The organism is Phycisphaeraceae bacterium, assembly GCA_019636675.1.
GTDB lineage: Bacteria > Planctomycetota > Phycisphaerae > Phycisphaerales > UBA1924 > JAHBXC01.
In genome coordinates this window covers 1,034,641-1,092,311 of the sequence record JAHBXC010000001.1, presented here as the reverse complement: position 1 = coordinate 1,092,311, position 57,671 = coordinate 1,034,641, and the positions used below count along the sequence as shown (strand labels likewise).

Genomic DNA, 57,671 nt, shown 5'->3' with positions numbered 1-57,671 from the left:
CGAGGGCAAGGTGTCGATCGTGGCGCAGGTGCCCGAGACGCTGGTGAAGCGGGGCCTGAAGGCGGGCGACTGGGTCCGCGAAGCGTCCGCCGCGGTCGGGGGCAAGGGCGGCGGGCGTCCCGACGCGGCCCAGGGCGGCGGGACGGACCCCTCGAAATCGCTTGACGCCGTGGCGAACGCCCGTACATTCGCTGCGTCGAAGGTTTCGTGACGCCGAGCGTCTGCGCGTCGCGATCGGGACACTGCGCCGGAGGCGTGCGATGCGCTGGAAGAACACATTCGCTCTTTTGCTGGTGACGCTGCTGAGTCTTGCGGCGCTGGAGACCGGCGCGTCGGCCCAGAGCGGGCGTGATCGCGCGGTTCGTCCAGGCGGGGGCGGGGGTGGGGCCGGGCCCGGGGGCGGGGACACGGCGCGTGCCGCGGCGCTGCGCAGCTTCCGGACAAGGCACTACGAGGTCTTCACGGATCTGCCCGAGTCCGAGGCGCGACCGTTCGCGCAGCACATGGACCTGGTGTACAGCGAGTACGCGAAGCGGCTGAAGGCGTTCCCCCAGCGCGACTCGAAGCTGGTTCGCCTGTACCTCTTCAGCAGCGAGGAGCAGTACCTGCTCGGTCTCGCAGGGAAAGGGTTCAACGCGCTGAACACCGCGGGGATCTTCTTCCGGACCTTCGACGAGACGGGGCTGGCGATCTTTGTGCGCGGGTACGAGCGTCGGCGCATGCTGCAGACGCTGCAGCACGAGGGCTTCCACCAGTTCGCGCACCAGCGCATCGGCGACACGATGCCGATGTGGGCCAACGAGGGGCTGGCGGAGTATTTCGGCGAGGGGCTGCTGCTCGGTCGCACGATGCAGACCGGGCTTGCGCCGGCGTCTCGCATCCTGCGAGTGCGCGAGGCGATCGACAGCGGCAACATCTTCTCGTTCGAGGAGATGCTGACCATGACCAACGCCCAGTGGAACGCGCGGGTGAGCTCTGGCGACAGGCGTGCGGCGGTGATGTACGACCAGGCGTGGTCGATGGCGCACTTCCTCGTGCACGCCGACCGGGGGCGGTACGCCGGGCCCTTCGAGCAGTACCTGATGGCGCTCGGGCAGGGCAAGACGCCAGAGCAGGCCTTCGAGCAGGCGTTCAAAACAAAGGATTTCAAGGCGTTCGAGCGCCTGTGGACGCGGTACATGTCCGAGACGATCGAGCCGGACCCGGTCTCGACGGCCGAGGAGCGGCTCGGGTTCATGGCCGAGGGCATCCGTCTGCTGCACACGCAGCGGGTCGAGATCGGCTCGGTGGGCGCGGTGCAGGAAGAGCTGAAACGGCGCGGGTTCCGCATGACGCGCACCTCGCACTCGGTGGTGCAGGAGTACCACGCGAGCGACGACGATCTGTTCCGCGCGCCCAAACCCGAGAACGCGCGCGCGTCGTCGTCGATCGAGCTGGTGCGCTCGCGCGATCGCTCGATGCCCCCGGGCGTGCTCGTCAAGGGGCTGCGAGTCACCGTTGAACTGGTCTGGGACCGGGGCCCCGACGGCGAGCCCGTCCCCGATGTGATCTTCTATTGAGGCGAGAAAGGCGGGACGCGTGACTGTCAGGGTGGTCGGCCAGCACGACGCGCGCACCATCGCGCAGCTGCGGCGGTGCATCGACGCCGGCGGCGCGCGGGGCGTGCTCTGTGCCGACGGGCACCTGGGCTACGCGCAGCCCGTCGGGGGCGTTGTCGCCTTCGAGGACGCGATCAGCCCCAGCGGCGTGGGGTTCGACATCGCCTGCGGCAACATGGCGATCCGCACGAACCTCACACGCGCGCAGGTCGACGCGCCGAAGGTCGCGAACCGGATCTGGCGCGAGGTTTCGTTCGGCATCGGGCGAAAGAACGACGAGCGCGTCGATCACGCGCTGTTCGACGACGACCCGGCGTGGGCGATCCCGGAGGTCGCGGCGCTGAAAGACCTCGCGGTCAGTCAGCTCGGGACCGTCGGCTCGGGCAATCACTATGTCGATGTGTTTGTCGACGATGAAGACTCGGTCTGGGTCGGCGTGCACTTCGGCAGCCGCGGCTTCGGGCACCGGATCGCGACGCACTATCTGCATGCGGCGGGCGGCAAGGACGGCATGGAGGTCGCGCCGGCGGTCGTGGGCGCCGGGACCGACCTGGGCGAGCGGTACATCCTCGCGATGACGCTGGCCGGCCGGTACGCGTACGCGGGCCGTGAGTATGTCGCACGGAAGGTTGTGAGGGAGATACTCGGGGGCGAGATCCTCGACGAGGTGCACAATCACCACAACTTTGCGTGGAAGGAGACGCACTTCGGGCGCGAATACTGGGTCGTGCGCAAGGGCGCGACGCCGGCGTTCCCCGGGCAGCGCGGGTTCGTGGGCGGTTCGATGGGTGATATGAGCGTGATCATCCGGGGAGTGGAGACGGACGAAGCGAGGGAGAACCTGTACTCGACGGTGCACGGCGCCGGCAGGGTGATGAGCCGCACGCAGGCGGCGGGCAAGGCGGTGTGGAGGAACGGCCAGAAGGTTCGGGTGCGGGGCGGGGCGGTGAATTTCCGGAAGGTGGAGCACGAACTGGCCGACATGGGCGTGGAACTGCGAGGCGGCGGGGCCGACGAGGCGCCGCAGGTGTACAGGAAGTTGCGCACGGTGCTGGACGCGCACGCGGGGACGATCGAGATCGAGCGAGTGCTGCGCCCGATCGTCGTAGTGATGGCGGGCGAGGACGAGCACGACCCGTACAAGGATTGACGATGCGACGCGAGCGACTGACGACGATCGGGCGGATGGCGACGGGCGGAGCGGCGCTCGCGCTGCTGCTGGCTGCCGGCGCGTGCGCGAAATGGGAGTGGAACGAGCGGTCGCTGTCGAGCGTGTCGTCGGCGCGCGTATCCGGTCCTGGCGCGTCGCCGCGGGTTGCGCCGCCCCGGGCCCCGGAACTGATGGCGGAGTGGCTTCGCGAGGTTGTTGAGTCGCTGGAGCCGATGGAAGCGCGGCTGGAAGCGGGCGAGGACGAGGGTTCCTACGCGATCGCGGGCTCGCGCGACCGTTCGCCCATGACGCTGCGCATGCGGACCGATCGCGGCGCGTTGTTCGAGACCCGGCGCGGCGAGCGAGCGCCGGGGTGGAGCCGTTCGCTCGACGCGACGCGCCTGTTCTATGTGAGCCGTCGCGCCGACATGCCGGAAGAGGCGTTCGGGGAGCGCGGGCCTCTGGGGTTCATGACCTACATGCTGCTGGCGGCGCCGGAGCTGAGCGAGGGGGACATCCCGCGAGGCGTGGCGCTGTACTGCACGGGGATGCTGGGGCTGACGCGCGAGGAGTTCCGGCTGGCTGAGGCGCTTCGGGCGCGCGGGTGGACGCTGCTGATCGTGCAGCCGCCTTGGGGGGTGTTCCAGGCGGCGAAGGTGGTGCTGGGCGAGCGCCCGATCGAGCTCTCGCGGTTCGACGCCGACGCGTCGAAAGCGGGCGCGGCGGTGGGGGCGATGGTGGACGACGGGTTCGTCGAGTGGAGCGACGCGGTGCGCGCGGCGCTCGCGCTGGCGGCGGAGCGGTGGCCCGACGCGCCGATGCGCCCTCGCGTGGTGGTGTCGTCGAGTCTCGGGGCGATCGCGACGCCCGGGCTGGCGGCGGGCCTTCGCGACGCGAGCGGCGAGCGTGCTTTCGACGCGGCGGTGCTGATCGGGGGCGGCGGGGACCTTCTGAGCGTCACGCAGCGGAGCGGGGTTTTCAGGGGGCCGCGGCTGCGCGCGTCGGCCGGGGACGCGGACTTCGACCACGGGTCATCGCGCCGTGAGCTGATCGACGCGTATCGGGCGTCGTCGCGCCTGGACCCGCTCAGCGCGTCGTGGGCGCTGCGAGACACGCCGGTGTTCATGGTGCAGGCGACGATGGACGACATCGTGCCCACGCGCACCGGCAACGCGCTGTGGGAGGCGCTGGGGCGCCCGGCGCGACTGTCGCTCGCGACGGGGCACATCCTGATGTTCTCGATGCTCCCCGGCGCGACCTTCGAGAAGATCGTGGAGTGGATCGAGGAGAACGCGGGGCGTTAGGCGAGTTTCGCTTCGGCCTCGCGCATCATGGGGGGCACATTGGCGAGGCAGCGGTGCGCCTCGTCGAGCACGCCGTCGGCGGCGGCGGACCAGGCGCGGTTGACCTGGCGTTCGGCGGCGGCGAAGCGGTCCATGAGTTCGGCGTAGCGCCCCATGCCGATGGTCGCGATGAGCTGGGGGCGCGCGTCGACGAAGGACGCCAGCTCGTTCTTCTGCAGCTCGCCCAGGCGGTCGACGACGGCGTCGAGCCGGGCCCGGTCGTCGGGGAGCGAGGCGAATTCGCGCAGGAGCGTCTCGCAGACTTCTCGCGTGCGAGCGAGGGCGGCGGCGGGGGTGATGGGGGCGTCGGCTCCGACGGGCGTCGAGCCGGGCGAGGTCGCCTTGGCCGCGAGGGCGCGCTTCGTCGAGGTGCGCACGAGCATCGCCCCGGCGAACAGTCCCAGCGCGCTGATCGCGAAGAGCCACGCGTGCGGCCAGCGTGCGACGGAGAACTCCTGCACCTTGACATTGCGCGCGATGGGGACGCCCGGCTCGCTCTCGGCGCGCAGGCTCGCGAGGTCCTCTTCGGTGATCTTCGCGTCGTCGCCTGCGCCGGGCGGGACGAGGGGCACGAGCGCCTCGCGCTGGCGGGTGTAGGCCTCGGCGGTGATGCCTCCGGCGGCGTATTTGTCGCGGAGGTCGTTGAGCTCGTCCTGCGTCTTCTCGCGTGCGCCGGCGGGCGCGGTCTGCGTGAGCCCGACGATGCGGTCGTCGGTGGTGCGAGGGCGGTAGGAGGTCGCGGCGGCGAGGCACCCGGCGATCAGGCAGGCGGTCATCAGGAGGTTGCCGAGGAGTTTCATGGCGTTGGTTCCTTGTTCGAGCGGCAGCGTGCGGAAGGGGGGCGTAGTGCGTGGTCAGGACGCTTGCGCGAGGACGACGAGGTTGGCGCCCAGCGCGAGGAGCGCGTCGCCCACGATGAAGCCGGCGGCGACGGGGACGCCCCATTCCTCGGCCCAGGCGCGTCCCTTGGTCTTGGAGACGACCATGTTGATGACGCAGCCCACGCCGTAGGTGGCGATGTAGAACATGGGGAGGTACATCGAGAGACCGACGAGCACGCCCAGCCCGGCGAAGGCGCCGAGCCCGAGGAGCCCGCCCATGACGGCGCCGGCGGCGTAGAGGAAGTAAGGCATGTCGCCGCCCTGCACGCCGGTGATGATGGCTTCGAGCGCCTGCGCCTGGGGCGCGGTGGTGTCGGTGCCGGCGCCCATCGCGATGCCGTACTTGGCGACATTGGCGCGGGCGATGAGGAGCAGGACGAACATGGAGATGAAGGGCCCGATGGCGCAGAAGATCATCTCGACGGTCTGCTGGCGTTTCGGTTGCGCGCCGACTATGTAGCCGGTTTTCAGGTCGGCCATCATGTCGGACGCGAGCGTGATCGCGACGCAGAGCGCAACGCCGATAATGAGGGCGCCGATGACGTCGGCTCGTCCGGCGAGGACGAGCACCAGCACAATGGTGATGAGCGCCATGCCGGATATCGGCGACCAGTCCGTCATGCCCGTGCACTGCGCGATGATGATGCCGGCGAACCAGATCCAGGCGGCGCCGATCAGCGCGATGATCAGCGAGCGCAGGTGGGGGTTCATCTTCCCGAGGACGCCGGGCTTGTCGGCCTTGCGCGCGGCGAGATATTCGGATCGCTGGTCGGGGGTCCACGAGTTCTGGAAGGTGTCGGCCGATTCGCGCGTCGCGAAGCCGATCGTGTAGCCGTTGACCTCGAGCTTGACGGCGGCCTTCTCGTAGATCTCGGAGGTGATCGGGTCGGCGGAGTTGATCGGCGCCTTGTGGGCGAAGTCGGCGGCGAGGAAGAGCACGATGAACGACGCGACGGCGGCGGTGACGATGACCTTGAAGCCCATCTCGTCGGCGCCGGCCCCGGTCTTGGAGGCGCGAGCGGCGATGATCGAGCGGAGGGCCTCGCGGATCGCCGGGAGCGAAGAGAGCACGCCCATCATGGCGCCGCCCAGCAGCAGGCCGATGCCCAGCGGGCGGTTGATGCTGAAGAAGCCGTAGTTGGGCGCGTCGTAGGCGGAGACCGCCTCGGGCATCCAGCCCATCGAGAAGATCGTGGGCGTGAGGATGAGGTAGGCGAGGACGCCGCCGGCGAGCACGTAGAGCCCGGCTCGCCCGGTGAGGTAGCCGGCGCCCAGCGCGAAGGGCGCGATGGCGAAGATGAGCTGCATCTGGGGGGGCAGCCCGAGCATGCGCCCGACGTTGATGCGGTCGTCGGTGACGAGGAGGTCGGGCACGCCGTTGCGGTCGTGGTCGACGGAGCGTGCGAGGACTTCGTTGGGCGTGCCGATGCCGTCGAAGGCGTAATCGACGGGCGGGACGGTGGTGTCGACGACGCGCGCGGCGCGGATGTTGAGGTCGGAGTACCCCCACATCGGCGCGGTGGCCCAGCCGGTCTTGCGCGAGCGGAGGTCGTCCCACCCGAAGGCCCGGCGCGCTCCGGGGGGGGCGGCGTTGTTGGCGGCGGAGAAGGCGCGCAGCGAGAGCTCGTCGTCGAGGGTGGTGACGGCGTGCGCGTTGACGGCGGTCTTCGCGCGGATCGCTTCCAGGGCCGCGGCCTTTCGCTGAGCGGCCGCTGCTTCCAGTTCCGCGACGCGCTTCTCGGCCTCGTCCTCGTCGCCCTTGCCCTTGCGCGCGTCGGCGAGGGTGTTGCGCGCCCCGGTGAGTGCGAAGAGCGTCTCGCCGTGCGCGAGGACCTCGGGCGGGGCGGCCTGCGCGGTGATCCACGAATCGATCATGCGCGTGCGCAGGGCGGTCTCGAAGGGGATCTTCTCGCGCGCGACGAGGTCGTCGAGCCGCTCGACGGTGGTCTCGAAGCGGATCTGCGGCAGGACGGCGGGCGCGTTGAGCAACGCCGCGACGAGGATCGAGATGATGAGGATGATGGACTTGCGAGCGCCGGCGCCGGGTGATTTGAGGATCGCGCCGACGGCGGTGGCGCTGGGGAAGCGCAGGCGCTCGATGTCGATCATCTGCTTGCGCAGCGGGATGATGAACGCGACGCCCAGGATCGCGCCGGCGACGGCGGAGATCGTCAGCAGCCAGAAGGTCGAGTTCGGCGCCCCCGATTCGGTGACCAGCGGCACGCCCAGCAGGAAGAGCACCGGGACCGTGAAGATGATGCCCGAGCAGGGCCCGTTGACGGCGGACGCGATGGTCTGCCCGACATTCACCTCGAGGATGGACCCTCGCCGGAGCATGCCGCGGAGCACGCCGAAGCCCAGCACGGCGGCGATCGCGGAGCCGACGATCGTGAAGCCGATCTTGAGCCCGGCGTAGGTGATCGCGGCGTTGAGGACCGAGCCGACGACGAGCCCGAAGACGATCGAGCTCCAGGTGACCTCTCGGTAATCCCGCTGGAACACATCGCCCATCGGCCCCTTACGAGGCGAGGGCGGAGGGGGCGGGGGGTACGAAGCGGAGTCGGACATCGGGGGGCTCCGGGTGGAGTTGGAGGGCCTGCGGGGCGGTCAGGCGATGGTTGACCGAGTGGGGAGGAATCGTAAAGGCCGCATGGTGGCGGATTTTCGGGTCCGGGGCAAGGGGGCGGGGGACGGCACAAGGCACTGGGCAAGAGGCACAAGGGCGGAGCCCGTCGAGCGGCGCCTTTCCCTTATCCCGCCTCTCTCTTGTGCCTTGTGCCCAGAGCCTTGTGCCTTCCTCAATACTTGTTCATCAGTTCCATGATCCGTTGGCGCACGCGTTCGTTGCGTGTGCGCGAGGTGGACTGCTCGATGAAGGCGCGGGCGGCGGCGGGGGAGTCGGCGACGCTGGTGGCCATCGCGGCGTTCTCGACATCGGGGACGATGTTCCAGTTGCGCACATTGTCGCGCAGGGCGGCGGAGACCTCGGGCGTGGGGGCGATGACGCTCAGCGTGGGCGCGAGGGCGTGCCAGAGCATGTCCTGCAGAGGAGAGTTGCTCATCCGCTGGGGCTCGACGCGTCGGGCCGCGTCGAGCAGGGCTTCGCGTTCGCCGGTGCGCCACAGCGACGAGAGCGCCAGCTCGGCGAACTCGGGGTCGATCTCGGCGTCGTCGGCGCGGGTCGCGGCCTTGTAGAGGCGAGCGAGGTCGGCGTCGCGTCCGAGGGCGAGGAGCGCGCGGGCGGCGTCGGGGAAGCGGCGCTCGCGCAGCGCGTCGCGCATCGTTTCGTCGAGGTCGACGGCGTCGGGCAGTTCGGGGCCTGTGGCGGCGCGGTCGGCGCGCGGGCCCATGGTGAAGAGCGGGTCGCCGTAGATATTGATTTTCCAGGGCGGGGAGGTGTCCATGCGAGCGGCGGCGCCGAGCGGCGCGAAGCTGCGCAGGCGCGCGATGAAGACCTCGGGCGTGTGGAAGGCGGTGAGGAAGGGCTCGTCGACGGAGCCGACATAGGCGTAGGCGCCGTTCTCGAGCCAGCGGCGGGCGATGGAGTTGCGGTCGCTCAGGTCCTGGGCCGAGAAGGAGTGGATGAAGTGGACGAAGGCCGGGGTGGTGAGGATGGGGATATCGCCGGCGTTGCCCTGCCCGGGGTTGAGGTTGAAGACGCGGCGCATTCCGGAGGTGTTGACATGGACGAAGCCGGCGTCGACGCCGCGGACGAGTCTGCGTCGCCAGTGCTGGATGCCCGAGAAGGGCGCGTCGTCGATGGTGGGGACGAGGCCGGCGTCGTCGAGTTGCTGGCGTGTTGGGGCGAGGGAGTAGTTGGCGAAGGCGCCCTCGGCCTTGTAGCCGTTGAAGAGCCAGGCGCGCGTGGGCTGGAGGAAGAGCGCGCACATGGCGCGATAGGCGGCCTCGTGCTCGTTGCCCAGCAGGATGCCGGCCCAGGCGAAGCGCTCGCCCGAGGGGTGGCGCCCGACGAGGTCGGTGAGCGCGAGGGCCGGCCCGTTGGCGGGCTCGTCGTCGGTGGGCTGCGCGCCGGGGGGCGGGTTGTTCTGCGAGACGCGCGCCGGCATGTTGAGCGCGATGGTGATGGCGTCGATCGCGTCGCCAAGCCCTCGCCACGGGAGGCCGAGCCGGTCGAGTTCGCGTTCGATGAGGGAGCGCAGGTCTTCGAGGGTCTGCTGGGAGATCTCGCCCGAGAGTTCGGTGGAGAGCTGGTCGGTGTCGCGCGTGAGCCAGAGGGGGATCTGGCCTCGCCCGATCGCGAGGGCGAGCCCTCCGGTCCATGCCGGGTCGGACTCGGACATGAGCACGACGCCCGGGGGGATGAAGGTCAGTTCGCGGAAGGCGCTGGGGAGTTCGGAGTAGGTTTCGACGCCCCACGCCCTGGCGATCGCGCCGCCCATGAGGTTGCGCTGGGCCTCGACGGATTGCGCCCAGACGGTGTTCTCGCCCTCCCAGCGCAGGACTTTGGAGGGTGCGAAGGCGCGCACGAAGCGGGCGATGTTCTCGCGGGCGACGATGCTGCCGTCGTCGATGAGGACGGGGAAGCGCGCGTCGACGCGCCAGCGAGAGAGGGCGTCGACGTAGGCCTCTTTGGAGGGCACGATGACGACCTGATCGACGACGGGGATGCGCCGTCGGATGGCTTCGATGCGCGCGCCGAGCAGGACAGGGGGCGGGAGTTTGCTCGCGTCGAAGGGCGTTGGCGTCGCGCTGTTCTGCCCCCGGTTCACGACCGGTGGTTGCGCGAACGCGCCGGGCGTCGCGCCCAGCAGGCACGCGGCGAGGATCGGGAGGGCACGGCGGGTCGCGGGGTGCATCGCTTCACCATACCCGACGGGGCGCAGGAGGGTTCAGGGATCCGCTCAGAACGGACGGCGCACGGGGTTCACGACGAGGTTGTCGCGCCCCAGCACGAGGAAATCCGCGATTTCGATGGCTTCGGCGAGACTCTGGCGGGCCTGCGCGACATCGTGGGCGGAGCGCGGCGCCTGACCTTCGAGCAGGTGCTCGACCGTGGGGATCGCGTCGCCCGTGAGGAGCGTCGTATGGCGCGGCTCGGCCAGGAGAAGGCCCGTCATTCCCGGGGTGACGCCCGGGAGGGGGAAGAGCGAGAGGCGATCGGCCAACTGGTCGGGGGCGGGCTCGCAGCGCTGCAGCAGCGCGACCTCGCGATGGAGCGCGTCCATCACTTCTTCGTCGTTCTCGTCGAGCGCCTCGCGGAGTTTCATCGCGAGGGGGACGCCGACCGATTCGCGCTCGGCCTCGCTGATCCACCAGATCGCTTCGGGGAACGCGTCGAGGGCGCGCCGGCAGTCGGGGCGGAACGAGGTGAGGAAGATATGGGTGATGGCGTCGGGGGTGAGGCCGCTGCGCTCGCCCAGGCGCGCGACGAGGGCCGGGGCCGGGAGGCCCGGGTCGACGAGGATGCGCCGGTCGCCGGCGCGGATCAGGGTGGTCGTGGAATGCCCGGTGCGCGTGGGCGCACGCTCGCCCCAGAGGGGGTTTATGTCGAGGGCGCCGATCGAGATCACGCGGACATCGACGTCGGACGCTCTGGAGGGGGTCTTGGCCATTCGGGCGATGGTATGCGCCGCGGGGTTCTAGACTGTGCGAGCACGCCCCACGCTTCGCAGGAGAGCCCCATGACGCAGGCCCCCGCCCCCGGCAACGCCCCCGCCCCCGCCCCCGCCCCCGCCCCCGGCCGCCCCATGACCCCGACCGACCGACGCGCCAACCCCTTCTTCGTGCGCACGCGAGAGACCCTCGCCTCGCTCGAGAAGAGCGGCCAGATGAAGCGCCTCCAGACCCTCGAGGGGCCCATGGGCCCGGTCGTGAACATCAAGGGCTACGGCGAGTGCCTGTGCTTCTGCTCCAACAACTATCTCGGGCTGGCCGACCACCCCGAGGTCGTCGAGGCCGGGCACGAGGGGCTGAAGAAGTACGGCGCAGGGACGGCGAGCGTGCGCTTCATCTGCGGCACCTTCGACTGCCACCACCGGCTCGAGGCGCGCATCGCTGAGTTCCTGGGCGTCGAGGCGTCGTACACCTTCGTCAGTTGCTGGAACGCCAACGAGGCGATCTTCCCCACGCTGTGCGAGCCGCAGGACCTCATCCTGAGCGACGAACTCAACCACGCGTCGATTATTGATGGCGTGCGCCTGGCGGCGGTCATCAAGAAGGGGCTGCGCAAGGGCGTCTATAAGCACAACGACCTGAATGATCTTCGGCGCAAACTGCAGGAGGCGCGCGCCGACAAGTCGTTCGAGGGCGTGATCTGGGTCTGCACCGACGGCGTGTTCAGCATGGAGGGCGACATCGCCGACCTGCCCGCGATGCGCCGGATCTGCGACGAGTTCGGCGCGCTGCTCATCGTCGACGATTCGCACGGCACGGGCGTGATGGGCCAGACCGGGCGCGGCACGCACGAGCACCAGGGGATGCGCGGCGCCGACATCGATTTCTTCACGGGGACGCTGGGCAAGGCGCTGGGCGGCGCCGCGGGCGGGTATATCGCGGGGCCGAAGGACGGCATCGAACTGATCGTGCAGCGAGGGCGCCCCACGCTGTTCAGCAACGCGCTGCCGGCGACGGTCGCGCTGAGCGCCGACAAGGCGATCGAGGTGCTGATGCGCGAGCCCGAGCGCGTGCAGCGCCTTCGCGACAACACGGCGTACGCGAGGAAGCACATCCGTGGCGCGGGCTTCGATGTGCTGGATTCACCCACGGCGATCTGCCCGATCATCGTGCACGACACCGCGAAGGCGATCGCGATGAGCAAGCGTCTGCTCGAGATGGGCGTGTTCGTGATCGGCTTCGGGTATCCGGTGGTGCCCGAGGGGCATGCGCGGCTGCGCGTGCAGATCAGCGCGGCGCACACGACCGAGCATATTGATGCGCTAGTGGGTGCGCTGAAGAAACTGTAACGTGGGGAGTTCACCGCGGAGGGCCGCGGAGGACGCGGAGAAGAAGCGTCGGTGGGGGTGGCGTGGTGCGGCCGCTGGCCGTGCCACGGCTCGCGGAACATTCCGCTGCACATCATCACACATGCGCGAGATCGAGGCGCGGTAGAGAAAGAGCCCGGGTCAGGAATGCCCCGGGGCGCCGAAGAGAAGAAACACGAGAGGCGATCATCACGCCGCGTCGGCGATGGTCTTGCCGACGAGCCGGATCATGCCGACGGCGCCGTTGTGGGTCTCGACGAGGTTGGCGAGGGCGCGTTCCTGTTCGGGGACGGCGTGCTCGAAGCAGACGCCCACGAGCGAGCGGAAGAGAGAGACCTTGCGGACCCAGACGCACTTGCCCTCGAGGGTGACGCGCGTGGTGGGGTCGTGGAGGGTGACGAGGCGGCGCTGGCCTTCTTTCCAGCGCCTCCAGGTCTTGAGGCGCATGCCTCGGGTGGAAAGGTCGACGACCGTGCCGCGGCTGCAGGCGACGCCGACGGTCTTGAGCCGGTCGGAGTCGCGCCGTTCGCGCGGGTCGGTCGTGTCGCGCCCGGTGAGCCCCAGGATGGGTGGCTTCGCTTCCACCGGCGCGTCATCGGCGAGATCCCGGCGCGGGTTGCTCCGAGGCAGGCGCCGGGACGGGATTGCTGACGGCGCGACCCCCACGGGCGGCACAGATTGACTGGTCCGAGCCGAAGCCCGGTCCGAGAACGCCGGGCGCGTCGGCGTCGTCACGGAACAAGGCGGCGTCTTGGGGCGTTGGGTTGGGGGAGCACACACCACTGGAGAGCACACGATGACGGATTGCGCAGGCGGGACATGCGGGACGAAGCGGGGCCTGACGAGCGTGCTGGCGGGGATCCTCGCCGGGTTCGCGGTGCTGCTGCTGGTGTGGCAGTTCGTGAAGTCGAACGCGCCTGGGGTGAGCCCGCCCATGTTCGACGGGGCGCCCGTGACGCTGCGCGAGGCCGCCGATCGCGCGGGCGAGGGCGGGCTGATCTTCGCGTACGCGACGGCGGACTGGTGCGGGCCGTGCCAGCACTACAAGAAAACCGCGCTGTCGGACGAGCGGGTGACCGAGTGGGTCAGGGCCAACGCGACGCCGGCGTACATCGATGTGGACGCGAACCAGCCCGACGCGCGGGCGCTGGGCGCGAGCGCCATCCCGATGACCGTGGTGATGAATTCGAGGGGCGAGGTGCTGGCGAGCGCGACGGGGGCGATGTCGGCGGATCGTCTGCTCGCGATGCTCGAGGACGCGAAGCGCAAGCACGCGGGCGCCGCCGAGCCGACGGCGTCGCGCTGACGCTCAGGTTGGCTGGTTCTCATCTCGCTGGACGAAGGGCACGCGCAGGACGATGAGGGTCGTGTCGTCGGAGCGCTCGTTGAGCCCGACGAAGCGCCGGTTTTCCCACACGATGTGGTCGGCGATCGCGTCGGCGCTGGCGTCGGGCTTCTCACGCAGGGCCTGGAGCATGGCGATGCGGATGCGCTTCTTGCCGAAGCGTTCCTTGTCGAAGGACATCGCGTCGCTGAGCCCGTCGGTGTAGAGCAGGAGCACATCGCCCGGTCGAAGGTCGAACGACGCCGACTGGTATCGCTGCGAGGGGTCGACGCCGATGACCATGCCCCCGGTGGCGAGTTCGTCGACATCGGCCATGGTGGGGGGGCGGTGCTCGGGGACGCGCACGATGATGGGGTGGTCGTGCCCGGCGTTCGAGTAGGTGAGGCGGAGCGCGCTGGCGTCGAGGATGCCGTAGAAGACGGTGGCGAATTCGGACTCGAGCGTGTCGCGGCACATGGCGGCGTTGACGCGGTTCATGACCTCGTCGAGGTCGGGCAGGTCCTGCACATGAGCGCGCAGCGAGGCGCGGACCGAGGACATGAGGAGGGCGGCGGCGACGCCCTTGCCCACGACATCGCCGATGAGCAGGCCCAGGCGGGGCGTGGTGGGCGACTGCGCCGAGGGGCGGATGTCGCGCAGGTCGATGAAGTCGTAGAAGTCGCCCGAGAGTTCGAGCGAGGGGATGTGGCGCGCCGCGATCTCGACGCCCGGCATGGCCGGCGCGACGCGCGGGAACATGCGTCCCTGCACCTCGGCGGCGAGGTGGACCTGGCGCAGCATGCGCCGGTGGTCGAGCTCGGTCTCGAGGAGCCGCGCGCTGGCGACGGCGGCGGCGGAGTGCTGCGCGATGGAGCGCAGGAGCGAGCGTTCGATGTCGGTGAACTCGCGCCGTGCGCGGGTGTAGAGCCGGAGCGTGCCGAGGGTGCGACCCTTGAAGGAGAGGCCCGCGCTGATCATGGAGCGCAGGCCCTCGCGCCGGAGTTCGTCGCGCCGGAGCACGCGAGGGTCGGCGTCGAGGTCGGTGATCGCGACGACGCCTCCCCGGAGTTCTTCGGTGTCGAGCACGCGCGACGCCGGGAGCGTGGCGGCCCGCGCGATGTACTCATCGGACAGCCCGGTGTAGGCGCGAAGGAGGAGGTGCTCGCTCTCGTCGTCGAGGATGCGGATGGTGCCGGCGTCGGCGCCCAGCAGCTCGACGGCGGCGTGGACGGCGGCGGCGAGGGTTTCGTCGGGGTCGCCGGCGGCGACAAGCATGGACGAAAGCTTGAGCAGCGCGCGCAATTCGTCTGCGCGGTCGGCCTCCTGCTGGGCGCGCTCGCAGACCTCGGAGGCGATGCTCGCGATCAGCGAGACGAAGCGCTGCACGTCGGCCTCGCCGATGGGGCACTCGGTCCCGGGGGTCGGCGGGTCGACCGAGAGCGAGCCGATGGTCTGGCCCTGCACGGTGAGGGGCGCGACGAACGAGGGCGTGACGCGGATGGAGGAGGCGAGGCCCGCCTGAGACGCGAGGCGCGAGGGCCCGTTGGCGGCGCCGGCGTCGTCGCGCACCTGCCAGCGCCGTCCGGAACCCACCGCGGCGCCGGCGTGGTCGTCGGGCTGGTGCGCGACGATCTCGCGCGACTGCGCGTCGCGCAGGCGCACGGTTCGGCGCGTGATGGACGTCGCCGCCTCGCAGAGGGCGGCGAGCGATCCGTCGGTGAGGAAGTCGGTGATCGAGAGCCGGTCGGGCGTCATGCGTGGGCGCCGCGTCGCGGCGAGTCGTGCGTGCGCGTCATTCCTTGGCGCGTCTGGCGGGCGCGTCGAGCCACGCGCCCTTGAGCATTTCGAGGAGCGGATCGGGGGAGGTGGGCAGCTCGGTGTTGACGCGATCGATCGCGTTGAACGCGTTGCGGATCTCGCGCGAGTCGTCGCGCTGGTGCCCGATGAACGCGAGGAGCAGGGCGGCTTCGCGCGCGAAGGGCCGATCCTTGGCTGCCTCGTCGCGGAGGTAGGCGATGACCTGATCGAGACGGCTGCCGCGCAGGAAGAGCTCGTCGGAGAAACGGACGGCGGCCAGCTCGGGGTGGACGGTGAAGAGCGCGCGAAGGTTGACGCTGGCGGAGAGGTACATCGCGGCGCCGAGCTGGGCGTTGATGCGACCGGCGGCGGCCATCGGGTCGCCGTTGCGACGGTTGATGGCGCGGGTGAAGGCCTCTTCGGCGTCGAACCAGCGCTGCTGCTGGAGCAGTCGCTCGCCCTCGCGCATCAACTGGTTGTACTGAGAGATATCTGTCGCCCCGCGAGGCACGAGCGTTTCGATGTTGATCGCCGCGTCCCCGAAGAACTCGGCGGCGCGCTCGCGGATGGTCCGGATCGCGGCCTGCGGGTCTGCCTCGATGACGGTGTTGCCCTCTTCGTCGACGCGCTGGGTCGGCTGCGTGCGATCGATCGGGGGAAGCCCGGTCATCTCTCGCCGCAGGTCTTCGAGGCGTTCGGTGAACTTGCGCCGGTCTTCCTCGGTGGGCTGCGCCGCCGGGGCGGCGGGCTGCTCGCCGGCGTCGGGGGCCGGCGGGTCGGTGGGGAGGCGAGTCGGGTCGAAGGTCTCGCTCGGTTCAGCGGCCGGGGCGGTCGGAGGCGCCGCGAGCTGGTCGAGGATGGACTCGTAGACGGTGCGCGGCGCGACGCGGTTCGAGACAGCGTCGGTGGTGAGGCGTCCGGGGGTGACGGCGTCGGTGATCCGACCCACGCTCGGCTCGGTCACGACCTGGCCGGGTCTGGCGGTGCGTTCCGTGGCGGCGCCCGGGGGCGTGGGCTGGGCGGGCGCGCCGAACGAATCGGCGTCGAAGCGGAGCCCGGTGGATGCCTGCTCCTGGGGCTGGACGGGCTGTCCGGTCTCCGGATCGTTCATCGGGAGCGTGCCGGGCACGACGGGCATCTGGGCCTGGTCGTCGCGCACGAGTGGCTGGGCGATGATGCCGCGCAGCGCCGACGCGCCGACGGCGTAGGGCCTGCCGGACTGGTCGACGATGGAGCCGAAGAACTGGGGCTCGATGGACTGGGTGCTGAGGAATGTGGAGCTGGATCGGAGGGACCCGACGCGCGAGCTGAAGGGGTCGACGCTGAGCTCGGGCATGTCTCGTCGGAAGTCGCCGCTGGAGGAGAGCGAACCGGCGCGATTGATGAACATCTCGCTGGTGCCGAAGGTCGGCGCGCCGCCGGTGGTAAGGGCCATCTGGGCGCGAAGGGCGTCGACGCCGCGGATGTTGCGGGTGGCGAGCCCGGAGAAGAGCGAGTCTCGCTGGAACGAGAAGAGGTTGTCGGACCCGATCGGCGCGCGGAAGTCGTCGGAAGAGAGATAGCCGGCGTCGCCGCGGAAGGACATCCCACCGGGCGCGTTGCCGGTGACGATCGCGTTGCGGAAGCGGACCTCTTCGGCGAAGTTGGAGTTTCTGCCCGGCGCGTTGGTGCGTCCGCCGCCTTGCTGGAGATTGGCGTCGAGGGCTCGCCCGTCGCCGAGGGCGTTCTGCGCGAGGGCGGCGTGCGAGAGCGCGGCCAGCGTTCCAGCGATGGAGAAGAGTCGGATTGGGGTCATGGAAGGTGTGCGCATGGCGCGTCTCCTGCGTGGCTCGTGGTTCGTCCCAGACATTCTACGGTGACGAGGGGCCGGGACGGTCGAGTGATTCTCATCGATTCGACGCGTGGCGGGCTTCCAGGGTTCGGCGGGTTCGGGCGAGAGGGGCGTTCTCGGACGCGTCTGGTCAGGACGGCTCGGGTGGGATCTGGTCGGGCTCGTCGATGAATCGCTCCGATTCCTCGAAGTCGTCGAGATCGATGGCCTCCTGGCGCAGGTCCGCCGGGAGGGTGTAGGGGACCTCGAACCAGACGGTCGTGCCCTGGGAGTAGATCGACTGGATGCCCACACGCCCGCCCAGGGCCTTCACGGCGTGGCGGACGATCGCGAGCCCGAGCCCGGTGCCACGCTTGGTCTGGCGCAGCGAGGAGAGCCCCTCGTACCCCTGGCGCGCCGGGTCGACCTGATAGAACCGCTCGAAGACGCGCTGCTGCTGCGACAGGGGGATGCCCAGCCCCCGATCGCGCACCTCGAAGCGGACGATCTCGTCGTCGCGCCGCTCGAGGCGCGCGACGACGCGGATCTCGGAGTCGTCGTGGCAGAACTTTGCGGCGTTCTCGACGAGATTGCGCAGACTCAGCACGAGCATGCGAGGATCGGTGCGCCAGCCCTCAAGCGATTGGGGGATGTCGAAGACGATCCGCACGGCGCGCGCGGCGCAGAGGTCCTCGAACTCATCGAGGAGGGTGCGCTTGAGGAGGTCGAGGCGCAGGCCCTCGATGCGCAGCGGCGCGTCGCCGGACTCGACGCGAGAGAGGTCGAGCAGGTCGCGCACGAGGTCCTCGAGCCGGGTGACATGCCCGAGGATGATTTCGCGCATGCGCGTCGCGATTTTCTCGTCGCGACCGGCGTCGGAGTTGAGCGTCTCGACGGCGCCGCGGATTGCCGCCAGGGGCGTGCGCAGCTCGTGCGACGCGTTGGCGACGAAGTCGGTCTTGACGCGCACCGCGTCGGCGAGCTCGGTGACGTCGCGCAGGACGAGGATCGCGCCGCGCGCCTCGCTGTCGGGCAGTGGGAAGGGGCCCGCGTAGGCCTCCCAGGTGCGTTCGCCGCTCTCGGTCGGGATGGTGACGCGACCCTTCCAGGTCCGCCCCTCGCCGGCGGCGGAGAGGGCGCCGAGCAGCTGCGAGCTGGTGAGCAGCACGCGCAGGTTCCGCCCTCGCAGGTCGTCCATCCCGAGCTGCACGAACCGCGCCGCCGGCGCGTTGGCGAGCGCGACGGCGCCCTCGGCGTCAACGACGAAGGTGGGCTCGGCCAGACTCTCGATCAGCGCGCGCAGCGTGCGCTGCTCGCGCTCGATCGTCGCGTGCTGGGATGACAGGCGTTCCGAGAGCGCGCCCAGCGCGCGATCGAGGTCGGCGTACTCGTCGGCGCCCACGATCGCCGCGTTGAGGTCGCCCCGGTGCGCCAGAAGCGCGGCCCGAGTGCGCAGGCGGCGCGCCGGGCTGACCACCAGCGTCCAGCCGACCCAGGTGATCGCGGCGGTCGCAACGCCGGCGAGCCCGAGGATCAGGCCCTCTGCGGCGCGATGGCGCCCGTCGCCCGCGATTTCGAGCGTCGCGAGGCATACGAGCGTGAGCAGCCAGACCACGACGATCGCCGGGGCCAGCGAGCGCCACATCAGGCCGATGCCGAGACCGTCTTGGCGTTGTGTCGGGCGGGTCATCGGTCGCTCCGTGGACGCTGGAGGGGACGACCGACGATCGTGGGGGCGCCGGCCCGCGTCAAGCGCCCCGGGGGCGAGGCGGCTCGAGCGACGAAGGGTGAAGCGGCAATCATCGCTGCGACGAGTGCGCCTTCGGGGACGATTCGCCCGCCTGGGCCAGCGGCACGATCCGGTACCCCACGCCGCGGACCGTCCGGATCATCTCGGCGAACGCGCCCAGCTTGCGACGGACAGCGGCGATATGGACATCGATGACCCGGTCGGTGACCGCGATGCCGGGGCCCATCGCGAAATCGACGAGCTGGGCGCGGCTGAGCGTTCGGCCCTGTGCCTCGACCAGCGCGCACAGCAGCCGGTATTCGGTGGGGGTCAGCTTGAGGACCTCGCCCTCGATGCTCGCCTCGTGGGCGGCCAGGTCGAGCGTGAGGGGCCCGATCGAGACATTCTCCGAGAGGGGCGAGGCCGAGGCGCGCCGGAGGACGGCGTCCACGCGTGCCTTGAGCACCTTCATCGAGAACGGCTTGGTGATGTAGTCGTCCGCTCCGAGGGAGAGCCCGACGACCTGGTCCGCTTCGGCGGCCCGCGCGGTCAACATAATGATGGGAACCCTGGCGGTCCGGGGGTTCGCACGGAGTCGTCTGGCGACCTCGGTGCCGGGGAGTCCGGGCATCATGAGGTCGAGAATGACCAGATCGGGGGGAAACTCGGTGGCGGAGCGGAGGGCCTCGTCGCCGTTGTGGGCCTGGCGGACGTGGTGGCCGGCGGCCTCGAGGTTGACGGAGAGGAGTTCGACGAGGTCGCGCTCGTCATCGACGACCAGGATGGTGGAAACGTCTGCCATCGTCTTTCGCCATCAGGGTTTACGACGATTTCCAGAGTGGGGAACCGCCGCGACCCGGGGGTGGAGGGCTCGGGTGAGCCGGGTCCGGTCTTCATAAAGATGGTAAAGAGGGCCGGGCGTCGCGAACAGGGCCGGGAGGGCTGGAAAGGGGGTTCTGGAGCTGAATTCACGAAACCTACATGTTCGGGGGGCGTTGGTCCGACAATTCTGCCTCGGGAGAGTTTGCGTTGACTAAACTTCCCGGTATAGTGTGCACTCGCTTGAGCCGAAGTTCCGATAGTGACACTTGCTGGTTGGCCTGAATCGCCGGAGGCGTGAGGACCCCAGCTCGTCAGAGATAGAAGTCAGGAAATGGCCGCCGCGTCGGCGCGCCGGACCCAACAGTCACCAACGGGTCAGAACAACGAATGTCGGACGCACACGCGTTTTCGCGTCCGCAGAGGAGAAGTCTCGCATGTCTCACACGAAGCTTGTGATGCTCGCTGGCGCCGCGATGGGTCTCGGCGGCGTCGCGCTCGCTGGCCAGTCCTGGTCCAGCAACAACGCGGACGAAGTCCGCGCCCTTGTCGCCGAGATGATGAACGACGCGCAGACCCGCTCGTCGCTTCTTCAGAGCGGCAACACCGCCGGCCACGACGGCAAGTTCTTCCTCGGCTCCGCCGATGGCAACTTCAAGCTGAACGTCGGCGGCCAGATCCAGTTCCGTTACATCTACAACTTCCGCGACGACTCTGAGGCCGTCATCGGCGAGGACGAGGACAACACCCTCGGCTTCCAGACCCGTCGCACGAAGCTGTGGTTCAACGGCCACATCTTCGACCCCAACCTCTACTACAACATCACCGGCGCGTTCAACCGCAACGGCGGCAGCTTCGAGGCCGAGGATGTCTATGTCGGCTACAAGTTCGACAACGGCATGGACCTCCGCTGGGGCCAGTTCAAGGCCCCGTTCACCCGCGAGGAGACCGTCAACAGCACCCGCCAGCTGGCCGTCGAGCGCTCGAACCTCAACTCCATCTTCAGCCTCGGCCGCGTGCAGGGCGTCCAGCTCGCCTACGACGCCGAGCAGTTCCGCTTCAAGGGCATGTTCTCCGACGGTTCGGAGCTCTTCCCCAGCAACGGTTCGGCGAACTCTGACTTCAACGACGACCCCTCGGACTTCGCTCTGACCGGTCGCGTTGAGTTCCTCGCCTCCGGCGACTGGAACCAGTTCGACCAGTTCACCTCGTGGCGCGGCTCCAGCAACGCCCTCATGGTCGGCGCCGCCCTGCACTGGCAGGACGCGTCGCGCGAGCAGGGCCGTCCCAACAACGAGCTCTTCGCCTACACCCTCGACATCTCCTGGATGGCCGACGGCTGGAACCTCTACGGCGCCTTCGTCGGCAGCAGCGTCGACGTGGACGGCGGCCCGACCGTCGATAACTACGGCTTCCTCCTTCAGGGCGGCGTGTTCGTCTCTGACGACTGGGAGCTCTTCGCTCGCTGGGACATGGTCTTCGGCGACGACGACGTGTTCGCCAACGACGAGTACACCGAGATCACCCTCGGCGCCAACTACTACATCCACAAGCACGCCGCGAAGTTCACGGTCGACCTGGTCTGGGCTCTCGACGAGTCCGCCGGCGCTCCCGCCAACACCTCCACCGGTCGCGGCATGCTGCCCTCCGGCGAGGAAGATCAGTTCGCGATCCGCGCTCAGTTCCAGCTCGTCTTCTGAGTTGATCTGAACGCCAGACCGTCTGACCCAGCGTCAGACGCCTGACAGCATCTCCGACCGGCCGGCTCCTCTGGAGCCGGCCGGTTCTTTTTTTCGGCGCCTCGCCCGCCCACTCGACGACGCACGCGCGTTCCCGTAGTCTCCATGCATGCCCCCAGAACCTGCCCAGCCCACGATTACGCTCCCTTCGACGCTCGTCGGGCCGGGGCTTCCCATGCCGGGCACAGCGGCTCCCGGCGCCCAGGGGGCGGCGCCCGTCGAACTGGCGGCGGCGATCACCGGGATCGCCCCGCCCCCCATCCCAACGGTGAACCGGCTCGTCGAGCTGCGCACCTCGTACTGGCAGAACGTCGTGCGCGAGATGCTCGCCGCGTTCTCGATCCTCACCCATCGCATGCCAGAGATCGCCGACGGGCGCGTCTCGATCGTCACGACCCTGGGGGAGCGCATCCCCCTCGCCGGCGTCGAGCCGCTCTTCCCCTGCACCGTCGTGAACGACCCGCGCGAGCGCCAGCTCTGCATCGCCGTGCAGTGCACCGTGTTCAACATCCGCACCCCGCTGGGTGAAGTGGTCACCATCCCCCTGCACGAGATCGTCAGCGTGCGCGTCTTGTCCGACGAGCTGATGCGCGAGTTGGAAGAGGCGTTCAACACCTCCGGCGCCAACGGCGAGAAGGGCGAGCCCTTCGGCTTCGCGGCGTTCACCTCGCTGGCGAAGCAGCCCGAGTCGAAAGAGAAAAACACCACGCGCGCCTGACCAGTTCTCTCTTCTCTCTTCCCTGCTCCCCACTCCCTGCTCCCTGCTCCCTTCTTCCCCTCACTCCTCTTCCCGCAATCTCGCCAGCACGCCGATGTCCTCGAGGGTCGTCGTGTCGCCGACGGTCTCTGTCCCGCTGGCGATGTCGCGCAGCAGGCGGCGCATGATCTTGCCCGAGCGCGTCTTGGGCAGCGTCGCGGTGAAGCGCAGCAGGTCGGGCTTGGCGATCGCGCCGATCTCCTTTGCGACATGCTCGCGCAGTTCCTTGCGGAGTGCGTCGTGGTCCGACGCGCCGGCGGAATCCTTGAGCGTCACGAACGCGGCGATGCCGGTGCCCTTGATCTCGTGGGGCATGCCCACGACCGCCGCCTCGGCGACGGCGGGGTGGCTCACGAGCGCGCTCTCGACCTCCATCGTCCCGAGCCGGTGCCCGCTGACGTTGATGACATCGTCGACGCGCCCCATGATCCAGAAATAGCCGTCGGTGTCGCGCCGCGCGCCGTCGCCGGGGAAGTAGTAGGGGTGGCCGCCCTCGGTGACGATGCGCGTCCAGTAGGTGTCGAGGAAGCGCTGGCGGTCGTGCAGGATGCCTCGCAGCATCGCGGGCCAGGGCGCGCGGATCGCGAGCAGGCCGCCTGTGTCGTCGGCGATCTCTTCGCCGCGCTCGTCGACGATCGCCGCGTCGACGCCGAGCATCGCCAGGGTGCACGAGCCGGGCTTGGTGGGCGTCGCGCCGGGCAGGGGGGTGAGCATGTGCCCGCCCGTCTCGGTCTGCCACCAGGTGTCGACGATGGGGCAGCGCCCCTTGCCGATGACGCGGTGGTACCACATCCACGCCTCGGGATTGATCGGCTCGCCCACGGTGCCCAGCACGCGCAGCGACGAGAGGTCGTGCCTCGCGACATGCTCGTCGCCCCACTTCATGAACGAGCGGATCGCCGTGGGCGCGGTGTAGAACTGCGTGACCTTGTGGCGCTCGACGATCGCCCAGAAGCGCGATGGGTCGGGGAAGTTCGGCGCGCCCTCGTAGAGCAGCGTGGGCACGCGGTTGGGCATGACGCCGTAGACGATGTAGGAGTGGCCCGTGATCCAGCCGATGTCGGCGGTGCACCAGTAGACCTGACCCTTGCCCGGGTGCAGGTCGAAGGTGAGGCGGCTGGTCATGGCGGTGAAGACCATGTAGCCCCCGGTGGTGTGCATGATGCCCTTGGGCTTGCCCGTCGTGCCGCTGGTGTAGAGGACGAAGAGCAGGTCCTCGGAGCCCATCGGTTCGCAGGGGCACTCGTCGCTGACGCCCTGCATGAGGTCGTGCCACCAGTGGTCGCGTTTGTTGCCGTTCTCGCCCGTGCGATCGTGATGCCACGCGACATCGTTCGAGCAGCGCTGCACGACGATGACATGGTCGACGACGCCGGTCTGCGCGCAGGCGGCGTCGACGTTGTCCTTGAGGGGGACGATCTGCCCGCGCCGCCACCCGGCGTCGGCGGTGACGAGCACGCGGCTCTTCGCGTCGACGACGCGATCGGCGATCGCCTGCGCCGAGAACCCGCCGAAGATGATCGAGTGCGCCGCGCCGAGGCGCGCGCACGCGAGCATCGCGATCGCCAGCTCGGGGATCATGGGCATGTAGAGCGTGACGATGTCGCCCTTCTTCACGCCCAGGGATTTCAGCACATTGGCGAAGCGCGAGGTCTCGCGCTGCAGGTCGCGGTAGGTGAGCCGGCGCACCTCGGGCTGCCCGCTGGGAAGGGCGGGCTCGCCCTCCCAGATCAGCGCGACCTGATCGGCGTGGCCGCTCTCGACATGGCGGTCCACGCAGTTGAAGCACAGGTTGGTCGTCGCGCCGACGAACCACTTCGTGTCGTAGGGGCGTTTGGGGTCGAACTCGCGGACGGTCTTCCAGGGGGTAAACCAGTGCAGCTCGCGCGCGACCTCATCCCAGAAGCCATCCGGGTCGGCGAGCGAACGCGCGTGCAGCTCGCGGTAGCGCTCCATCGACCCGATCCTCGCCCCGGCGGCGAAGTCGGCCGGGGGCGGGAAGACCCGAGACTCGTGGAGCAACGACTCGATGTCGGAGGAATGGTCGGGCATGGCGTGCTCTCGGTGCGATGAAGGGTTCCGCTGCAGGATAGCAAGCCCTCTACGAAAGCACCCTCGCCGGGGCGAGGGTTTCGTGCGCGTCAAGAATGGCATGGTTGACGCTCGGCGCTCAGCGACGACGACGACGCACCGAGATCGCAAGGCCGGCGCACACCGCCCACGAGACGCCCGGCGCAGGGATCAGCAACGCGTTCGGGACATCGAAGATGGGTTCGCTTGTCGTGATCCCGATCTGGATGCTGCTCCCGACCCCTCCGAGATAGGTGGCGTCCGCCGACACAGTGGCGCGCAGCAGCCAGAAATCACCCTGTGCGGAGATGCTTTGGCGCCAGTCTTCGCCCGGGACCGGCGTTGCGAACCAGACTCCGCGGAGCGAGCTACTTTCCAGATCGACGGAGCCAGGGAGCACGCTGATCGAATCCGCGAGCGACGCTTGGAATGTGAGGTAGGTATCGAACTCGGCCGCGGGAGACACGGGATAGGTCAGCGGATTCGGCGCGAAAGGACCCGACGCAAGCGAATCGTTGTACATGGCGCCGTCGGTCAGAATCGTGAAAGGGCCCAGGACAGGATTCGACGCGGAACCCATGTTGATCGCGTTTACGAGAGTGCCCGGCTCTCCGAAAAGGAACAGATCGAAGGTCCGCCATTGTCCAGCGAGCCCTGTGGCTTCACCGGTCACGGTGTTTGTGGAATTGTCAACCTCCCGCCAGCCCACGCCGGTCAGCGGGTTACTGGTGTTGCCAGCGAACGCCTGCGCCTCGAAAGTGAGAAGGAGGAGCGCTGTCAGTTGAGTGCACCGTCTCGCTGCGCGTGCGAGCGTGAATCGCGCCGCGTTCATTCGATCCTGGTTTTTCATCGTGATCTCTCTCGTGCTTCCTGAAATTCCGTGATTGCGAGAAGCCTTCATGCCCGCCTGCGTCCCAGCAGCAACGCGCCGGTGATCAGCACGGCTGCGCCGGCGGGCGAGGGGATGTTCGGCACTTCGAAGTACGGCACGCCGGCGCTACCGAGTCCAACCTGGATCATCCCGCGGAGGTAGGTGAAGTCGGTGAGCGTGATGCGCAGGGCGTGGATGCTGTCCCCGGGGTCGACTTGAAATCCCCCTAAGGGAAGCCATACCCCGCGGAGTTCCCCGTTGTTGTCGCCCGTCAGATCGATCGAGTTGGGAACGACCAGAATGTCTTCCCCCCCGAACTCGAGACGCGTGTCGAAGGCGAGCGCCGGGAAGAGATCGATCACGGCGGGCAGCGGGGGGGTATCGCCCCCGAACGCGTGGTTGAACACCACGCCGTCGGTCTCGATGAACGGCTGCGGGTCATCGATCGCCGGATTGGGCGCGAAGCCCATATTGAACCCGGTCACCACAGCGCCGCTGCTGCCCAGATTGAAGTACAGGTCGAAGGTGCGATAGCCGGTCAGGTCAGCGCCGGAGCCATCGCTGACGCCCTGATTGTCGACTTCAACCCAGGTGAATCCTCTGACGATCGTCCCGGCGTGGGCCAACGGCGCGATGATCGCGACGGCGACGACCGCCGAAGCACCCGCGCACAGCGAAACGACTTCACCGGCATGAGTCCGTGTCTTCATGGTGTTTCTTCCTCCATCGCGGGCCCGCCTCCTACAGAGGGCGTCGCGAGCATGGTGTTTGGCGGCACGCCACGGGCGGCGGATCCGGCCGGGCGCCTCGATTCAGCCGTCGGCGCTCTGCCGACGCGGGTGGGCGGTTTGCACGCGAGGGTCCATCAGCGCCGGCGTCGCGCCGCCGCGAACGACGCGAGCGCGAGCGTCGCGACGCTCGCAGGGGTTGGGACGATCGAGCGGGGGATCGCGTAGGTCCGCTCGAAGCCGACGAAGCCGATCTCGAGTTGCGAGCCGTTGCCGCCCAGGAAGGTCGCGTCGTCGCTGACGGTGATACGCAGCAGCCGGAGGCGCTCGAAGGGGTCGAGCTCGATCGGCGGGATCGTGAACCAGGTGGCGCGGAGTTCGCCGTTGTTGTTCCCGGTGAGATCGACGGAGTTCGGCACGGTCGAGACTGGCCGATCGCCGAGCGCGAGATAGGTGTCGAACTCGAGCGCCGGGAAGGCCGGGATCAGCGCCGGGTTCGGGGGCGTGTCGCCGCCGAACGCGTGGTTGTAGACCGTGCCGTTGGTGAGGAGCACATTCGGATCGAACAGCGGATTGGCCGCGTACCCCATGTTGACGCCGTTGACGGCCGCGCCCTGGTCGCCCGCGACGAAGTACAGGTCGAGGGTGTACGCGAAATCGACGGGGATAGGCGAGGGCCCGCCCAGCGGCCCGTAGCGGACGAACTGCCACTCAAGGCGCCCATCCGAGATCCCGGCGTGCGACAGCGGCGCGATCGCGAGGAGACCCGTGACGAGCGACACAGCAGACGGTGCGATTCGCATGGCTTTCCTTTCCGATGTCGTGCGACGCTGCGGCTCAGCCCCGGCGCCGGCGCGCGGCAACGAGCGACGCGAGACCGAGCGCCAACGCGCCGCCCGGCGTTGGCACAGATTGGACCGGCGGGATCGAGAACACCTGCTCGAAGCCGACGAAGTTGACCTCGAGCTGCGATCCAGAACCGCCCAGGAAGGTCGTGTCGTCGCCGACCGTGACGCGGAGGATGCGGAGACGCTCGTTGGCGAGCAGTTCGATCGGAGGTTGGGTAAACCAGGCGCCGCGCAGCATGCCGCCGTTCCCGCTGAGGTCGACGGACCCGCCGACGAACGCGGGCAATGTGTCGCCGAGGGCGAGATATGTATCGAACTCGAGCGCCGGGAACGCGGGGAGGAACACGGGGTTGGGGGGGCCATCGCCCCCGAAGGGGTGATTGAACACCGTGCCGTCGGTGGCGAGAAAGTAGGGCGTGATCGAAGTGATCCCCATATTCATGCCACTGATCTGGGCGCTCGCCGAGCCGGCGGTGAAGTAGAGGTCGAAGGTGTACCAGGCATCGCCCGGGACGGGGGACGGCCCGTTGAGCGGGCCGAAGCGGACGAACTCCCACTGCAGGCCCCGGCCGGAGATCCCGGCGTGCGAGAGCGGCGCGATCGCGAGGAGACCCGTGGCGAGCGCCAAAGCAGACGGTGCGATTCGCATGGCTTTCCTTTCCGATGTCGTGCGACGCTGCGGCTCAGGCCCGGCGCCGGCGAGTGGCGGCGAAGGCGCCCAGCGCGAGCACGCCGGCGGCGCCCGGGGCTGCTGGCTCAGATCTCACCCTGGGAACCTTGAACACCTCCTCGAAGCCGGTGAAACTGACCTCGATCGCCGAGCCGTTACCACCGAGGAAGGTGGCAGTATCGCTGACCGTGAAACGGCCGACGAAGAGGCTGCCGCCCGCGGCGACGACCTGCGGGGGCTGAGTGAACCAGGTGCCGATGAACTCGCCGTTGGCGCCGCTCAGGTTGACCGAGCCGGGAACATCGGCGTACGCGCCGTTGCCGACCGCGAGGTAGGTGTCGAACGCGAGGGCGGGGAACGCCGGGAAGAGAGCCGGGTTCGGGGACGAGTTGCCGCCGAGCGCGTGGTTGAACACGGCTCCGTCGGTGAAGATGCGGTACGGCGCCAGGTTGGGGTTCGCGGCGGTGCCCAGGTTGAACCCGTTGACGCTCATGCTCTGATCGCCGGCGTTGAGGAACAGGTCAAAGGTAAGGAAATTGGAGAGGTTGGCGCCGGAGCCATCAGAGATGCCGCCGTTATCAACCTGGGCCCAGGAAAAACCACGCCCGTAAACTCCAACTCCGGCGTGCGACAGCGGTGCGATCGCGAGGAGACCCGCGACGAGCGACAAAGCAGACGGTGAGATTCGCATGGTGCTCTCCTTTTCGGATTTCGCGTGAAGGCGCATGTCAGGCCCGACGGCGGCGAGTGGCGGCGAAGACGCCCAGCGCGAGCACGCCGGCGGCGCCCGGGGCCGGGATGAAGAAGTCTCGCACGCCGTCGGTGAAGCCGATCTGGATGCGCCCCCGGATGTCTTCGGTGGAATCGCTGACGGTGAGACGGAGCAGGCGCAGAGACTCTCCGTTGGCGACGGCGAGGGGTGGCTGGGTGAACCAGACGCCGCGGATCTCGCCGTTGTTGGCGCCGGTGAGGTCGACGGAGTCGGGCACGACAGCGATGGTCGCGTCGCCGAGCATGAGGTAGGTGTCGAACTCGAGCGCCGGGAAAGCCGGGAACAGGCCGGGGTTAGGGGGCACATCGCTTCCGAAGGCGTGGTTGAAGACCGTGCCGCCGATGACGCGCAGGAAGTAGTTGTCGAGGGCCGGGTTGGGCGCGAAGCCCATGTTGACCCCGTTGACGAGGGCGGTGTCGCCCGAGGTGTTCTCCCAGAACAGGTCGAAGGTGCGGAACGACGCGAGGTTCGCGCCGGTCCCGTCGGACACGCCGCCGTTATCGACTTCGACGAAGGACAGTGCGCCGAAGCCGGCGGGGCCTGCGGGCGCGACGGCGCTCGCGAGCGCGATGGCTGCGATCGAAACAAGGGCGGAACGCTGCATGGTGGATCTCCTCTCGTGCGCTGTGACGCGCGTGCCCCGGGATCAACATCGCGCACCCCGCGACGCCGAGCCGGATAACCGTGTTCAAGGTACCACGGCGCGAGGGAGAAACAAGAGGAAGTGGTGGGTTGAGCGCACAAAAAACAACCGACGGGCCCTTGCGGACCCGTCGGTGTGATCTTGCAATCAGTTCCGATCGTCAGGCCGTATTAGCGGCGACGACGGGCAGCGACGAGACCGCCGAGGCCCATGAGCGCGAAGGCGCCGGGGGTCGGGATCGCGTTGCCGATGGAGAACACCTGCTCGAAGCCGGTGAAGCCGACCTCGATCGCCGAGCCGTTGCCACCGAGGAAGGTGGTGTTGTCGCTGACCGTGAAACGGCCAACGAGGAGGCTGCCGCCGGCGCCGACGACCTGCGGGGGCTGGGTGAACCAGGTGCCGATGAACTGGCCCGCGAACGCGCCGGAAGCGGTCAGGTTGACCGAGCCGGGGACGTCAGAGAACGCGCCGTTGCCGACCGCGAGGTAGGTGTCGAACGCGAGGGCGGGGAACGCCGGCACGAGGGCGGGGTTCGGGGACGAGTTGCCGCCGAACGCGTGGTTGAACACGGCGCCGTCGGTGAAGATGCGGTACGGGGCCAGGTTGGGCGTCGCGGCGGTGCCCATGTTGAACCCGTTGACGCTCATCTGGGCAGAGCCAGCGTCGAGGAACAGGTCGAAGGTGCGGAAGCCGGACAGGTTGGCGCCGGAGCCGTCAGAGACGCCCCCGTTGTTGACCTCGGCCCAGCGGAAGCCACGACCCTGGATGCCCGCGAGGGCGGAACCCGCAACGGCGAGGCCGGCGGTAAGAGCAATCATACGAACCATGCGCAGTCTCCTCTCAGAAGAATCTCTTTCTCTCCATCAACTTGCGGCCGCCTACGCTGTCAAACGCGGGCCGGGTTGAGGGCAGCGAACATCGCTTCCAGACACGATGAATGTATCACAGAATTCGCTGGAGTGGAAGCCCCGGCTCGCCAGAATTCGAAAATTTCCGGGGATAGGCCCGGGGTTTGAACCGGTCATGCCGCCTGTCGGGTCAGGCCCGGAAAACACGCCATAAAAACGCGATCCGGCAGGTCCGATCGCCCCGGGCGGCGCCGGGCCGTCATCAAATATTCATACTTTGTTCGGTATTCACTGGCGCTGAGAGCGTGGGATTAGGGGGTCGCCTGCCCGAACGCCGAGAGCACCAGGTTCAGATCCGCGAAGTTCACGATGCCGTCGTTGTTCAGGTCGCCCGGGAGCGATCCGGGGGGCCCGGAGAGCCCGAAACCCGACAGAACGATGTTCAGATCGGCGAAATTCACCACCCCGTCCCCGTTCGCGTCGCCCGGGAGGGCGATCCGGGGGCCCAGGAACAGGACCGCCTCGTACGGCTCGATCGTCCCGGGGGCGCGCTCGTAGCGGAGCAGGGCGTTGACGATCAGGCCGCCAGACGCGAAGCCGGAGCGAGGGCTAGTCGTTTCGCGCCCGGGGATCTGGCTCTGGAGGACCTGCCCGGCGTGGAACCCGCCCGACGCGACGGAATCGGCGTCGGCGAGCGTCAGACGCGCGATGGTGTAGGGGGTCTGGCTGTTGACGCCAGTGACGCGCTGGCCCGTGGTCAGCAGCAGCTCGAGCGAGTACTGGCCGCCCGAGTCGCGCACGGCGCGGAACAGCCCCGTCTTTCGCCCCGGGCCCGTCGCGCCGGGCTCGCCCGAAGACGCCGGTCGCTCGTCGTCCCAGACGCCCACGAAATAGATGTTGCCGAGCAGGTCGACCCCGGGCGAGGAGATGGACGCCGGCGACTGCGACGCCAGCGCGCCCAGACGCGTCGCGCCGGTTTCATCGCGAGGGCGATCGAACACGGCCATGCCCGGGTGGGCCGCGACCGTCCAGACGAACGACGAGCCGGTTCGCGTCGCGACGGCGAGGAACTCGCGCGCCGCGGCGGCGCTCGCGCCGGGGTCGGTCGCGACGGCGGCGAGGACGAGCTCGCCGGTCGAGGTCTGCCCGACGCCCGCCTGGCCGCTGGGCCCTCGGAAGCTGATCTGGCTGAGGAAGTGCGTGAACTCAGCGTTGCCCGACGCGTTGGCGATGTACGAATCGGGCCCGGTGATCGACTGGGGCAGTGTCGCGAGGACCGCTGAGCCGGGCGCGACGGTGGGCAGCGCGCCGGGCGCTGCCGGGGAGCGCAGCCCGAAGGCGTTGATCGCGTTCACGCGCGTCGAGCCGGTGGGCAGCGCGAGCGTCGCGACGACGCCCATATCGGCGCTGAGCGCCGCGCCGATGGATCGCGAGGGGTTGCCTCGCAGCCCGGCGACGCCCGGCGCCCGGTGCGCCGAGGTCGACACGGAGGCGCCGACGGCTTCGCGCCCGATCGTCAGGTGGCCCCGGAAATCCAGGGCGATCGTCGCGGACGACGACGCGAGCACGCCCGGTGCGAGCGGCGCGAAGACGCCCACCGGGGTGTTGAGGGTGACGGTCGAGTTGTTGATGAGGAAACGGGTCGCGCCGCCCGCCGCCAGCGTGCCGTTCGCGCCGGTGGGGGAGCCGCTGAGGTTGACGAGCAGGTTGATCGACGTCGCGGCGCCCGGGGTGACGCTGCGATCGCTGAGCGAGACGCTGAGAGCGTTCTCGCCCTTCACATTGGCGAAGCCGAGCGTCGCGCCGAAGTCGTCGGCGCGAAGGTAGACGTTCCCGCCCTCGTCGACAGCGCCGAGCGAGAGCGTGGAGGAATCGGGGCTGGTGTTCTCGATGCGGCTGACGATCGCGGTGGTGCGCTCGACGAACAGCCGCGCGAGGTTGGACGCGTCCTGCCCCACGATCGCGCCGACGATCGAGCTGGGCATGGTCAGGTCGCCCGGCTCGAGGCCGAAATCGCTGAACGCGACGCCGAAGGCACGCGCGAAGCCCGTCGAGTTGATGGAGATCGGCGTGGCGTTCTCGTCGGTGTTGACGCCCTGCCCGGGGGCGTTCCACGACGAGAAGGGGGTGGCCGGGATCGTCACGCCGGTCCTGTGGGCGGCGGAGATCGCGCTCGCGCCCAGGGCCTGGGTCGAGAAGAGCGGGTCGACGCTGCGCGACGCCTTGAGCACGGGTCCGACGAAGAAGGGCGTCCCCCACGCCGACACGACCGGCGCCATGTCCAGGATGTAGCGGGTGCGCTGGAGGTCGGGGTGGGTCGACGCGATCGCGTCGGAGCGCCCCGGGGTGCTCGCGACGCTGTCCTGGGCGAGCGCGCCGCAACCGGCGGCGAGACCCGCGAGCGCGGCCAGCGTCATGGCGCTTCTGCGATCCATCCCTGCTTCCTTCTACGCGACCGGGCGGCCCGCGGATCGCCGGCTCAGCGGTTCGAGAACGACCCGGCGCGGTTCGTGAAGGTCGGCTGGTTCAGCTCGGCCTCGATCCGGACGCTCTGGAGCTCGAGCCAGTCGCGCCAGCGCGGCTCGCGCTCGAGCATCAGCGCCATCTTCACGATGTCGAGCGACGACTCGTTGTAGCGACGCAGCGTCCAGGCGGCCTTGGCGGCGCCCCGGAGCGCCGGGAGGAACTTCCCGTCGCGCTGCAACGCCGTCTGGTAGTGCGTCATCGCGTCGGCAGGGTAGCCGGCCTTGTCCCAGGTGAGCCCGAGGTTGAACGCCGGGCGCGGGTCCTGGGGCGCGAGCTCCTGCGCGTTCGCGAAGCACTCGGCGGCCTCGAGGTATCGCTGCTCCCGGAGCATCAGCACGCCCATGTTGTTCCACGCGGCGGGGAAGTCGCGGTAGGCCTCGACCGCCTTCTGGTAGGACGCGATCGCCAGCTGGGGCTTCCCGTCGCGCTGGTGGCGCTGCGCCTCGGCGACGAACGCCACGGCGCGGTTCAGGTCGGCCGAGATGTCCCGGCTGTCGCCCAGATCGACGCGCCCGCTCCTGGGCTGCTGGGCGCACCCGCCCAGCGCGAGCCCGATCGCGAGCCCGGCGCCGGCGAGCGAAAGCGCGAGGGTCTTCTTCGGGCGTGCGAATGTGTTGATCGTGTTCACTGCTTGAGCTCCCAGCGCGAGAAGACCACTTCGATGTTCCAGCCCGTGGTTCGGTTCGGGGTGGCTTTGAAATCCTTGACGTACATCCCCTCCGCCTGGCGGAGGGTCGTTTCGATCCAGCGCAGCACGGCGCTCATCTCCTGCCCGTTCACGCGCGCCATGATGTTCTTCCGCACCAGCGTGCCCCCGAACTGCTCGTCGTCGCGCTGCTGCGTGAGCTGGGGGCGCGGCGAGAGGCCGGCCTGATCGGCGCTCGAGCTGATCGACGAGAGAAGGGTGGGGAGCGGGCGATAGATCGCGTCCTCGGCCGGGGCGCGCTCGGCGCTGCCTCTGGTGCGCTCGATCTCGGACGCGAGGCGCTGCACGTCGCGGGCCTCGTTGACGGCACGATCGCGGCGCGCCTCGGCGGCGGCGACGCCCTTGGAGGCCCAGAGCGTGAAGATCACCGCGCCGATCAGCAGGGCCGCAGAGAACGCGACGATCGCCGTCGGACGGTTGGCGCGCTCGGCGCTCATCGCGAGGGGGCGCAGCATGGGCTCTTGTTCGCGGATGCTCATCGTGCGCTCTCCGTGCGCGCCCACTGCCCGGTGAGCTTCCAGTCCTGGATGTTCTGCCCGATCTCGCGCACGAACTGGACATTCCAGTCGATCTGTCCCGGGGTGCGGCGCAGGATCTCGCGCAGGCGCTCGCCGGTTTCGAAGTTGGGCAGTCGCACCGTCGCGTTGGGGAGCGTCTCGTTGAGATGGAAGTCGGTGAAGAACAGGCCTTCTGGGCCCAGCTCGTTGAGAGCGCCGAGCAGGCGCTCGATCTCGTCGAGGACGGGGCGCGCCGGGGCCGGGTCGGTGATCTGGGGTCGGTCCTTGCGCAGGCGCTGCAGCTCGGACTCGAGGGCGCGGGCGCGATCGGGGTTGTTGCGCAGCTCGGGCGCGACCTCCTCGACGCGGATCGCCGAAGCGCTCTGGACCTGCGCCGCCGCTTCGGTCAGGCGGGTGCGCTTCTCGAGCGCGCGCCAGCCGACCGCGAAGATCGCGACGGCGAGCAGGCCCGTCGCGACGCCCGACCATGTGTACAGCGTCGCGTGCGCGCGCCCTCGCCTGCGCGAGAGCGAGACGAGCGTGCGCGTCGGGTCGTCGTCGGCCGGGAGGGACCGCTCCTCGCGCTGCGCGAACGCGCGCAGCGTCGCGCCGATGGGGTCGTTTTGCGTCGTCGCGTCGACCGTGAGGTCGGGCCAGCGTTCCTCGAGCGTGCGCGAAAGGTCCTTCGCGTCGGCCCCGACGACGCGCACCCTCGTTGGGCTCTGCCCCAGGTGCGTCGACCAGGTCAGCCAGTCCAGCGCGAGGCGCGACGCGGCGACCGGGAACCAGTCCTCGCTGTTCCACTGCGCGCCCTGTCCCCCGGCGCCGCCGGGGCCGTCGAAGCCGGCGCGACGGACCGAGAGCTCGCCCGCCGCGACAAGCGACCCGCGGCGCGACCACGACCAGAGCAGACGCCCGGAATCCTCGAGGATCACGGCTTCGAGCGCGCCGATGTCGCGCGCCTCGACGCTCGCGTCGGCGTCCTCGCCGCCGGGCGCATCGGCGCCGGACGGTCCCCACGCCGACACCATCGAGTGCCACAGCGACTGGGCCACGCCAACGCTGACGGAGCGACGGTCGAGCTGATCCAGGAAGATCCGCACGAGGGAGTCGGGCGACGCGAGCACCGCCGTGCGCACGCTCGCGCCCGGCTGCGCGCCGTCGGCGTCGGGCTTGTTTCGTTTGAGGAAGCGCTCGATGGTGGGGCTGGACAGCGCCCTGGGCTTTCCGGCGGCCCGCGCGAGGGGCTGCATCGTGCCGCGCATCGCGAGCGCGTCGTAGTTGACGGCGCTGGCGCGCATGGCGGCGGCGACGACTTCCGGATCGGCGCTCGGGGCCGACGCGAAGACGCAGGCGGCGTCCTCGACATCCACGATGAGGACCGCGAGACGCTTGTCGGCGCCGAGCTGGGTCGCGACCCAGTGGGCCGCCTGCGACGCGCGGTCGCGCAGCGCGAACGCGTCGATCTCGGCGTCGGGGGGCGTCGCCGGGGCGCGCCAGACCGCTTCGCCGGCGCCGGTGAGCAGGCGCGCTTCGGAGAGGTCTTCGCGGATCCAGGCGGTGTGGAGGGTCATCGGGGCGCGGTCCTGGGCCGGGTCGTGGGCGCGCGCCGACCGGCGCCGAAGGGGTCCTCGTCGAAGACGCCCGAGTCGCTCGCGTTGGGCGAGACGCCGGTCAGCGTCGCGCCTCGCGTGGTCTCGCCGCGCTTGATCTCGTGAACGCGCCGGCCCTGCGAGATGATGATTTTCTCGGGGGTGATGCGCTCGATGGTGTAGTCGTCCTGGGTGTAGCCCTCGCCGACGAGTCGCTGGATCGCGCCGACGGCGATGATCGCCATGGGCACGCCGCCGGAATCCATCTTGGCGATGTAGCGCCACGAGGGGGCGAACCCGCCCGAGCGCGAGGCCGGCTCATCGCCCGATTCGACGCCCTGCTGCTCGGCGAGCCGTCGGGCTTCCTCCTCGAGCATGCGCTGGCGGTTGGCGCGCCACTGGGCCAGCTCGGGCTGGGCTTCCTCAGCGAGGCGGACCGCGTTGGCCAGGCGCGACCAGTCCTGCCGGCCGATCGCTTCGGTGGGGTGGACGCGCTTTTTCTGCTGCGTTTCGGTCGCTATCTCCGGCTGGAGCGTCCGGGGGTCGATCTCGACGCGAGGCTTGGGCAGCAGGAACAGGATGACCGCAGCCGCCCCTGCGAGCGCGGCGGCGCCCAGGGCGACTTTCGTCATCCGGGCGGCTTCGCTCTGTCTGAGTGGCAGTGATCCCATGGTCTTATCCTTATGTCGTCGCGCGGGCGTCGGTGCGTTCGACGCGACCCGTCTTACCGCTGTTCCCCCGCCCGCCCGGCCCGTGCCCCTTGCCCGACCCCGCCAGACGGCGCGCCCCGACCGGTCGGATTGTCCCAGGCGTTCTCGGTCGGTCCCGTAAGCGGACGACCCAGAAGCGCCGCGGCTTCGTCGTCGTCGACCTCGCGCCACTCGACGAGCTGCGGCCTCGACGCGTTCACGCCGCCGGCGTCGATGTACGACGCGAAGCGCATCACGCCTGCCTTGTCCTCGACTTCCACCACCATGCGCAGGAAGGTCGGCTCGAACGCGACCAGACGGAGGATCTCGGCGATCTTCTCGTTGTCGTACCCGGTGTCGACGAGGATCTGGCGCATCGACGCCTGGTCGAGGCGCTGGCGCGCCCTGGCGACCGAGAGCGTCTGGCCCAGGTCGCTGCCGTCGGGCGCCAGCGACTCGAGCAGCGCGACGGGCGCGCTGTTCACGCTGATCTGGGGCGGCCCGAGTCTGCGGAACAGCTCCGGGCGGTTCGCGGGGATTCGCAGCAGGTACTTCTCGAAGGCCTCGCGGTTGGCCGGGGGTTCGTTGCGCACATCCGCCTTGGCCAGACCCTGCCCGTCGATGAGAAACACGACGATGCGCCGCCCCCCCGGGAGCTCGAAGCGGTGCGCCGGCGTCTCGGGCGAGGCGATGCGCGACAGGTCGCGCAGGCCCTGACGTGAGAGCCAGAGCCGGATGACGGCGCGCGCGCCCTGCACGTCGTGGTGCCTGTGGTAGCTCTCGACCTGCTGCTGCACGATGAGCTGCTGCGTGCCCGATCGCTGCAGCGCCGACGCGATGACCAGCGAGCCGGCGAAAATCAGCAGGATGATCGTGGGCATGACGAACGCGCGCCTGGGGGTCATCACTGCACACCCCCCGTCGTGATCGAGGGCTCGAACAACCAGTCGATGGAGCGACCGGTCGAGAGCAGCGCGCGCAGGCGGATGGCCTTGGGGAACTCGGCCGGGGTCTCGGCGCTGATCGCGGCCTTCCACACGCCGCCCTTGTCGTCGTCTTCGGGCTGGCCTCTGCCGAGAGCGTTTCGCGTGAAGAGCGACTTGCCGGCCTCGTCGCCGCGCACGAGGACCTGCCACTCGAGGGCCATGACGCCGTCGAGGAGGTCGATCGGCTCGCCCTCGGGGAGGATGGGCCTGTAGACGAGCGCCCAGCCCTTGCGCCGCGGCTCGACCTCGAAGGCCCCTCGCACGAAGAGCGCCGACGCCGGCGCGCCCGGCGCGGGCTGGGCGAGCATGGTGAGTTCGAGGCGCGAGGGGGCGTTGGCGTTGGAGGTGGTGAGCACGCCCGAGGGCTCGAGCACGAACATGGACTTGGGGAAGATGACGCGCCCGAAGCCGTCGAGGGTGAGCGGCTCGTTCTTGCCGCGATCGTCCTTGTACTGGCCCTGGAGGCCGTGGAGCATCGGGTTGAAGCGCTTGGCCATCTCGTCGCGCAGGGCGTTGTTCCCGTCGTCGGGTCGCTCCTCGCGGGGTCGGGCTTCGTCGCGGCTGATGCCGGTGGAGCGCTCGATCATCTCGGCGCTGTCGATGGGCGCTTTGGCGACCATGGTCTGCATCGCGCGCCGGACGATGGTGTGGGCGAAGGCGGTGTCGCTCGCCTCGCGGAAGCGGTCGCTCTGGAAGCGGTCCATGCGCTCCATCATGCCGAAGACGCCCATCGCCGCCAGCAGGACGACCGCGCCGATCGCGGTGGCCATCATCAGCTCGAGCGCGGTGAAGCCCCGCCGCGACGCGCGCGTCGCGCTCCGGGCGCCGGGATGGATCGTGCGTCGGGTCATCGTCCCTGCAGCTGCCTCTCGAAGCGTTCCTGCTCGGCCTTCTGGCGCTGGGTCTGGATCATCTGGTCGATCATCATCTGCATCTCGGGCTGGTTCTCGAACGCCTTGCGCAGGTGCGTCAGCATCTGCATGCTGTCGGCGTCGCCGAAGGGATCGAACACGCGCGAGAGCACGGCGACCGTGTCGCGGAAGCCGTCGGGCCTCTCCCAGTCGACGCGCACCGTGATCAGCAGCAGGCGCCCTCGCAGGATCTCGGTCGAATCGAGCTGCGCAACATTGCGGCTCTCGCGCCGGTCGACGCCCGCCTCGGCCGCGCCCGGCTCCTGCAGCAGCGCCTCGGCGCCCGCCGCGTAGTGGAACCGCCGGTTCCCGATCTCGATGGGCAGGTGGGTGGGGGGCAGCGAGTCCGGGTCGTCCATGTACTGCAGGATCAGCCGGTGCGCCACCTCGTACGCGTCGAGGCGCGCCTCGTCGCGCATCGACAGGCGCTCGATGAGCGAGAACGCCCCGGTGATCGCGGCCGCGGCCATCGCGAGGATCACCGCCGAGAACACGACCTCGAGAAAGGTGACACCCGTTCGGCGCACCGGGCGACGAATCGGGGAGGTCAGGATGAGGCCCGACCCCTGCGTCATGTCACTGGATCTCCCACGAGCGGATGTCGTCCGCCGTGCCGTACTCGCCGTCTTTGCCCTTGCTGATGATCTCGTACTCGCGCCCCTGCTGGCCGGGGTGGAAGTAGACGAACGGCCTCTTCCAGCCGTCGAGCGGCTCTTTCTCAAGGAAGCGAGGGATGAGCGGCTGGAGCTGCTCGGCGGTCGTCGGATACGCCCCGGTCTGCACATAGAAAGCGCGCAGCGCGCGCTCGATGGTCTGGATGCTGGTCTTTGTGGCGTTCTCGCGCGCCGTGTCGGCCTGGCCGGTGACGGCGATCGCCGCGACCGTGGCGAGGACGCCCAGGATCACGAGCACGAGCATCAGCTCGAGCAGCGTGAACGCGCGAACGACGGGGGAGGGGTGACGACGACGGGACGCGAGTGAGGAAGCCATGAAGAAGCCGCTCCAACCTGAAGGACGCGAGGGGGAAACTCGCGCAACTCTATCGCTTCGACGGGCGCCCTCGCCCGCCGGTTCCCTCCCCGGGTTCACAGCTGGCTCCCGGCGCTGCCGCTGAGGGTGATGAGCGGGATCATGATCGCCAGCAGGAGCGCCCCGATGATCGCGAACATCACGACGATGATCGCCGGCTCCAGGAGCGCCAGAAGCCGGTCGGCGCGGGTGTCGACCTCTTCCGCCATGTCGCCGGCCAGAGAATCGAACGCCTCCTCCAGGTCGCCCCCTCGCTCCGCGGCGACCAGGAGGCGCCGGGTCGCCACCGGCAGGGCGGTCACCTCGTCCAGCAGCGTGCGCAGCAGCCCGCCCTCGACGAGCTTGCGACGCATCGTCTCGAGCTGCTCGCGCAGCTTCGGGTGCGCGATCGAGGGCGTCGTCGTCGCCAGCGCCTCGGCGATGGGCACGCCCGACTTGCTCATCGCGGCCATGACGGCGAAGAACCGCGTGCTCTCGATCGCCAGCTGCAGGTTCGCCACCGCCGGGAGAACCCGGATCGCGCGCAGGAACACCGCCAGAAGCTGGCGGCGCATCGCGACGCCCAGCACCACGGTGGTCAGCAGCGCGAGAATGATCCAGAAGATGTTCCCGCGGCACCACCCTCCGACGCTGAAGACAATCGCCGAGAACCAGGGGAGCGTCACGCCCGCTTCGCTCAGCGCGTCGCCGATGCGCGGGACCACCAGCGACAGCATCCCCAGCACCACCACCACGCTGATCGCCAGCACGACGACCGGGTAGATCAGCAGCGTGATCGCCTTGCGGCTGATCGCCAGACTCCGGCGCGCCGAGTCGGCCAGGCGCTCCGCGGCGCCGCCCAGGTCGCCGGCGCGCTCCGCGGCGCGGTACACCGCGATGGTCACCTCGTCGAACCCGCCGACCCGGCGGCAGGCGTCGGCGAAGCTCGCTCCGCTCGTCACCTGCTCGCGGATCTTGTCGACGCGCGTCTTCGTGGCCGGTTTGACGACGGTCGCGACGACCTCCATGGCTTCGATCAGCGGCACGCCGCGGGGCAGCAGCGTGGAGAGCTGGTCGTTCATCGCCATCGCGTCCGAGGTCGGGATGGTGAGCGACTCGCTGGTCTGGGCCCATCTGGGCAGCTTCCAGGCGCGCAGCAGCAGGAGCTGCTCCTTGCGCAGGATCTCCGACAGGACGGGCTCGTTCGGCGCGGCGCGCACCCCCATCTTGCGCGCGCCCATGGGCGTGGCGGCGACGAAGAAGAACGGGTTGGGAGTCGCGCTCGGGGCGGCCATGGGTCTCGTCTCGTTCGGTCCGGCGCGTCGGTCAGTCGAGCACGCGACGGATCTCTTCCTCGGTCGTCAGTCCCTGTCGGACCTTGAGCATCGCGTCGTCGCGCATCGGCTTGAAGCCCTGCGCGAGGGCGACCTCGCGGATGGTGACGGCGTCGGCGCTCTTGGCGGTCGCGGCGCGCAGCTCGTCGGTCATGGTCATGATCTCATAGACAGCGACGCGCCCGGAATAGCCCGTCCCCAGGCACTTCTCGCAGCGCACGCCCCCGATGCGCCCCGTCCCGACGCACGCCTTGCAGACGCGCCGGAGCAGTCGCTGCGCCATCACCGCGAGCAGCGACGAGTTGATCATGTAGGGCTCGACGCCGATGTCCTCGAGGCGCGAGATCGCGCTGGGGGCGTCGTTGGTGTGCAGCGTCGCCAGCACCAGGTGGCCCGTGAGCGACGCCTGGATCGCGAGCTGCGCCGTCTCGGCGTCGCGGATCTCACCCACCAGGATCACGTCGGGGTCCTGACGCAGAAGGGAGCGCAGCCCGGCGGCGAAGGTCACGCCGCGCTTGGGGTTCACCTGCATCTGGCTGACGTTCTCGAGGTGGTACTCGACCGGGTCCTCGATGGTCATGACATTGCGGCTGGTGCGGTCGATCCGCTCGAGCGCCGAATAGAGCGAGGTCGTCTTGCCGCTGCCGGTGGGGCCGGTGACCAGGATCATCCCGTTCGGCCGGTTGACCAGCGAGAGGAAGCCCTGCTGCATCTCCTCGGTCATGCCGACGGCGCCCAGCGTGAGCTGCGTCTGGCTCTGGTCGAGGAGTCGCAGGACGATGCGCTCGCCGTAGATCGTGGGGATGCACGACACGCGGATGTCGATCTTGCGCGAGCCGACGCGCACCATCGTCTGCCCGTCCTGGGGCGAGTGGCGGTTGGCGATGTCGAGCTCGGCCATGACCTTGATACGCGACGAGATCGCCGGCCCGAGCGAGGGGGGGGGCGTGAACGCGTCGATCAGCATGCCGTCGACGCGGAAGCGGATGAGCAGCTTCCCGTCGAGGGGGTGGATGTGGATGTCGCTCGCGCGCCGGCGCAGCGCCTCGAAGAGGATCATGTTGACGAGCCGGATCACCGGCGTCTGGCGCGCGAGCTGGAGGAGGTCGGTCCCGCTGCCGATGCTGCCGGCGGCCTTCTGCAGCGCGTTCTCGTCGAGGGGGATGTCCTCGACGATCTCGGTCACGAGGTCCTGCTTCTGCTCGTAGCCGCGGTTGATCAGGTTCGCGACCTGCGCGCGAGGCGAGAGCACGATCGTGATGGGCATGCCCAGCATGCGCTCGACGGCGGCGAAGACCGCCGGCTGCATGGGCTGCGAGGTCACGACGGTCATGGTCTTGCCGTCGGTGTGCAGGCCGGCGATCTGGTGCTGACGCGCGACATCCGCCGGGACCTTCTCGAAGAAGGCGGTCGACGAGGGGTGCGAGAGGGGCTCGCTGTCGAAGGGCAGCGCGCAGCGGTTGGCGATGGCCTGCAGCGCGCCGTGCTCGTCCATGCCCATGGTGGAGAGGAGCGCGTCCCAGGGCTCTTCGTCAGCGCCGGGGACGGACGCGAGGGCGCGCAGGTGCTCGTCGCGCACCTGCATCGCGCCGTAGAGCCCGGTGTGTGCGCGCGCCGGGGGCGTTGCGCCCGGGTCGCTGGGGCTGGCGAGGTTGGTGGGGGTGTCGCTCACCGCTCGCCGGGCTCCTTCTCTTTGACGATCACCACGCTGCCCATGGGGCGCGGGCGATCGCTCGGCTCGTCGCGGCGCGCCGGCGCCGAGACCGCGGCGGGGGCGAGGGGCGTGAGCGGCGCCGGGGGCGTGACGACGGCGGGGGTCTGGTCCTCGATCGGGTCGAGCGCCGGGGGCTCGGCGTCGGGGCGGAGCAGCAGCGTGGCGCCGCTGGTGGGCATCATCACGGGCTCGAGTTCGGGGAGGTCCTCGAGCAGGTCGACGCGCTCCATCGGCCCGCGCGTCAGCAGGCGCAGGTCGGCGAAGGTCGGGTCTCGCACGATGCGCGGCGTGATGAAGACATAGATCGTCGCTTGCGTCTTGCTGTCGACCGTGCTCTTGAAGAACTCGCCCAGGATCGGGATGTCGCCCAGGAAGGGGACCTTCTGGACGGTCTTGCTGTTGCGCTCGCGGACCAGGCCGCCCACGACCATGGTGGCGTCGGAGGGCAGGGTGACCACGCCGTTGTAGTTTTCGGTCTGCTTCGGGGGCTGGAGCCCGTTGCCGCCTGCGCCGTCGAAGTCCGACAGTTCGAGGTCGTAGATCAGGTTGAGCATGCCGGCGTCGGAGATCTGCGGCGTGACCTTGAGCTTGGTGCCGGCGTTGGCGGTGCCTCCCTGGGAGGTGATCGTCGTGTTCGAGTTCTGCGAGGTCTCGGCGAAGGGCACCTCGCGCTCGCTGATGACGTTGGCCTCTTCGTTGTCGTTCACCAGAACGCGCGGGCTGCTGACGATGCGCGTGTCGCCGACTTCCTGGAAGGCGTTGATGACGAAGGGGATGTAATCGGATCGGATGATGGCGCTGGTCAGCCCGCGCAGGTTGGGGTTGACGACGCGCGGGTCGGTGGCCGTACCGCCCTGCGGCGCGCTCGTCAGGCCGAAGTTCGTGAACAGCACGCTCTGCCCGGGCGTGAACTGCGACTCGATCGCGAAGCGGAAGTCGTCGTTCGCGGTGACGGAGACGATCTGGACCTCGATGTAGACCTGGGGACGGCGCTGGTCGAGTTGCTCGACGATCTTGGCGATCTCGCGCTGCTGGCGCGAAGGGGCGCGCACCGCGATCTGATTTCGCGCGACGTCGGGCTGGATCGTGATGTCCATCGTGGGCGTCAGCGCGTTGCCGATGTCGCCCTCGCCCCCGGAGGGCGTGTCGAAGCCCAGTTCGGACGGCGCGGGGATCGTCGGGCGCCCGGCGCGCGTGCCCGTCCCGGACTGCGGCAGGAAGGGCGAGGTCCCGCTCTGCGAGGCCGGGTCCTGGATGATCGCGTTGAGCAGTTCGGCGACCTGCTCGGCGTTCGCGTGGCGGAGCTTGTAGAACTCCACGACGACGCGCGCGCCGCGCGCCTGCTCGGCGAAGGCGTTCACGAGGTCCTGCACCTTGCGGTGCTGCGCCTCGGTGCCGAAGTAGACGAACGCCTCCATGTTGTCTTCGAGCACGAAGCGCGGGCCGCTCTGCGTGCGACCGCCCTGCTGCGACCCGGCCTGCTGCCCGGTGAACTGCTGCTGGCCCTGGAACTGCTGCGAGCCGAACTGGCGCGAGCCCGAAACCCCCGAGCCGATCGTGCGCACCGGGCCCAGGCCCTCGTCCTCGCCGAACTGCGCGATCTGCATCGCGGCAGGACCGACCGCGTAGCGGTTCGCGATCAGGCGGCTGGGCGTGTCGACGACGGAGATAATCTCGATCAGCGACGCGGCTTCGGACTCAGACCCGCGGAAGATGAGCGAGTTGCTGGCCGGGTCGATGAACAGCCGGTCGGGGAGACTGCTGAGCGAGCCGCCAGCGCCCGGGACCTGCTGCGCGCCGCGCTGGGCGCCCTCGCCAAGGGGCTGCGTGGGCGTGCGCAGCGAGCCGCTCTGCCCGCCGGCGCCGCGCAGGGTGAGGACCTTCTCTCGCGCCACCTCGGCGCTGAGATGCATCAGCTCGAAGCGGTGGAGCGACATCCTGTCGCGCTCCCCGAGGACGGCGTTGATCACGTCCTCGACGGCGCGGATGTTGCGGGGCGAGTCGGTGATGACCAGCACGCCCAGCTCGTCGATGAAGGACACGCGCCCGGCGCCCGCGCCGCCGCCGGCAGCGCCGCCCAGAGCCTTCGTGATCGCGTCCTGCAGCGAGCTCGGGCGGACCATCGGCGTCGTGATGACGCGCGTGGTCGCCAGCTCGTCGCGCCCGAACGCCGCCGCGATCTCGCCCTTGGGCTTGATCACGAACCAGCCCGGCCGGTCGGCGGTGATCGCGTACCCGCGCTGCTCGACGAACATCGAGAGCAGACTCAGCAACTCGTCGCGACGCACCTCGAGCGGGCCGTTGAAGAGCACGGACTGCCCCTCGAGACCCGGGTCGGAGAAGATGTTCACCTTGAGCTGGTCGGCGACCCAGTCCACGAACGCGACGATCGACACCGGCTCGGAGGACTTGCTGATACGGATGAGGTCATCGGGGGCGACGACCGGGGTCGCGGCACGCTCGGGGACGACCGGCTGCTGGGCCCGGGCCGCGTCGGCCTGCGTGGGCTGCGCGGCGGGGGCCTGCTGCTGGTCCTGGGGGCGGACCGCGCCCCAGCCCCGACGCAGCCATCCGGCGCCCTCGCGCTCCTGCTCGGCTGGCTGGCGCTCCTGCTGGGCGAGCGCCAGTGGCGACGCCGCGACGCTCAGCCCCAGCGAGCAGGTCAGCGCCAGGCCGAACGCTCGCCCGGCGGCACGCGACAGCGACGCGCAGGGCGGGCGGAGACTCGTCGTTTCTTCGTGATGCGTGCTGGTCAAGGCAGCGGCCTCTCGGAGGTGATACTGGCGCGTCGGGATCGCCGGCGCTGTCGCCGGGGGGGAGCCGTCCACAGGATTTCGTGCGCAGGGCGAGGGTAGTGCGCTGATGTGGCTCGTGTCGTCGCTAGCATCCGGAACGATGCGAGTCGCCAGTCTGCTGCCCTCGGCCACTGAGACGCTCTCTTTCGTGGGCGGTTCCGATCTTCTCGTCGGTCGCTCGCACGAGTGCGATTTCCCCGTGGGGCTGGATCACCTCCCGATCCTCACCGCCCAGATCGTCGACTTCCACCAGTCCGGAGGATCGTCAGGGGTGGACCAGGCCGTCCGCCGCGCACTTTCTGCCTGCGCGTCACAGACCGACCACCCCTCCGGCTTGCCATCCGGGGGTGGGGGTCTCCCCGAATCCGACGACGGCTGGATCGCCCAGGGCGGGCTCTACAAACTCAACGCCCGGCTGCTGCGCGACCTGCGCCCCGATGTCATCCTCACACAGGATCTCTGCGAGGTCTGCTCGATCGACCTGAACACCGTTCAGGCCGTCGCCGCGACGATGGACCCCGTCCCGACGATCGTCTCGCTCAACCCGACGACCTTCGAGCATGTGCTCGACGACTGCTACCGTGTCGCCGACGCCGTGGGGCTGTCGGCGCAGGGCGAGGAGCGCGTGGCTCGGCTGCGCGAGCGCTATTTCCGGGCCGCGAACTTCGTGAACCCGTTCACGCAGGGCCCGCGCGTCGTGTTCCTCGAGTGGACCGACCCGGTGTTCATCGGCGGGCACTGGACGCCGCAACTCATCGAGCGCGCCGGCGCGAGCCACCCGCTGAACCCGACCGTCGCGATGGAAGGCGCCGGCGCAGGCGAGGGCCAGCAGGCCGCGTTCCGCGTCGCGGGGAAATCGATCCGCGTGCCGACAGACGCGATCGAAGCGATCCGCCCCGAGGTCATCATCGTGTGCCCGTGCGGGCTCGACCTGAACACGGTGCGCGAAGAGACAGCGAAGATCGCGCGCGAGCCCTGGTTCGCGAACACGCCCGCGGCGCGCAGCGGGCGCGTCGCGCTCGTCGACGGCAACCAGATGTTCAACCGCCCCGGCCCGCGCCTGGTCGACGCGTTCGAGTTTCTCGTTGGATACCTCAACGACATCCCCTCGCTGATCCCGGAGGGGTTCCCGTGGGAGCGGTGGGGGTGAGGGCGCTCCCTCGTGGCACGGCTGCGCCGTACCACGCCACCCTTAATGAAGCCCGTGCAGCCCGCGCTTCGCGCGCTCTTCGTTCAGGCGCACCATCGCCGTCGGCTCGTCCTTCAGCAGTTTGATCAACTGGCTGGGCGTGACTTCCAGGCGCAGGCCGGCGTCCTTGGGCTCCCAGTTGCTGGCGGCGAGCACATCCATCGCCTCGGCCAGCATCGCCGGGAAATCGCGGTGCTCGGGGTTCAGCGCGATCTTCCCGTCTTTCACGCGGCTCTTCCACAGCGCCGAGCGCGGGTCGCCCAGGGGCACGCGCGTGCGGAACTCCACCGCGATGCGCACTCGCAGGCGGAACAGCGCGACGCGCTTGTTCTCGACCACGCTCCGGCGCTCCGCGGCCTTGGCGTGGATGCCGGTGGGGCTGTGCGTGAGCACGACCGCCGTCTCGACCTTGTTGCGGTGCTGGCCCCCGGGCCCGCCGGTTTTCTGGCGGTCGAAGACGCACTGCGACAGGATGGTGTCGTCGTCGAGCGACGACGGGTGCGGGCCCGCCGCGGCCTCCAACTCGTTGAGAGGCCCGAACACCTTCTCCACCCAGTCGCGTTCGCCCTTCATGCGGTCCGTCTCGTCATGTCATTCCTTGTCGGCATGATCGGTCACGGTCATCATCGCGCCGCGGTCGGGGCGGCGGCGAGCGATAAATCGTCGGTTTCCCCGGCGAGAAGCCGGTGATGCGCCAGTGCCGCGATCATCGCGGCGTTGTCCATGCAGTACTTCATCTTCGGCACGCGCAGCGCCAGCCCGCGCCGCTTCGCCAGCGCCTGCGCCTCGTCGCGCAGGCGCGAGTTCGCCGACACCCCGCCCCCGATCACGATCGAGCGGCAAGAGTCTTTCCCCCCTCCCGCTCGCGGGAGCGGGCAGGGGGAGGGTCTTTCTCCCGCCCCCTCTCCCCTCTGGGGAGAGGGCCGGGGTGAGGGGTCTTCTTCCGGCCCCCGGAACGAATCCATCGCCCGCTCCATCTTGAGGATCACGGCGCGCACCGCCGCGCGCTGGAAACTCGCGCAGATATCCGCTTTCTCTTGCTCGTTCAGGTCGTCGCTGGTGCGCTCGAAGCGCATCTGCCCCTGCGCGTCGCGCGCCGGCTGGCCGCGCACGGTGTAGAGGACAGCGGTCTTGAGCCCGCTGAAGGAGAAGTCGAGGGACTCGGGCGCGAGCCGGCTGACCGGGAAGTCGTGCGCGCGGTCGTCGCCGCGCTGCGCGAGGGCGTCGACCGAGGGGCCTCCCGGCTGTGGGAGCCCGAGCATCGCGGCGCACTTGTCGTAGGCCTCGCCGATGGCGTCGTCGATGGTGGAGCCGAGGCGCGTGATCTCGAGGGGCGAGTCGACGCGGTAGAGCGTGGTGTGCCCGCCGCTGACGACCAAACCCAGCGCGGGATACTCGGTGAGCGCGTCCGGCTCGTCCTCACTGTCGCGCAGGTCAGCGGCGACGAGGTGCGCGTGGACATGGTCCACGCCGATCAGCGCCTTCCCGCTCGCCCACGCGAGGGCCTTCGCCGCCGCGACGCCCACGACGAGCGAACCGATGAGCCCGGGCCGGTTGCCGACGGCGACGGCGTCGAGGTCGTTCATCGTGACGCCCGCGTCGCGCAGCGCGCTGCGTACGACGGGCGCGATGCGTTCGAGGTGCGCGCGGCTGGCGATCTCGGGCACGACGCCGCCGTATTCCTCGTGGAGTTCGTACTGCGACGCGACGACATTGGACAGCACGAGTGACCCGTCGCGGACCACGCTCGCGGCGGTCTCGTCGCAACTGGTCTCGATCCCGAGAATGAGCGTCACGCGCCGCCGCGGCTCATTCGCCGTCCTTCTTCACGGGCTCGACGGGGGCGTCGAACAGCCAGCGGTTGAGGTCGTTGCCGGTGATGCGCAGCGTGGTGATCTTCTTGCCCTGCGCGTCGAAGATGTCGATCGCGCCGCCTTCGAGTTCGGCGCCCTCGGGGACCACGCGCCTGGTGGCGGCGGCTTCGCCCGCGCCCTCGCCCGCGGCGGCGCCGAGCGTCGCGCTCTGGCGGTCCAGACGCGCGAGTTCGCGCAGCAGGCGCTCGCGGTACTCGTTGTTGCGGCGGAGTTCCTCGGTCGCGAGCGTGCCGTCGTCGCCCTGCTGGCCGGTGGGCTTCCACGCGCCGGTGTCGATCTTGATCTGCAGGGCCTCGACGGCGGCCGCGAGTTGCTTGTCCTTCAGGCGCTCGAGGATCCACGCCGGGTCGGACCAGCGGTCCTCGGCGTTCCCGTTATTCCCCACGCGGATGATCTCCGACTCGCGCCGGAGGCGGGTCATCTCGCGCCACTCGTCGTCGGTCATGGGGACGAAGAAGCCCTCGGTCGGGTCGACGCCCCACTCGGTGGAGTCGTCCTTGCGATGGAGACTGCGCCCGCTGGGGAGGTAGTAGTACTTCTCGGTGAGTTTGAGGTGCCCGGCGCCGCTGGGCAGGGGGATGACCTCCTGCACCGAGCCCTTGCCGAAGCTGCGCTCGCCCACGACGATGGCGCGCCCGTTGTCGGAGAGCGCGCCTGCGACGATCTCGCTGGCCGACGCGCTGTTGCGGTTGATCAGCACGACCATCGGGAAGTCGGGCAGCGTGCCCTGGCGGCGCGCCACGGCGCGCTGCTCCGAGTAGGAGCGCCCCTTCGTCGAAACGATCACGCCCTCGGTGAGGAACAGGTCGGAGATCTCGATCGCGGCGCCAAGCAGCCCGCCGGGGTTGAAGCGCAGGTCGAGCACCAGCCCGTTCAGGCCCTCTTTCGTCAGCCCGCGCAGCGTGTCGGCGAGGTCGCGCGACGACGCCATGCTGAACTGCGTCAGCCGGAGGTACGCGATCTTGCGCGTGGGGTCGATGAAGAAGTCCCAGCCGTCGCCGGCGTAGCGCACGCCCTTGACGGTGGGGGTCTCGATCTTCTGGCGCACGATGGTGAGGTCGAAGGTCTCGCCCGATCGGTCGACGGTGATGGTGACCGGGGTGTTGGGCTCACCGGTGAGGCGCGCGATGCACTCGGTGAGGGAGAGGTCGCAGGTGCTCTCGCCGTTGATGGCCTTGATGCGGTCTTCGGGCATGAGCCCGGCCTTGAAGGCGGGGGAGTCTTCGAGCGGGCTGGCGATGACGAGCCAGCAGTCCTGCATGCGGACCTCGGCGCCGATGCCGACATACGTGCCGCGGGTGTTCTTGTCGAACTCGGCGACCATGGCGGCGGGGATGAATTCGCTGTAGCGGTCGCCGAGCGCCTGGATCATGGCGTCGAGGGCGGCGCGCTGCATGGCCTCCATGTCGGGCTCGTCGACAAAGCGCGAGGCGATGAGGGACTGGACATCGACGATGGGGTCGAACCACTTGTAGCGGTCGCCGGCCTGGCGCGGCGCGTCGGCCGCCCCGGCGAGGGCGCCGACCACCACCGCCGCCCCCATGCCCAGAAACCCGCCGATTGCTCCCGCCGCGATGTGCCGTGCGCTCATGCGATGCAGTCTCCTCGCGGGTCGCGTCGTGCGCCCGCCGGGAGATCGTACGGACAAAGTGGGCAAGGGGATCGGGACCCGGGCAAGAGGGATTCAGCGCGGGTGGGGAGAGGGTGGGGGTGGCGTGGTACGGCGAAGCCGTGCCATGTCGGGAGAAGAGATTCACCGCAGAGGGCGCAGAGGACGCGGAGGGTGGAGAGTCGGGCTGCGGTCTGGTCCCCCCTCGCGGGAGGTGGCAGGGCGCGGGCGGACTGGCAACTGTCCACCTTCGGAAGAGCCTCGCCTAGCCCGTCCCACGAGCGGGAGGGGGACCGGGGTGTGCTTCAGTGTGTTGACTGAATTCCTCGGCCTGCGTGCGCACAGCCGTGGCGCCCGCTGCGCGTGCACCACGCCACCCGGTGTTCTTTGCTTGTGCCTTGTGCCCTGTGCCCCGTGCCTACTTCTTACTGCCCTGCGAGCAGCGCTTCGGCGAGGGCCGCGGCCTCGTCGTCGGAGGCGGGTTCCTCGGACTTGGGCTTGGGGGCGCCCAGCGCCTTGATGCGCTCGGCGAGGGGGCCGATGAACGCGATCTTGATGCCGAAGTTCTCGCCGACCTTCACCGCGACGCCGGTGCCGATGGTCTTGTTGTTGACGAGCAGTTCCAGCTCGTCCTCCGCCGGCTTGGGGAGCTCGATGATCGCGCCGGGGGCGAGCGAGATCACCTCGCCCACCGACATCTGGCGCTTGCCGATCTCGACGATCACCGGCACCTCGAGCTTCAGGATGGACTTCAGTTCCGAGGGCATCGCCCTGTTCTATCGGGAGAAACGGGGCGCGGCCTGCAGGCGACGGGGCGTCGACCGTAGGATCGGGGCGTGTTTGATCCTGTATCCAAGGGAACGTGGGTGGTTGGTCATGGCGTCGATCTCGCCGAGGTCGCTCGGATCGAGCGCGCCGTGGGCGCACACGCGGACCGCTTCCTGGAGCGCGTCTTCACGCCCGGGGAGCGCGCGTACGCCGACGCGTCGGGCAAGCGCCGGTTCGAGCGCCTCGCGGCCCGGTTCGCGGCGAAAGAGGCGGCGTTCAAGGCCGTCGGAACCGGCTGGCGAAGCGGGATCGCGTGGACCGACGCCGAGGTGGTGGTGGAGCCGAGCGGGCGTCCGACGCTGGTGGTGACCGGGGAACTGGACCGCTTCGCGCGTCAGGCCTGCCGCGATGCGGGGGGATCTGAGCCGGTGTGGGCTGTCTCGCTGAGCCACACCGGCGTTGTGGCGATCGCATCGGCGATTCTGATGACCCGGTGAGATCGTCCCCGGAAGCGGTTTGCTAAGCGGGGCAGAGAACCGATAATCCCAGACATGGCGCGGAAACGACGAGGACCGACGTTGCTGGAACTGATCCGCGAGCCCCCGAGCGGGGGCTCGTTCCGGATGACCTCCGGCGGTGCGCCCTCGCGATCGTCGGCGCCCAGCGATCCCGGGGGCGGCCCCGGGTGGTGGCAGATGGGCGCACGCACGGTCCGCCTGCCGGTGGGGTACCTCTTTGTCGCGGCGGGCCTGGCGCTCGCGCTGACCGTCGTGGGGTACTTCATCGGGTACAAGCGCGCCGAGCAGGACGCTCGCGCCCAGCGCGCCCGCGAGGGGCAGGCGCTCGTGGATTCCTCGCTCGACCCGCTGAATGTCGGGTCGGGGGGGGCGCCGCTCGCGCAGACCTCGCAGACGCAGCCCGTGGTCGGATCACCCAGCGGCACGCGCACACCCACCCAGACCCAGCAGCCGACGGGGGGCGCGCCGCCGACAGGCGGGTCTTCGGCGCCCTCGGGCACGCCCCCGGGCGTGCGCCCCAGCGACCTCGAGCGCGACCCGCGCGTCTCGGGCCTGAACTACCTGATCATCGCCCGGCTCGGGCCCGACGAGGCGCGCAAGGCCGCGGCCTATCTCCAGGCCAACGGCGTCGATGTCGCCGTCGTCCCCACCGGGAGCGATCGCTTCCGGGAGGTCATCGCGACCCGCGGCTTCCCGGCGGGCGAGGTCACCGGCCCCGAACGCCAGCGCCTGGAGTCCCGGATCAAGGAACTGGGGCGCCTGTATCGCCTCCAGGAGCGCGGGCCGACCGATTTCAGCGACATGTACCCCCGGCGCTTCTCGGGACGCTGACGCCCCCGGACCCGCGGCCTACTATCCCGGCTCTCAGGGCGGGCGTCCCTGGGCTACGACACCGTTTGGAGTTAGGCGATGAGTCTCCACCGCAGTCTCAAGACATCCGGCAGCCTGGCGCAGCACCGCAATGTTCTCACTCGCGACGAGCGCATCGCTCGTCTCAAGGAGACCAAGGGCTTCGACCCCAAGACCAAGCCCGTTCTCGGTCTGCTGAAGACCGCGAACCGCAAGGGCAAGGTCGGCTAAGGCCGCCCGCGCCGACACCGGCGCGCCCAACCAACGAACTCCGTGCGCCCGCGATCCCATCGCGGGCGTTGTTCTTCCAGCGCATCGCAAGGAGCGTCCCCCGTGGACCTGCAGGCAATCATCAGCGATCGGGCGAAGGGCGTCGACGCGTCGGGCATCCGGCGCGTGTTCGAACTGGGCGCGAAACTCAAGGACCCGATCAACCTCTCGATCGGCCAGCCCGACTTCCCGGTGCCCGACGCGATCAAGCGGGCCGCGATCGACGCGATCGAGCAGGACCGCAACGGGTACACCCTCACCCAGGGCATCCCGGCGCTGCTCGAGAAGATCCGCGACGACGCGCACGCCCATCTGGGCTGGCCCGCGCAGACCTCGCCCGGTTCCGCCGCGATGGTCGCCGACGGCTTCGGCGCGATGGTCACCGCCGGCACGAGCGGCGGGCTCATGCTCGCGTCGATGGCGATGCTCGACCCGGGCGACGAGTACATCGTTCCCGACCCCTATTTCGTGCTCTATCCCAACATGGGCAAGCTCCTCGGCGCCAAGCCCGTGTTCTGCGACACCTACCCCGATTTCAAGATGACGGCGCAGCGCGTCGAGCCGCTGATCACGAAGAAGACCAAGTTCGTCCTCTCCTGCTCGCCCGGCAACCCCACCGGCGTCACCATGACCCAGCAGGAATGCGACGACCTCGCCGAGCTGTGCGCGCGCAGGGGCGTGGTGCTCATCAGCGACGAGATCTACGACAGTTTCGTGTTCCCCGAGGTGGGATCGACGGAGCTGCCCGGACGCGCGCCCAGCGCGGCGCGCGTGACCGAGCGCGTCGCGAAGCCCTGGGAGAGCGTGCTCGTCGTGCGCGGTTTCGGGAAGAACTACGGCGCCACGGGCTGGCGCATGGGCTATGTCATGGGCCCGTCGGCGCTCGTCGAGCAGATGGCGAAGATGCAGCAGTACACCTATGTGTGCGCGCCGAGCATGGCGCAGTGGGGCTGCGTCGCCGCGTTCGGGGCCGACATCAGCGCCGTGCTGCGCGGCTATGTGCGCCGGCGCGACACCGTCGTCAAGGCGCTGGGCGATCTGACCGAACTCGCGATCCCCTCCGGCGCGTTCTACGCGTTCGTGAAGGTCCCGCCCTCGCTGGGCATGACGGCGACGCAGTTCGTCGAGAAGGCGATCGAGCGGCGCGTGCTCATCATCCCCGGCGGGGTGTTCAGCAGGCGCGACACGCACTTCCGCCTGTCCTTCGCGGCGCCCGAAGCGAAACTCCAGGAAGGTCTCGCGATCCTCGCCGAACTCATGCGCGGATAAGAGATTCACCGCAGAGGACGCAGAGGGCGCAGAGAAGAGATGGTGGGGGGGTGGCGTGGTACGGCCACAGGCCGTGCCACGGGCGCGCAGAAGCGATTCATCACCGAGAACGCGGAGGGCGCGAAGGAAGAAGAAGCGGGGGATTCTCCCCCTTCTCCCACCGGGAGAAGGTGTCTCGCGCAGTGAGACGGATGAGGGCTACCCCAACTCCCGGCTTCCCTCCCCAACCTCTGCCTTCTCTCTCTCTCTCTCTCTCTCTCTCTCTCTCTCTCCGGTGCCACCACACGAAGTGTGGTGCTACCCCCTTCTCCCGCCTTCCCTCCCCAACTCTCTCTCATTCCGTCCCCCCTCCCGCTCGCGCGAGGGGGCAGGGGGAGGGTCTTCACGACCCACTTTGCGGACTACCACCCTAAACTCCGCATGGAAGAGAAGCCGCCCCTCTGCGCGGCCAACGAGGAGACTCCCGCCCATGCGTCATCTGCCCGCCGCCGTCGCGCTCTGCGCGTTCGCCACCGCCTCCGCGCTCGTCGCCCAAGACGCGCCCCGCCCGATGCCTTTCCCCCAGGTCGTCAACCTGCCCCTGCTCTGGCCGGGCGAGGCGACCATCAACACCGAACTCTCCGACGGCGTGAACGAGATCAAGAAGGGCGATGTCCTCAAGGTCCACTCCCTCGAGCCCCAGGGCGTCGTCGTCGTCATGCCCGACGGCGAGCTGATGATGCTCCAGCACGACTGGACCGATGTCGGCGCGCGTGCCGCCACGATCGCGCAGAAACTCCCCGAGGACATGCGCCGGCTCACCGTCGCCGACCTCGCCAAGCGCGACGACCTGTTCCCCGAGCGCCTCGCCGTCACCACGGTCATTGATTTCACCGACGGGCGCTCCGTCCCCGTCGGGACCGAGTTCGTCCCCGGGCGCATCGTCGCGGTCCGCGGCGGCGCCACCATGTTCGGCATCCACGCCGACATGCCCGAGAGCGGCGAGATCCAGCGCACCTACTTCGATATCTCCTACACCGACTTCGTCGACCGCATCCGCGACACCGTGCTCAACCACCCCGAGAAGATCGGCACGCGGTTCACCGGCGCGATGAAGGGCAACCTCGTCAACGCCGCCGGCGAGCCGGTCGAACTCAGCGAAACCGCCGAGTATTTCCTCGTCTTCCACGGCGCCGGCTGGTGCGGGTGGTGCAAGCGCATCATGCCCGATGTCATGAAGTTCTACGAAGAGAACGCCGCCCAGCGCGACCGCTTCGAGATCATCTATGTCAGCGCCGACAAGAGCAAGGGCGAGATGCTCGCCTACATGCAGGACGCCAAGATGCCCTGGCCCGCCCTCGCCTACGACAAGCGCGAGCAGACAGCCCCCGTCATCGCGATGACCGACGGCGGCACGCCCCACATGCTCCTGGTCGCGCGCGACGGGCGACTCCTCCACCACGGCGAACCCATCGGCGCGAAGGGCGCGACGGCGGTCATGCAGGCGCTGAAGCGGGAATTGGCGAAGAAGAAGTAAGAGAAGGCACAGGGCACAGGGCACGAGGCATTCGGGAGAAAGGCAGCAGGGAAGAGGGAGCAGGCAGTGGGTTTGTCCCCTCTCTTCTCTGCCCCCTCTCCTGTTCGGCGCAGCCGAATGGGAGAGGGCCGGGGTGATGGCATGAAAGCCCGTTGCTCCCGAGTCGTGGGGCGGTGTACACCGTCCCTGTGTGACAACGACTCACCGAAAGGAGCAACGGACATGGAGAAGACCTCAGTGTATGTGGGACTGGACTATCACCAGTCGTTCATCCGTGTGTGCGTGGTCGACGCCGCCGGCCGCGCCCTGTACAACCGGCCCTGCGGCAACCACTGGCGTGAGGTGGTCGAGGCCGTCTCGGGACGCGGGGCGGTGGCCGGCGTGGCCATCGAGGCCTGCTGCGGCGCAGCCGACCTGGCCGACGAGCTCGTCGAGCACGCCGGCTGGAGCGTGGCCCTGGCGCACCCGGGCTATGTCGCACGCATGAAGCAGAGCCCCGACAAGAGCGACATGGCCGACGCACGCGTGCTCGCCGAGCTCACCCGCGTGGGCTGGCTCCCGCGTGTCTGGCTCGCGCCCGCCCCGATCCGCGAGCTGCGTCGGCTCGTGGGGCTGCGTCAGACCCTGATCGATCAGCGACGCGCCGCGAGGCTCCGTCTGCGCGCGTTGCTCCGCGACCTGCGCCGGCGACCCGCGGGCGTGCGGACGCGTCCCTGGTCCCGCGCCTGGCTGGCGTGGGTCGACACGCTGGACCTGGACGACGCGTCGCGTCTGGTGCTCGACGAGTGTCTTGCTCAGATCGCCTTCTTCACTCAGCGGCTGACGCGTGTCGAGCACGCGTTGGAGGGGCGCACCCACAACGACCCGGTCGTGCGTCGCCTGCGTGAGATGCCCGGCGTGGGCCCGGTCACCGCGTGGGTGCTGCGCGCCCATGTCGGACGCTTCGACCGATTCCGCAGCGGCAAGCAGCTCGCGCGGTTCTGCAGCCTGTGCCCGCGCAACGCCTCCAGCGGCGATCGCGTGGCCGACTCGGGCCTGATCCGCGCCGGCGACCCGACGCTGCGCTCCACGCTCATCGAGCTGGGCCATCGGCTCGTCCGCTGCGACCAACGCTGGGGATCCCTGGCCGCGCGTCTGCGTCGGGCGGGCAAGCACCCCTGCGTGATCGCCGCCGCCGTGGCCAACCGCTTCGTGCGCTGGCTCCACCACCAGATGCAGGAGCCCACCATGACCTGACGCCCCAGGAAGAACCCGCGACGCAACGACCCGACCGACAACGGACATCGCACGCCGGGCCCGCGCTGTGCGCGGCGAGCTCGAGAGCCCTCTGGGCCAGACGCTCGTCGGGTGATAGGGCAGCCGCGCACGCCGCTCGGAAGCGCCACCATGGGCAAGGGCTCACGCCCGACGCTCGGATAGATGAATGGGCCCCGGCGACGCGATCTCCCCTTGACACGCAACGGGCTTTCATAGATGAGGGCTACCCGTCCTCCGGGCTTCCCTCTTCTTTCTCTGCCTTTTCTCCCTCTCTACTCCGGTGCCCCGGGGCATTCCTGACCCGGGCTCTTCCCCTACCACGCCTCGATCGAGCGCATGGGCTCGTTTCGCACGACCAAACCTCGCTTGACCATGCCACCCGCTGATGAAAGTGAACACAACCACTGGCAAGCTTCGCTTGCCAGTGCCACCCTGACCTCCCGTGGCACGGCCTTTGGCCGTACCACGCCACCCCGTCTCTCCCCCCCTCCGCGGTGAACCTCCCTCCAGGGTGGAGTTTCCCCCCCCGACCCTCTAGCGTGACGCTCGCAGCACTACCCGCGGCGGTCCGCCGCGAGACGGAGAGAACTTCGATGGCGATCCGCGTCGGCATCAACGGGTTCGGCCGCATCGGTCGACTGGTCTATCGCATCGCGCACCAGCAGGGGATCGAGGTCGTCGCGATCAACGACCTGGTGCCCTCGGACAACCTCTCGTACCTCCTCAAGTACGACACCGTCCACGGGCGCTTCAAGGCCCAGGTCTCCCACGACGAGAACAACATCATCGTCGACGGCAAGAAGACCAAGTGCCTCAGCATGAAGGACCCCGCCCAGCTCGGCTGGGGCGACATGGGCGTCGACTATGTGCTCGAGTCCACCGGCCTCTTCACCGACTTCGACGGCGCCAGCAAGCACCTCCAGGCCGGCGCCAAGCGCGTCGTCATCTCGGCGCCCACCAAGAGCGACGACAAGATCAAGACCTACGCCTACAAGGTCAACCACGAGCAGTACGACCCGTCCAAAGAGAAGATCATCAGCAACGCCAGTTGCACCACCAACTGCCTCGCGCCCATCGCCAAGGTTATCCACGACCTCTGCGGCATCGAGAGCGGGCTGATGAGCACCATCCACGCCGTCACCGCGACCCAACCCACGCAGGACGGCCCCTCGCGCAAGGACCTGCGCGGCGGGCGCAACGGCTACATGAACATCATCCCGGCCAGCACCGGCGCCGCCAAGGCGGTCGGGCTCTGCCTGCCCCCCCTCAAGGGCAAACTCACCGGCATGTCGTTCCGCGTGCCGACGGCCGATGTCTCGTGCGTCGACCTGACCTTCCGCCCCGAGCGCGCGACGAGTCTGGCTGAGGTGAAGAAGGCGATGAAGGCCGCGGCGGACGGCCCGATGAAGGGCGTGCTCGCGTACACCGAAGAGCCGGTGGTGAGCAGCGACTTCATCGGCGACCCGCACAGCAGCATCTTCGACGCCGACGCGTGCATCGAACTCAACGACCGCTTCCTGAAAGTCGTGTCGTGGTACGACAACGAGTTCGGCTACGCGTCGCGCTGCGTGGACATGCTGAAGTTCCTGGCGTCGCGCGAGGGCTGACCGCTCGCGCGAGATCGGGCGAAGTGCCGCGATGACTTCCTGACCCCGGCCGGACGGACCGGGGTTTTTTCGTGCGCCCAAGGGGGCGCCAGAACCTATCAAAGAGCAAACATGGTGGATAACTTGTCGCCCGGCGACGCGCAGGAATCGCCGGAGTGTGAGGGATCGTTCAGACCGGCTGATTGCCCCGTTTGACACCCCCGGGGGGGATCCACCGGCGCGGCGGGGGCGTATCGGTGTGCGTCCCTTCGCCGGGCGGAGCCCGGTTCGCCCCGTGGTTTTGCGAGCATCGCCGAGTGGACTCGCGCGACTCGCAAGCCGGATGAGCAGAGAGCCGATGAAGCCCCAGACACCGGTCCGTGCCGCAGACGACTCGCCCGTTCGTGCGAACGGCGACGCTCGGGTCAACGGGACGCTGAACGGACGCGCCGGCGCACAACCCGAGGCGTTGACACCCCATGGGGGGTCCAATAGTCTGCCCCGCCTCGCGAACGGAGCCGATGCGCACTCGGCGTCGCGAGCCGACGCTCCGGCGCGACTGCACTCCCCCCCGGCGCGATCGAACGAACCAAGCACGAGCCAGATGGCCGAGCGACCGACACAACCCGACGACAAGCCCCTGCGCATGGCGGGAGAGCCGAAGGCGCCCTCGTCGACGAGCGCGCCGAGCGGCGCGGGCATGTCGCGCGCGCCCGGCGCGAGCGCCGAGGCGAGCCGATCCGGTTCGGGCTCCGCGGGCGCCGGCGGCTCCGACAGCATCCTCGCGCGTCTCGTGGTCGAGCAGAACTTCGCGACCTCCGACGAGGTGAAGGCCGCCCAGCGCGAGCACCTCGCGGCGATCCAGGCCAA

General features: G+C 69.4%; 50 protein-coding genes (2 of these 50 only partly in view). 17 read left to right on the top strand and 33 right to left on the bottom strand.

Annotated elements, in window-relative coordinates; translation table 11 throughout:
* The 4 genes in view from alaS to KF684_04695 are tightly spaced (at most 49 nt apart) and all read left to right on the top strand, a layout consistent with a single transcriptional unit that may run on beyond the window.
* Positions 1-211: the 3' end of an alanine--tRNA ligase gene (gene alaS / locus KF684_04710; GenBank protein MBX3352213.1), read on the top strand. The gene continues 2,651 nt to the left of window position 1, outside the view; 211 of the gene's 2,862 nt are visible here — the last part of the coding sequence; its start codon lies off the left edge, out of view; the stop codon is at positions 209-211.
* A 49-nt stretch (positions 212-260) separates the two neighbouring features.
* Positions 261-1,559: a DUF1570 domain-containing protein gene (locus tag KF684_04705; GenBank protein MBX3352212.1), complete on the top strand. Its 1,299-nt coding sequence runs from the start codon at positions 261-263 to the stop codon at positions 1,557-1,559.
* A gap of 19 nt (positions 1,560-1,578) precedes the next feature.
* On the top strand, positions 1,579-2,748 hold the full coding sequence (locus KF684_04700) for an RtcB family protein (GenBank protein MBX3352211.1): 1,170 nt from the start codon (positions 1,579-1,581) through the stop codon (positions 2,746-2,748).
* Positions 2,749-2,750: 2 nt separating this feature from the next.
* Entirely contained in the window at positions 2,751-4,052 is a 1,302-nt protein-coding gene (locus tag KF684_04695; GenBank protein ID MBX3352210.1) for a hypothetical protein, read from the top strand.
* Here KF684_04695 and KF684_04690 read toward each other — a convergent pair.
* From KF684_04690 to KF684_04675, 4 genes are all read right to left on the bottom strand, one after another.
* Complete coding sequence (locus tag KF684_04690) at positions 4,049-4,891, bottom strand: hypothetical protein (protein ID MBX3352209.1); 843 nt, start codon at positions 4,889-4,891, stop codon at positions 4,049-4,051. The two genes, KF684_04695 and KF684_04690, sit on opposite strands and share 4 nt — an antisense overlap.
* Before the next feature lie 54 nt (positions 4,892-4,945).
* Positions 4,946-7,540, bottom strand: a complete 2,595-nt coding sequence (locus KF684_04685; GenBank protein ID MBX3352208.1) for an OPT/YSL family transporter — start codon at positions 7,538-7,540, stop codon at positions 4,946-4,948.
* A gap of 230 nt (positions 7,541-7,770) precedes the next feature.
* Complete coding sequence (locus tag KF684_04680; GenBank protein MBX3352207.1) at positions 7,771-9,789, bottom strand: hypothetical protein; 2,019 nt, start codon at positions 9,787-9,789, stop codon at positions 7,771-7,773.
* Between the two features lie 45 nt (positions 9,790-9,834).
* Positions 9,835-10,545, bottom strand: coding sequence for an MBL fold metallo-hydrolase (locus KF684_04675; protein ID MBX3352206.1), 711 nt, complete (start codon positions 10,543-10,545; stop codon positions 9,835-9,837).
* A gap of 69 nt (positions 10,546-10,614) precedes the next feature.
* Here KF684_04675 and KF684_04670 point away from each other — a divergent pair, with 69 nt between their 5' ends.
* Positions 10,615-11,895, top strand: coding sequence for an aminotransferase class I/II-fold pyridoxal phosphate-dependent enzyme (locus KF684_04670; protein ID MBX3352205.1), 1,281 nt, complete (start codon positions 10,615-10,617; stop codon positions 11,893-11,895).
* A 207-nt stretch (positions 11,896-12,102) separates the two neighbouring features.
* On the opposite strand, the gene KF684_04665 is transcribed toward KF684_04670, so the two are convergent.
* Positions 12,103-12,498 (bottom strand): PilZ domain-containing protein, encoded by a 396-nt coding sequence (locus tag KF684_04665; GenBank protein ID MBX3352204.1) that lies wholly within the window; start codon positions 12,496-12,498, stop codon positions 12,103-12,105.
* Positions 12,499-12,709: 211 nt separating this feature from the next.
* Between KF684_04665 and KF684_04660 the strand changes: the two genes are divergently transcribed.
* Positions 12,710-13,219 (top strand): thioredoxin fold domain-containing protein, encoded by a 510-nt coding sequence (locus KF684_04660; GenBank protein MBX3352203.1) that lies wholly within the window; start codon positions 12,710-12,712, stop codon positions 13,217-13,219.
* Positions 13,220-13,222: 3 nt separating this feature from the next.
* Here the strand turns inward: KF684_04660 and KF684_04655 are convergent, their stop codons facing one another.
* The 4 genes from KF684_04655 to KF684_04640 form a co-directional block, all read right to left on the bottom strand.
* The gene (locus tag KF684_04655; protein ID MBX3352202.1) at positions 13,223-14,992 is read right to left on the bottom strand and encodes a SpoIIE family protein phosphatase; all 1,770 of its coding nucleotides are present in this window, start codon (positions 14,990-14,992) and stop codon (positions 13,223-13,225) included.
* A gap of 37 nt (positions 14,993-15,029) precedes the next feature.
* Positions 15,030-16,844 carry a hypothetical protein gene (locus tag KF684_04650; protein ID MBX3352201.1) on the bottom strand — a complete coding sequence of 605 codons (1,815 nt, stop codon included), beginning with the start codon at positions 16,842-16,844 and terminating at the stop codon, positions 15,030-15,032.
* 151 nt (positions 16,845-16,995) lie between these two features.
* Entirely contained in the window at positions 16,996-18,534 is a 1,539-nt protein-coding gene (locus tag KF684_04645) for a PAS domain-containing protein (GenBank protein MBX3352200.1), read from the bottom strand.
* Positions 18,535-18,643: 109 nt separating this feature from the next.
* Complete coding sequence (locus KF684_04640) at positions 18,644-19,375, bottom strand: response regulator transcription factor (GenBank protein ID MBX3352199.1); 732 nt, start codon at positions 19,373-19,375, stop codon at positions 18,644-18,646.
* Positions 19,376-19,829: 454 nt separating this feature from the next.
* On the opposite strand from KF684_04640, the gene KF684_04635 reads away from it, so the two are divergent.
* A complete protein-coding gene (locus KF684_04635; GenBank protein MBX3352198.1) occupies positions 19,830-21,092 on the top strand; it encodes a hypothetical protein in 1,263 nt (420 codons plus the stop codon).
* 148 nt (positions 21,093-21,240) lie between these two features.
* Positions 21,241-21,849 carry a hypothetical protein gene (locus tag KF684_04630; protein ID MBX3352197.1) on the top strand — a complete coding sequence of 203 codons (609 nt, stop codon included), beginning with the start codon at positions 21,241-21,243 and terminating at the stop codon, positions 21,847-21,849.
* A 60-nt stretch (positions 21,850-21,909) separates the two neighbouring features.
* Here KF684_04630 and acs read toward each other — a convergent pair whose 3' ends face one another.
* The 20 genes from acs to KF684_04530 form a co-directional block, all read right to left on the bottom strand.
* Positions 21,910-23,940: an acetate--CoA ligase gene (acs, locus tag KF684_04625; GenBank protein MBX3352196.1), complete on the bottom strand. Its 2,031-nt coding sequence runs from the start codon at positions 23,938-23,940 to the stop codon at positions 21,910-21,912.
* Positions 23,941-24,058: 118 nt separating this feature from the next.
* Entirely contained in the window at positions 24,059-24,859 is an 801-nt protein-coding gene (locus KF684_04620; protein ID MBX3352195.1) for a hypothetical protein, read from the bottom strand.
* Entirely contained in the window at positions 24,856-25,539 is a 684-nt protein-coding gene (locus tag KF684_04615) for a hypothetical protein (protein MBX3352194.1), read from the bottom strand. The genes KF684_04620 and KF684_04615 overlap by 4 nt, the downstream gene beginning before the upstream one ends.
* Before the next feature lie 155 nt (positions 25,540-25,694).
* Positions 25,695-26,360 carry a hypothetical protein gene (locus KF684_04610; protein MBX3352193.1) on the bottom strand — a complete coding sequence of 222 codons (666 nt, stop codon included), beginning with the start codon at positions 26,358-26,360 and terminating at the stop codon, positions 25,695-25,697.
* A gap of 34 nt (positions 26,361-26,394) precedes the next feature.
* On the bottom strand, positions 26,395-27,054 hold the full coding sequence (locus tag KF684_04605; protein ID MBX3352192.1) for a hypothetical protein: 660 nt from the start codon (positions 27,052-27,054) through the stop codon (positions 26,395-26,397).
* Positions 27,055-27,088: 34 nt separating this feature from the next.
* Positions 27,089-27,766, bottom strand: coding sequence for a hypothetical protein (locus KF684_04600; protein MBX3352191.1), 678 nt, complete (start codon positions 27,764-27,766; stop codon positions 27,089-27,091).
* Between the two features lie 37 nt (positions 27,767-27,803).
* A complete protein-coding gene (locus tag KF684_04595; protein ID MBX3352190.1) occupies positions 27,804-28,451 on the bottom strand; it encodes a hypothetical protein in 648 nt (215 codons plus the stop codon).
* 209 nt (positions 28,452-28,660) lie between these two features.
* Positions 28,661-29,317, bottom strand: a complete 657-nt coding sequence (locus KF684_04590) for a hypothetical protein (GenBank protein ID MBX3352189.1) — start codon at positions 29,315-29,317, stop codon at positions 28,661-28,663.
* Between the two features lie 332 nt (positions 29,318-29,649).
* Positions 29,650-31,773 (bottom strand): hypothetical protein, encoded by a 2,124-nt coding sequence (locus KF684_04585; GenBank protein ID MBX3352188.1) that lies wholly within the window; start codon positions 31,771-31,773, stop codon positions 29,650-29,652.
* Positions 31,774-31,817: 44 nt separating this feature from the next.
* Positions 31,818-32,492, bottom strand: coding sequence for a tetratricopeptide repeat protein (locus KF684_04580; GenBank protein ID MBX3352187.1), 675 nt, complete (start codon positions 32,490-32,492; stop codon positions 31,818-31,820).
* On the bottom strand, positions 32,489-33,049 hold the full coding sequence (locus KF684_04575) for a type II secretion system protein M (protein MBX3352186.1): 561 nt from the start codon (positions 33,047-33,049) through the stop codon (positions 32,489-32,491). The genes KF684_04580 and KF684_04575 overlap by 4 nt, the downstream gene beginning before the upstream one ends.
* Complete coding sequence (locus tag KF684_04570) at positions 33,046-34,641, bottom strand: hypothetical protein (protein MBX3352185.1); 1,596 nt, start codon at positions 34,639-34,641, stop codon at positions 33,046-33,048. The genes KF684_04575 and KF684_04570 overlap by 4 nt, the downstream gene beginning before the upstream one ends.
* Positions 34,638-35,291 (bottom strand): hypothetical protein, encoded by a 654-nt coding sequence (locus KF684_04565; protein ID MBX3352184.1) that lies wholly within the window; start codon positions 35,289-35,291, stop codon positions 34,638-34,640. The genes KF684_04570 and KF684_04565 overlap by 4 nt, the downstream gene beginning before the upstream one ends.
* Before the next feature lie 92 nt (positions 35,292-35,383).
* Entirely contained in the window at positions 35,384-36,253 is an 870-nt protein-coding gene (locus KF684_04560) for a hypothetical protein (GenBank protein MBX3352183.1), read from the bottom strand.
* On the bottom strand, positions 36,253-37,185 hold the full coding sequence (locus KF684_04555; protein MBX3352182.1) for a prepilin-type N-terminal cleavage/methylation domain-containing protein: 933 nt from the start codon (positions 37,183-37,185) through the stop codon (positions 36,253-36,255). Before KF684_04555 ends, KF684_04560 begins: the two co-directional genes overlap by 1 nt.
* Positions 37,182-37,820: a hypothetical protein gene (locus KF684_04550; GenBank protein MBX3352181.1), complete on the bottom strand. Its 639-nt coding sequence runs from the start codon at positions 37,818-37,820 to the stop codon at positions 37,182-37,184. The genes KF684_04555 and KF684_04550 overlap by 4 nt, the downstream gene beginning before the upstream one ends.
* Before the next feature lies 1 nt (position 37,821).
* On the bottom strand, positions 37,822-38,235 hold the full coding sequence (locus KF684_04545) for a type II secretion system protein GspG (protein ID MBX3352180.1): 414 nt from the start codon (positions 38,233-38,235) through the stop codon (positions 37,822-37,824).
* 95 nt (positions 38,236-38,330) lie between these two features.
* On the bottom strand, positions 38,331-39,548 hold the full coding sequence (locus tag KF684_04540) for a type II secretion system F family protein (GenBank protein ID MBX3352179.1): 1,218 nt from the start codon (positions 39,546-39,548) through the stop codon (positions 38,331-38,333).
* Between the two features lie 31 nt (positions 39,549-39,579).
* Entirely contained in the window at positions 39,580-41,259 is a 1,680-nt protein-coding gene (locus KF684_04535) for a type II/IV secretion system protein (protein MBX3352178.1), read from the bottom strand.
* Positions 41,256-44,057, bottom strand: coding sequence for a hypothetical protein (locus KF684_04530; protein MBX3352177.1), 2,802 nt, complete (start codon positions 44,055-44,057; stop codon positions 41,256-41,258). The genes KF684_04535 and KF684_04530 overlap by 4 nt, the downstream gene beginning before the upstream one ends.
* 139 nt (positions 44,058-44,196) lie before the next feature.
* On the opposite strand from KF684_04530, the gene KF684_04525 reads away from it, so the two are divergent.
* On the top strand, positions 44,197-45,246 hold the full coding sequence (locus tag KF684_04525; protein MBX3352176.1) for an ABC transporter substrate-binding protein: 1,050 nt from the start codon (positions 44,197-44,199) through the stop codon (positions 45,244-45,246).
* 42 nt (positions 45,247-45,288) lie between these two features.
* Here the strand turns inward: KF684_04525 and KF684_04520 are convergent, their stop codons facing one another.
* The 4 genes from KF684_04520 to KF684_04505 form a co-directional block, all read right to left on the bottom strand.
* Positions 45,289-45,858: a peptide chain release factor-like protein gene (locus KF684_04520; protein ID MBX3352175.1), complete on the bottom strand. Its 570-nt coding sequence runs from the start codon at positions 45,856-45,858 to the stop codon at positions 45,289-45,291.
* A 50-nt stretch (positions 45,859-45,908) separates the two neighbouring features.
* Positions 45,909-47,081: a tRNA (adenosine(37)-N6)-threonylcarbamoyltransferase complex transferase subunit TsaD gene (gene tsaD / locus KF684_04515; protein ID MBX3352174.1), complete on the bottom strand. Its 1,173-nt coding sequence runs from the start codon at positions 47,079-47,081 to the stop codon at positions 45,909-45,911.
* A gap of 13 nt (positions 47,082-47,094) precedes the next feature.
* Positions 47,095-48,750 (bottom strand): S41 family peptidase, encoded by a 1,656-nt coding sequence (locus KF684_04510; GenBank protein MBX3352173.1) that lies wholly within the window; start codon positions 48,748-48,750, stop codon positions 47,095-47,097.
* Positions 48,751-49,193: 443 nt separating this feature from the next.
* On the bottom strand, positions 49,194-49,535 hold the full coding sequence (locus KF684_04505) for a FliM/FliN family flagellar motor switch protein (protein MBX3352172.1): 342 nt from the start codon (positions 49,533-49,535) through the stop codon (positions 49,194-49,196).
* A gap of 69 nt (positions 49,536-49,604) precedes the next feature.
* Here KF684_04505 and acpS point away from each other — a divergent pair, with 69 nt between their 5' ends.
* The 8 genes from acpS to KF684_04465 all read left to right on the top strand — a co-directional run.
* Positions 49,605-50,033, top strand: a complete 429-nt coding sequence (gene acpS / locus KF684_04500; protein ID MBX3352171.1) for a holo-ACP synthase — start codon at positions 49,605-49,607, stop codon at positions 50,031-50,033.
* A gap of 54 nt (positions 50,034-50,087) precedes the next feature.
* Positions 50,088-50,885: a hypothetical protein gene (locus KF684_04495; protein MBX3352170.1), complete on the top strand. Its 798-nt coding sequence runs from the start codon at positions 50,088-50,090 to the stop codon at positions 50,883-50,885.
* Between the two features lie 78 nt (positions 50,886-50,963).
* Positions 50,964-51,134, top strand: a complete 171-nt coding sequence (locus KF684_04490) for a small basic protein (protein MBX3352169.1) — start codon at positions 50,964-50,966, stop codon at positions 51,132-51,134.
* 108 nt (positions 51,135-51,242) lie between these two features.
* Entirely contained in the window at positions 51,243-52,442 is a 1,200-nt protein-coding gene (locus KF684_04485; GenBank protein MBX3352168.1) for an aminotransferase class I/II-fold pyridoxal phosphate-dependent enzyme, read from the top strand.
* Between the two features lie 469 nt (positions 52,443-52,911).
* The gene (locus tag KF684_04480) at positions 52,912-53,958 is read left to right on the top strand and encodes a redoxin domain-containing protein (protein ID MBX3352167.1); all 1,047 of its coding nucleotides are present in this window, start codon (positions 52,912-52,914) and stop codon (positions 53,956-53,958) included.
* 222 nt (positions 53,959-54,180) lie between these two features.
* Complete coding sequence (locus KF684_04475) at positions 54,181-55,194, top strand: IS110 family transposase (protein MBX3352166.1); 1,014 nt, start codon at positions 54,181-54,183, stop codon at positions 55,192-55,194.
* Positions 55,195-55,808: 614 nt separating this feature from the next.
* Positions 55,809-56,822: a type I glyceraldehyde-3-phosphate dehydrogenase gene (gene gap / locus KF684_04470; GenBank protein MBX3352165.1), complete on the top strand. Its 1,014-nt coding sequence runs from the start codon at positions 55,809-55,811 to the stop codon at positions 56,820-56,822.
* A 583-nt stretch (positions 56,823-57,405) separates the two neighbouring features.
* On the top strand, positions 57,406-57,671 hold the beginning of the coding sequence (locus tag KF684_04465; GenBank protein ID MBX3352164.1) for a serine/threonine protein kinase. It continues 1,144 nt past the right edge of the window; the window shows 266 of its 1,410 coding nt (coding positions 1-266); its start codon is at positions 57,406-57,408; its stop codon lies off the right edge, out of view.

What these genes read in the sequence shown, in the direction of transcription:
- KF684_04480 (MBX3352167.1), top strand. Translation starts at nt 52,912, where the DNA reads ATGCGTCATCTGCCCGCCGCCGTCGCGCTCTGCGCGTTCGCCACCGCC.
- KF684_04575 (MBX3352186.1), bottom strand. Translation starts at nt 33,049, where the DNA reads ATGAGCATCCGCGAACAAGAGCCCATGCTGCGCCCCCTCGCGATGAGC.
- KF684_04655 (MBX3352202.1), bottom strand. Translation starts at nt 14,992, where the DNA reads ATGACGCCCGACCGGCTCTCGATCACCGACTTCCTCACCGACGGATCG.
- KF684_04685 (MBX3352208.1), bottom strand. Translation starts at nt 7,540, where the DNA reads ATGTCCGACTCCGCTTCGTACCCCCCGCCCCCTCCGCCCTCGCCTCGT.
- KF684_04595 (MBX3352190.1), bottom strand. Translation starts at nt 28,451, where the DNA reads ATGCAGCGTTCCGCCCTTGTTTCGATCGCAGCCATCGCGCTCGCGAGC.
- KF684_04650 (MBX3352201.1), bottom strand. Translation starts at nt 16,844, where the DNA reads ATGCGCACACCTTCCATGACCCCAATCCGACTCTTCTCCATCGCTGGA.
- KF684_04600 (MBX3352191.1), bottom strand. Translation starts at nt 27,766, where the DNA reads ATGCGAATCTCACCGTCTGCTTTGTCGCTCGTCGCGGGTCTCCTCGCG.
- KF684_04670 (MBX3352205.1), top strand. Translation starts at nt 10,615, where the DNA reads ATGACGCAGGCCCCCGCCCCCGGCAACGCCCCCGCCCCCGCCCCCGCC.
- KF684_04560 (MBX3352183.1), bottom strand. Translation starts at nt 36,253, where the DNA reads ATGACCCCCAGGCGCGCGTTCGTCATGCCCACGATCATCCTGCTGATT.
- KF684_04695 (MBX3352210.1), top strand. Translation starts at nt 2,751, where the DNA reads ATGCGACGCGAGCGACTGACGACGATCGGGCGGATGGCGACGGGCGGA.
- KF684_04705 (MBX3352212.1), top strand. Translation starts at nt 261, where the DNA reads ATGCGCTGGAAGAACACATTCGCTCTTTTGCTGGTGACGCTGCTGAGT.
- KF684_04615 (MBX3352194.1), bottom strand. Translation starts at nt 25,539, where the DNA reads ATGAAGACACGGACTCATGCCGGTGAAGTCGTTTCGCTGTGCGCGGGT.
- KF684_04565 (MBX3352184.1), bottom strand. Translation starts at nt 35,291, where the DNA reads ATGACGAAAGTCGCCCTGGGCGCCGCCGCGCTCGCAGGGGCGGCTGCG.
- KF684_04610 (MBX3352193.1), bottom strand. Translation starts at nt 26,360, where the DNA reads ATGCGAATCGCACCGTCTGCTGTGTCGCTCGTCACGGGTCTCCTCGCG.
- KF684_04490 (MBX3352169.1), top strand. Translation starts at nt 50,964, where the DNA reads ATGAGTCTCCACCGCAGTCTCAAGACATCCGGCAGCCTGGCGCAGCAC.
- KF684_04635 (MBX3352198.1), top strand. Translation starts at nt 19,830, where the DNA reads ATGTCTCACACGAAGCTTGTGATGCTCGCTGGCGCCGCGATGGGTCTC.
- gap (MBX3352165.1), top strand. Translation starts at nt 55,809, where the DNA reads ATGGCGATCCGCGTCGGCATCAACGGGTTCGGCCGCATCGGTCGACTG.
- KF684_04555 (MBX3352182.1), bottom strand. Translation starts at nt 37,185, where the DNA reads ATGACCCGACGCACGATCCATCCCGGCGCCCGGAGCGCGACGCGCGCG.
- KF684_04495 (MBX3352170.1), top strand. Translation starts at nt 50,088, where the DNA reads ATGGCGCGGAAACGACGAGGACCGACGTTGCTGGAACTGATCCGCGAG.
- KF684_04585 (MBX3352188.1), bottom strand. Translation starts at nt 31,773, where the DNA reads ATGGATCGCAGAAGCGCCATGACGCTGGCCGCGCTCGCGGGTCTCGCC.
- acs (MBX3352196.1), bottom strand. Translation starts at nt 23,940, where the DNA reads ATGCCCGACCATTCCTCCGACATCGAGTCGTTGCTCCACGAGTCTCGG.
- KF684_04675 (MBX3352206.1), bottom strand. Translation starts at nt 10,545, where the DNA reads ATGGCCAAGACCCCCTCCAGAGCGTCCGACGTCGATGTCCGCGTGATC.
- KF684_04505 (MBX3352172.1), bottom strand. Translation starts at nt 49,535, where the DNA reads ATGCCCTCGGAACTGAAGTCCATCCTGAAGCTCGAGGTGCCGGTGATC.
- KF684_04545 (MBX3352180.1), bottom strand. Translation starts at nt 38,235, where the DNA reads ATGGCTTCCTCACTCGCGTCCCGTCGTCGTCACCCCTCCCCCGTCGTT.
- KF684_04520 (MBX3352175.1), bottom strand. Translation starts at nt 45,858, where the DNA reads ATGAAGGGCGAACGCGACTGGGTGGAGAAGGTGTTCGGGCCTCTCAAC.
- KF684_04640 (MBX3352199.1), bottom strand. Translation starts at nt 19,375, where the DNA reads ATGGCAGACGTTTCCACCATCCTGGTCGTCGATGACGAGCGCGACCTC.
- KF684_04570 (MBX3352185.1), bottom strand. Translation starts at nt 34,641, where the DNA reads ATGACCCTCCACACCGCCTGGATCCGCGAAGACCTCTCCGAAGCGCGC.
- KF684_04590 (MBX3352189.1), bottom strand. Translation starts at nt 29,317, where the DNA reads ATGGTTCGTATGATTGCTCTTACCGCCGGCCTCGCCGTTGCGGGTTCC.
- KF684_04680 (MBX3352207.1), bottom strand. Translation starts at nt 9,789, where the DNA reads ATGCACCCCGCGACCCGCCGTGCCCTCCCGATCCTCGCCGCGTGCCTG.
- KF684_04630 (MBX3352197.1), top strand. Translation starts at nt 21,241, where the DNA reads ATGCCCCCAGAACCTGCCCAGCCCACGATTACGCTCCCTTCGACGCTC.
- KF684_04605 (MBX3352192.1), bottom strand. Translation starts at nt 27,054, where the DNA reads ATGCGAATCGCACCGTCTGCTTTGGCGCTCGCCACGGGTCTCCTCGCG.
- KF684_04645 (MBX3352200.1), bottom strand. Translation starts at nt 18,534, where the DNA reads ATGACCCGCCCGACACAACGCCAAGACGGTCTCGGCATCGGCCTGATG.
- KF684_04620 (MBX3352195.1), bottom strand. Translation starts at nt 24,859, where the DNA reads ATGAAGGCTTCTCGCAATCACGGAATTTCAGGAAGCACGAGAGAGATC.
- KF684_04525 (MBX3352176.1), top strand. Translation starts at nt 44,197, where the DNA reads ATGCGAGTCGCCAGTCTGCTGCCCTCGGCCACTGAGACGCTCTCTTTC.
- KF684_04550 (MBX3352181.1), bottom strand. Translation starts at nt 37,820, where the DNA reads ATGACGCAGGGGTCGGGCCTCATCCTGACCTCCCCGATTCGTCGCCCG.
- KF684_04660 (MBX3352203.1), top strand. Translation starts at nt 12,710, where the DNA reads ATGACGGATTGCGCAGGCGGGACATGCGGGACGAAGCGGGGCCTGACG.
- KF684_04540 (MBX3352179.1), bottom strand. Translation starts at nt 39,548, where the DNA reads ATGGCCGCCCCGAGCGCGACTCCCAACCCGTTCTTCTTCGTCGCCGCC.
- KF684_04510 (MBX3352173.1), bottom strand. Translation starts at nt 48,750, where the DNA reads ATGAGCGCACGGCACATCGCGGCGGGAGCAATCGGCGGGTTTCTGGGC.
- KF684_04690 (MBX3352209.1), bottom strand. Translation starts at nt 4,891, where the DNA reads ATGAAACTCCTCGGCAACCTCCTGATGACCGCCTGCCTGATCGCCGGG.
- KF684_04475 (MBX3352166.1), top strand. Translation starts at nt 54,181, where the DNA reads ATGGAGAAGACCTCAGTGTATGTGGGACTGGACTATCACCAGTCGTTC.